The sequence below is a fragment of the Comamonas sp. UBA7528 genome (assembly GCF_002479375.1).
GTDB lineage: Bacteria > Pseudomonadota > Gammaproteobacteria > Burkholderiales > Burkholderiaceae_C > Comamonas.
Window position 1 is genome coordinate 198,033 of the sequence record NZ_DLMU01000002.1, and the last position, 54,654, is coordinate 252,686.

The 54,654-nt window shown below is 64.7% G+C and carries 56 protein-coding genes, 4 tRNA genes, 1 pseudogene and 1 riboswitch (2 of these 62 running past the window's edge); of the genes and pseudogenes, 26 read left to right on the forward strand and 35 right to left on the reverse strand.

What is annotated here, in order from left to right; translation table 11 throughout:
* Together B3349_RS02760 and B3349_RS02765 are read left to right on the forward strand one after the other, a co-directional pair.
* Window positions 1-665: the final stretch of a DNA recombination protein RmuC gene (locus tag B3349_RS02760; RefSeq protein WP_291586310.1), read on the forward strand. The gene continues 787 nt to the left of window position 1, outside the view; 665 of the gene's 1,452 nt are visible here — the last part of the coding sequence; its start codon lies off the left edge, out of view; the stop codon is at window positions 663-665.
* A complete protein-coding gene (locus tag B3349_RS02765; RefSeq protein ID WP_291586232.1) occupies window positions 662-1,867 on the forward strand; it encodes an MFS transporter in 1,206 nt (401 codons plus the stop codon). Before B3349_RS02760 ends, B3349_RS02765 begins: the two co-directional genes overlap by 4 nt.
* Before the next feature lie 76 nt (window positions 1,868-1,943).
* On the opposite strand, the gene B3349_RS02770 is transcribed toward B3349_RS02765, so the two are convergent.
* The 10 genes from B3349_RS02770 to B3349_RS02815 form a co-directional block, all read right to left on the reverse strand.
* Window positions 1,944-2,822, reverse strand: coding sequence for an LOG family protein (locus B3349_RS02770; protein ID WP_066535428.1), 879 nt, complete (start codon window positions 2,820-2,822; stop codon window positions 1,944-1,946).
* A gap of 154 nt (window positions 2,823-2,976) precedes the next feature.
* Entirely contained in the window at window positions 2,977-3,354 is a 378-nt protein-coding gene (crcB, locus tag B3349_RS02775; protein WP_291586234.1) for a fluoride efflux transporter CrcB, read from the reverse strand.
* Between the two features lie 34 nt (window positions 3,355-3,388).
* A complete protein-coding gene (mnhG, locus tag B3349_RS02780; protein ID WP_291586235.1) occupies window positions 3,389-3,787 on the reverse strand; it encodes a monovalent cation/H(+) antiporter subunit G in 399 nt (132 codons plus the stop codon).
* Entirely contained in the window at window positions 3,784-4,062 is a 279-nt protein-coding gene (locus B3349_RS02785; protein ID WP_291586237.1) for a K+/H+ antiporter subunit F, read from the reverse strand. The genes mnhG and B3349_RS02785 overlap by 4 nt, the downstream gene beginning before the upstream one ends.
* Entirely contained in the window at window positions 4,059-4,547 is a 489-nt protein-coding gene (locus B3349_RS02790) for a Na+/H+ antiporter subunit E (protein ID WP_066535416.1), read from the reverse strand. The genes B3349_RS02785 and B3349_RS02790 overlap by 4 nt, the downstream gene beginning before the upstream one ends.
* Entirely contained in the window at window positions 4,544-6,322 is a 1,779-nt protein-coding gene (locus tag B3349_RS02795) for a monovalent cation/H+ antiporter subunit D (RefSeq protein WP_291586238.1), read from the reverse strand. The genes B3349_RS02790 and B3349_RS02795 overlap by 4 nt, the downstream gene beginning before the upstream one ends.
* Window positions 6,322-6,687, reverse strand: a complete 366-nt coding sequence (locus B3349_RS02800; RefSeq protein ID WP_066535409.1) for a Na+/H+ antiporter subunit C — start codon at window positions 6,685-6,687, stop codon at window positions 6,322-6,324. Before B3349_RS02800 ends, B3349_RS02795 begins: the two co-directional genes overlap by 1 nt.
* Complete coding sequence (locus tag B3349_RS02805; RefSeq protein WP_291586240.1) at window positions 6,687-9,647, reverse strand: monovalent cation/H+ antiporter subunit A; 2,961 nt, start codon at window positions 9,645-9,647, stop codon at window positions 6,687-6,689. Before B3349_RS02805 ends, B3349_RS02800 begins: the two co-directional genes overlap by 1 nt.
* A gap of 128 nt (window positions 9,648-9,775) precedes the next feature.
* A complete protein-coding gene (locus B3349_RS02810; RefSeq protein WP_291586241.1) occupies window positions 9,776-10,126 on the reverse strand; it encodes a ComEA family DNA-binding protein in 351 nt (116 codons plus the stop codon).
* A gap of 133 nt (window positions 10,127-10,259) precedes the next feature.
* Complete coding sequence (locus B3349_RS02815) at window positions 10,260-11,246, reverse strand: bile acid:sodium symporter family protein (RefSeq protein WP_291586242.1); 987 nt, start codon at window positions 11,244-11,246, stop codon at window positions 10,260-10,262.
* A gap of 304 nt (window positions 11,247-11,550) precedes the next feature.
* Here B3349_RS02815 and B3349_RS02820 point away from each other — a divergent pair, with 304 nt between their 5' ends.
* Complete coding sequence (locus tag B3349_RS02820; RefSeq protein ID WP_066535401.1) at window positions 11,551-11,817, forward strand: hypothetical protein; 267 nt, start codon at window positions 11,551-11,553, stop codon at window positions 11,815-11,817.
* 106 nt (window positions 11,818-11,923) lie between these two features.
* Here B3349_RS02820 and asd read toward each other — a convergent pair whose 3' ends face one another.
* Window positions 11,924-12,766 carry an archaetidylserine decarboxylase gene (gene asd / locus B3349_RS02825; protein WP_291586243.1) on the reverse strand — a complete coding sequence of 281 codons (843 nt, stop codon included), beginning with the start codon at window positions 12,764-12,766 and terminating at the stop codon, window positions 11,924-11,926.
* A gap of 148 nt (window positions 12,767-12,914) precedes the next feature.
* Here asd and B3349_RS02830 point away from each other — a divergent pair, with 148 nt between their 5' ends.
* From B3349_RS02830 to B3349_RS02860, 7 genes are all read left to right on the forward strand, one after another.
* On the forward strand, window positions 12,915-14,147 hold the full coding sequence (locus tag B3349_RS02830) for an HPP family protein (RefSeq protein ID WP_349682176.1): 1,233 nt from the start codon (window positions 12,915-12,917) through the stop codon (window positions 14,145-14,147).
* A 340-nt stretch (window positions 14,148-14,487) separates the two neighbouring features.
* The gene (gene infA / locus B3349_RS02835; RefSeq protein WP_066535392.1) at window positions 14,488-14,739 is read left to right on the forward strand and encodes a translation initiation factor IF-1; all 252 of its coding nucleotides are present in this window, start codon (window positions 14,488-14,490) and stop codon (window positions 14,737-14,739) included.
* An 82-nt stretch (window positions 14,740-14,821) separates the two neighbouring features.
* Window positions 14,822-14,898 (forward strand) — tRNA-Pro (locus B3349_RS02840).
* 37 nt (window positions 14,899-14,935) lie between these two features.
* Window positions 14,936-15,373, forward strand: coding sequence for a hypothetical protein (locus B3349_RS02845; RefSeq protein ID WP_291586246.1), 438 nt, complete (start codon window positions 14,936-14,938; stop codon window positions 15,371-15,373).
* Between the two features lie 235 nt (window positions 15,374-15,608).
* Complete coding sequence (locus B3349_RS02850; RefSeq protein WP_291586248.1) at window positions 15,609-15,905, forward strand: hypothetical protein; 297 nt, start codon at window positions 15,609-15,611, stop codon at window positions 15,903-15,905.
* Between the two features lie 56 nt (window positions 15,906-15,961).
* Window positions 15,962-16,038: transfer RNA gene (locus B3349_RS02855), tRNA-Pro, on the forward strand.
* Between the two features lie 207 nt (window positions 16,039-16,245).
* The gene (locus tag B3349_RS02860) at window positions 16,246-17,586 is read left to right on the forward strand and encodes a GGDEF domain-containing protein (RefSeq protein WP_291586249.1); all 1,341 of its coding nucleotides are present in this window, start codon (window positions 16,246-16,248) and stop codon (window positions 17,584-17,586) included.
* Between the two features lie 143 nt (window positions 17,587-17,729).
* Here B3349_RS02860 and B3349_RS02865 read toward each other — a convergent pair whose 3' ends face one another.
* The 9 genes from B3349_RS02865 to B3349_RS02905 form a co-directional block, all read right to left on the reverse strand.
* Window positions 17,730-18,809 (reverse strand): NAD(P)/FAD-dependent oxidoreductase, encoded by a 1,080-nt coding sequence (locus tag B3349_RS02865; protein ID WP_291586251.1) that lies wholly within the window; start codon window positions 18,807-18,809, stop codon window positions 17,730-17,732.
* 14 nt (window positions 18,810-18,823) lie between these two features.
* Complete coding sequence (gene fdxA, locus B3349_RS02870; RefSeq protein ID WP_066535367.1) at window positions 18,824-19,153, reverse strand: ferredoxin FdxA; 330 nt, start codon at window positions 19,151-19,153, stop codon at window positions 18,824-18,826.
* Between the two features lie 129 nt (window positions 19,154-19,282).
* Window positions 19,283-20,650, reverse strand: a complete 1,368-nt coding sequence (gene cysN / locus B3349_RS02875) for a sulfate adenylyltransferase subunit CysN (protein ID WP_291586253.1) — start codon at window positions 20,648-20,650, stop codon at window positions 19,283-19,285.
* Window positions 20,651-20,767: 117 nt separating this feature from the next.
* Entirely contained in the window at window positions 20,768-21,700 is a 933-nt protein-coding gene (cysD, locus tag B3349_RS02880) for a sulfate adenylyltransferase subunit CysD (RefSeq protein WP_291586255.1), read from the reverse strand.
* Between the two features lie 65 nt (window positions 21,701-21,765).
* Window positions 21,766-22,401: a phosphoadenosine phosphosulfate reductase domain-containing protein gene (locus tag B3349_RS02885; protein WP_291586256.1), complete on the reverse strand. Its 636-nt coding sequence runs from the start codon at window positions 22,399-22,401 to the stop codon at window positions 21,766-21,768.
* Window positions 22,398-22,784 carry a DUF934 domain-containing protein gene (locus tag B3349_RS02890; protein WP_291586258.1) on the reverse strand — a complete coding sequence of 129 codons (387 nt, stop codon included), beginning with the start codon at window positions 22,782-22,784 and terminating at the stop codon, window positions 22,398-22,400. Before B3349_RS02890 ends, B3349_RS02885 begins: the two co-directional genes overlap by 4 nt.
* 26 nt (window positions 22,785-22,810) lie before the next feature.
* On the reverse strand, window positions 22,811-24,595 hold the full coding sequence (locus tag B3349_RS02895) for a nitrite/sulfite reductase (protein ID WP_291586259.1): 1,785 nt from the start codon (window positions 24,593-24,595) through the stop codon (window positions 22,811-22,813).
* Between the two features lie 351 nt (window positions 24,596-24,946).
* A complete protein-coding gene (locus B3349_RS02900; RefSeq protein ID WP_291586260.1) occupies window positions 24,947-25,312 on the reverse strand; it encodes a hypothetical protein in 366 nt (121 codons plus the stop codon).
* A 104-nt stretch (window positions 25,313-25,416) separates the two neighbouring features.
* Entirely contained in the window at window positions 25,417-25,875 is a 459-nt protein-coding gene (locus B3349_RS02905) for an Lrp/AsnC family transcriptional regulator (protein WP_291586316.1), read from the reverse strand.
* A gap of 149 nt (window positions 25,876-26,024) precedes the next feature.
* On the opposite strand from B3349_RS02905, the gene ocd reads away from it, so the two are divergent.
* On the forward strand, window positions 26,025-27,158 hold the full coding sequence (gene ocd, locus B3349_RS02910; protein ID WP_291586261.1) for an ornithine cyclodeaminase: 1,134 nt from the start codon (window positions 26,025-26,027) through the stop codon (window positions 27,156-27,158).
* Window positions 27,159-27,166: 8 nt separating this feature from the next.
* Complete coding sequence (gene rocF / locus B3349_RS02915) at window positions 27,167-28,123, forward strand: arginase (protein ID WP_291586262.1); 957 nt, start codon at window positions 27,167-27,169, stop codon at window positions 28,121-28,123.
* A gap of 110 nt (window positions 28,124-28,233) precedes the next feature.
* Here rocF and mnmC read toward each other — a convergent pair whose 3' ends face one another.
* From mnmC to B3349_RS02930, 3 genes are all read right to left on the reverse strand, one after another.
* Window positions 28,234-30,213, reverse strand: a complete 1,980-nt coding sequence (gene mnmC, locus B3349_RS02920; RefSeq protein WP_291586265.1) for a bifunctional tRNA (5-methylaminomethyl-2-thiouridine)(34)-methyltransferase MnmC2/FAD-dependent 5-carboxymethylaminomethyl-2-thiouridine(34) oxidoreductase MnmC1 — start codon at window positions 30,211-30,213, stop codon at window positions 28,234-28,236.
* A gap of 113 nt (window positions 30,214-30,326) precedes the next feature.
* Window positions 30,327-30,992: a trimeric intracellular cation channel family protein gene (locus B3349_RS02925; RefSeq protein WP_291586267.1), complete on the reverse strand. Its 666-nt coding sequence runs from the start codon at window positions 30,990-30,992 to the stop codon at window positions 30,327-30,329.
* 167 nt (window positions 30,993-31,159) lie between these two features.
* Window positions 31,160-31,255: riboswitch (glycine riboswitch) on the reverse strand.
* A 155-nt stretch (window positions 31,256-31,410) separates the two neighbouring features.
* Window positions 31,411-31,689 (reverse strand): oxidative damage protection protein, encoded by a 279-nt coding sequence (locus B3349_RS02930; protein WP_066535337.1) that lies wholly within the window; start codon window positions 31,687-31,689, stop codon window positions 31,411-31,413.
* 141 nt (window positions 31,690-31,830) lie between these two features.
* Here B3349_RS02930 and B3349_RS02935 point away from each other — a divergent pair, with 141 nt between their 5' ends.
* From B3349_RS02935 to B3349_RS02945, 3 genes are read left to right on the forward strand one after another with little or no spacing between them, the layout of a single operon-like run.
* Window positions 31,831-32,862: a sulfate ABC transporter substrate-binding protein gene (locus B3349_RS02935; protein WP_291586270.1), complete on the forward strand. Its 1,032-nt coding sequence runs from the start codon at window positions 31,831-31,833 to the stop codon at window positions 32,860-32,862.
* Between the two features lie 57 nt (window positions 32,863-32,919).
* On the forward strand, window positions 32,920-33,093 hold the full coding sequence (locus B3349_RS02940) for a hypothetical protein (protein WP_291586272.1): 174 nt from the start codon (window positions 32,920-32,922) through the stop codon (window positions 33,091-33,093).
* 35 nt (window positions 33,094-33,128) lie between these two features.
* Window positions 33,129-33,395, forward strand: a complete 267-nt coding sequence (locus tag B3349_RS02945) for a hypothetical protein (protein ID WP_291586273.1) — start codon at window positions 33,129-33,131, stop codon at window positions 33,393-33,395.
* Window positions 33,396-33,864: 469 nt separating this feature from the next.
* Here B3349_RS02945 and putA read toward each other — a convergent pair whose 3' ends face one another.
* Window positions 33,865-37,605, reverse strand: a complete 3,741-nt coding sequence (gene putA, locus B3349_RS02950) for a trifunctional transcriptional regulator/proline dehydrogenase/L-glutamate gamma-semialdehyde dehydrogenase (protein WP_291586318.1) — start codon at window positions 37,603-37,605, stop codon at window positions 33,865-33,867.
* A gap of 113 nt (window positions 37,606-37,718) precedes the next feature.
* Between putA and B3349_RS02955 the strand changes: the two genes are divergently transcribed.
* A complete protein-coding gene (locus B3349_RS02955; protein WP_291586275.1) occupies window positions 37,719-38,237 on the forward strand; it encodes an Lrp/AsnC ligand binding domain-containing protein in 519 nt (172 codons plus the stop codon).
* Window positions 38,238-38,437: 200 nt separating this feature from the next.
* Here the strand turns inward: B3349_RS02955 and B3349_RS02960 are convergent, their stop codons facing one another.
* From B3349_RS02960 to sigJ, 6 genes and pseudogenes are all read right to left on the reverse strand, one after another.
* A complete protein-coding gene (locus tag B3349_RS02960) occupies window positions 38,438-38,923 on the reverse strand; it encodes a DUF2269 family protein (RefSeq protein ID WP_291586277.1) in 486 nt (161 codons plus the stop codon).
* A gap of 104 nt (window positions 38,924-39,027) precedes the next feature.
* Window positions 39,028-39,432: pseudogene (locus tag B3349_RS02965) on the reverse strand (DoxX-like family protein); the annotation flags it as partial.
* Between the two features lie 11 nt (window positions 39,433-39,443).
* Complete coding sequence (locus B3349_RS02970; RefSeq protein WP_291586279.1) at window positions 39,444-40,328, reverse strand: NAD-dependent epimerase/dehydratase family protein; 885 nt, start codon at window positions 40,326-40,328, stop codon at window positions 39,444-39,446.
* A 143-nt stretch (window positions 40,329-40,471) separates the two neighbouring features.
* On the reverse strand, window positions 40,472-40,993 hold the full coding sequence (locus tag B3349_RS02975; RefSeq protein ID WP_291586281.1) for a GbsR/MarR family transcriptional regulator: 522 nt from the start codon (window positions 40,991-40,993) through the stop codon (window positions 40,472-40,474).
* 434 nt (window positions 40,994-41,427) lie between these two features.
* Window positions 41,428-41,913 (reverse strand): carboxymuconolactone decarboxylase family protein, encoded by a 486-nt coding sequence (locus tag B3349_RS02980; protein ID WP_291586283.1) that lies wholly within the window; start codon window positions 41,911-41,913, stop codon window positions 41,428-41,430.
* Between the two features lie 97 nt (window positions 41,914-42,010).
* A complete protein-coding gene (sigJ, locus tag B3349_RS02985; protein WP_291586284.1) occupies window positions 42,011-43,180 on the reverse strand; it encodes an RNA polymerase sigma factor SigJ in 1,170 nt (389 codons plus the stop codon).
* A gap of 65 nt (window positions 43,181-43,245) precedes the next feature.
* Here sigJ and rlmD point away from each other — a divergent pair, with 65 nt between their 5' ends.
* Window positions 43,246-44,700: a 23S rRNA (uracil(1939)-C(5))-methyltransferase RlmD gene (gene rlmD / locus B3349_RS02990; RefSeq protein ID WP_291586319.1), complete on the forward strand. Its 1,455-nt coding sequence runs from the start codon at window positions 43,246-43,248 to the stop codon at window positions 44,698-44,700.
* A 176-nt stretch (window positions 44,701-44,876) separates the two neighbouring features.
* Here rlmD and B3349_RS02995 read toward each other — a convergent pair whose 3' ends face one another.
* The 3 genes from B3349_RS02995 to B3349_RS03005 form a co-directional block, all read right to left on the reverse strand.
* The gene (locus B3349_RS02995) at window positions 44,877-45,239 is read right to left on the reverse strand and encodes a hypothetical protein (RefSeq protein ID WP_414646842.1); all 363 of its coding nucleotides are present in this window, start codon (window positions 45,237-45,239) and stop codon (window positions 44,877-44,879) included.
* Window positions 45,240-45,480: 241 nt separating this feature from the next.
* Complete coding sequence (locus tag B3349_RS03000; RefSeq protein ID WP_291586286.1) at window positions 45,481-45,978, reverse strand: SH3 domain-containing protein; 498 nt, start codon at window positions 45,976-45,978, stop codon at window positions 45,481-45,483.
* A gap of 162 nt (window positions 45,979-46,140) precedes the next feature.
* Window positions 46,141-47,481 (reverse strand): purine-cytosine permease family protein, encoded by a 1,341-nt coding sequence (locus B3349_RS03005; RefSeq protein WP_291586288.1) that lies wholly within the window; start codon window positions 47,479-47,481, stop codon window positions 46,141-46,143.
* Between the two features lie 574 nt (window positions 47,482-48,055).
* On the opposite strand from B3349_RS03005, the gene B3349_RS03010 reads away from it, so the two are divergent.
* The 4 genes from B3349_RS03010 to B3349_RS03025 all read left to right on the forward strand — a co-directional run bounded on the left by B3349_RS03010 (window position 48,056) and on the right by B3349_RS03025 (window position 49,632).
* A tRNA-Pro gene (locus tag B3349_RS03010) sits at window positions 48,056-48,132 on the forward strand.
* A 137-nt stretch (window positions 48,133-48,269) separates the two neighbouring features.
* A complete protein-coding gene (locus B3349_RS03015) occupies window positions 48,270-48,590 on the forward strand; it encodes a single-stranded DNA-binding protein (RefSeq protein ID WP_066535317.1) in 321 nt (106 codons plus the stop codon).
* Between the two features lie 67 nt (window positions 48,591-48,657).
* Entirely contained in the window at window positions 48,658-48,825 is a 168-nt protein-coding gene (locus tag B3349_RS03020; protein WP_291586289.1) for a hypothetical protein, read from the forward strand.
* Between the two features lie 3 nt (window positions 48,826-48,828).
* Window positions 48,829-49,632 (forward strand): MetQ/NlpA family ABC transporter substrate-binding protein, encoded by an 804-nt coding sequence (locus tag B3349_RS03025; protein ID WP_291586320.1) that lies wholly within the window; start codon window positions 48,829-48,831, stop codon window positions 49,630-49,632.
* A 206-nt stretch (window positions 49,633-49,838) separates the two neighbouring features.
* Here B3349_RS03025 and B3349_RS03030 read toward each other — a convergent pair whose 3' ends face one another.
* Complete coding sequence (locus B3349_RS03030) at window positions 49,839-50,234, reverse strand: hypothetical protein (protein ID WP_291586290.1); 396 nt, start codon at window positions 50,232-50,234, stop codon at window positions 49,839-49,841.
* A 513-nt stretch (window positions 50,235-50,747) separates the two neighbouring features.
* Between B3349_RS03030 and B3349_RS03035 the strand changes: the two genes are divergently transcribed.
* The 4 genes from B3349_RS03035 to B3349_RS03050 all read left to right on the forward strand — a co-directional run bounded on the left by B3349_RS03035 (window position 50,748) and on the right by B3349_RS03050 (window position 53,985).
* Window positions 50,748-51,734 carry a TRAP transporter substrate-binding protein gene (locus B3349_RS03035; protein ID WP_066535310.1) on the forward strand — a complete coding sequence of 329 codons (987 nt, stop codon included), beginning with the start codon at window positions 50,748-50,750 and terminating at the stop codon, window positions 51,732-51,734.
* 197 nt (window positions 51,735-51,931) lie between these two features.
* Window positions 51,932-52,447, forward strand: a complete 516-nt coding sequence (locus B3349_RS03040; protein WP_291586291.1) for a TRAP transporter small permease — start codon at window positions 51,932-51,934, stop codon at window positions 52,445-52,447.
* 27 nt (window positions 52,448-52,474) lie between these two features.
* Complete coding sequence (locus B3349_RS03045; protein ID WP_291586292.1) at window positions 52,475-53,758, forward strand: TRAP transporter large permease; 1,284 nt, start codon at window positions 52,475-52,477, stop codon at window positions 53,756-53,758.
* Window positions 53,759-53,908: 150 nt separating this feature from the next.
* A tRNA-Met gene (locus B3349_RS03050) sits at window positions 53,909-53,985 on the forward strand.
* Here the strand turns inward: B3349_RS03050 and B3349_RS03055 are convergent.
* Window positions 53,964-54,242 carry a hypothetical protein gene (locus B3349_RS03055; protein ID WP_291586294.1) on the reverse strand — a complete coding sequence of 93 codons (279 nt, stop codon included), beginning with the start codon at window positions 54,240-54,242 and terminating at the stop codon, window positions 53,964-53,966. The two genes, B3349_RS03050 and B3349_RS03055, sit on opposite strands and share 22 nt — an antisense overlap.
* A gap of 73 nt (window positions 54,243-54,315) precedes the next feature.
* Between B3349_RS03055 and B3349_RS03060 the strand changes: the two genes are divergently transcribed.
* Window positions 54,316-54,654: the 5' portion of a hypothetical protein gene (locus B3349_RS03060; RefSeq protein ID WP_291586295.1), read on the forward strand. Its footprint extends 12 nt past the window's final position; the window shows 339 of its 351 coding nt (coding positions 1-339); its start codon is at window positions 54,316-54,318; its stop codon lies beyond the right edge, outside the window.

Here is a 54,654-nt window from a genome sequence, read left to right on the forward strand (position 1 = left end):
TGTGGCTGCCCATTGACGCCAAATACCCGGTGGAGCATTACCAGCGTCTGCAGGATGCGCTGGATGCGGCCGAGCGCGGGGCGATCATGGCCGCGGGCAATGCGTTTGAAACCTCCATCCGCGTCGAGGCCAGGAAGATTGCTGCCAAATACCTGGCACCACCCCACACCACGGACTTTGCCGTGATGTACCTGCCCACCGAAAGCCTGTTTGCCGAAGTGCTGCGGCGGCCGGGCCTGGTCGAGAGCCTGCAAAATGACAGCCGTGTGGTGGTGACCGGGCCAGCCAATCTGGCGGCCATGCTCAACAGCCTGCAGATGGGGTTCAAGACGCTGGCCATCGAGCAGCGCTCTTCCGAAGTCTGGGCCGTACTGGGCCAGGTCAAGACTGAATTCGCCAAGTTCGGCGAGGTGGTGGAGGCCACGCGCAAATCCATTGACGCTGCAGCGCGCCGCTTCGAACAAGTGGACGTGCGCACCCGGGCCATCCAGCGCCGTCTGCGTGGCGTGCAGGAGCTGCCCAGTCCCGCATCCTCCGATTCCATCGATGCCGCCGACTTGTTGGGGTCCGCAGCTTCCATGGCCTCCGCACCAGGACTTGCTTCCACCAGCGCTGCCGCTGCGCCTGGGAAGGCTGCGCAGGGCACCGAGGACGACGCTGCGTGAGCGCGGCGTTGCTGCGCCTGATCCTGGCGCAAATCTCCATCCATGCCTGCATGACGGGCATGCGCATGGCCACCCCTTTGCTCGCCTTGCGTGAAGGTTTTTCGGCGGCATCGGTCGGTTTTCTGCTGGCGCTGTTTGCGCTGACCCAGGTGTTTCTGTCGCTGCCAGCTGGCCGTTACGCGGACCGCCATGGCCTGCGCCGCCCGTTGGCGCTGAGCGTGGCCATTGCCGTGCTGGGGGCCGGCGCCGCTGCGGCGTTTCCGGTCTATCCGGTGCTGTGTCTGGCGGCACTGCTCACCGGAGGCGCTTCCGGCACCGCCATCATCGCCCTGCAGCGCCATGTGGGGCGCAGTGCGCACGACAAGGCTCAATTGCGCAAGGTGTTCAGCTGGCTGGCCATTGGCCCGGCCATCTCCAATTTTCTCGGTCCGTTCTGTGCCGGTCTGCTGATTGACTACGCCGGGGGGGAGGCGGCCAGCACCACCGGGTTTCGTGCCGCATTCGTGCTGCTGGCACTGCTGCCGCTGAGTGCCTGGTTTCTGTCGCGCAGCGTGCAGGAGCTGCCGCCGGTGGAAGCTCCTGCCGCTGCAGCCAAGCCGGCGACGGCCTGGGACCTGTTCCAGAACCAGGGCTTTCGCCGCCTGCTGCTGATGAACTGGGCGCTGTCATCCTGCTGGGATGTGCACACCTTTGTGGTGCCCATCCTGGGGCACGAGCGCGGGCTGTCGGCCTCGGTGATCGGGACCATTCTGGGATCGTTCGCCATGGCTGCGGCGGCCATCCGCCTGCTGGTGCCGCTGCTGCCCGAACGCATCGGCGAATGGCAGGTGGTGTTCACGGCCATGGTGCTGGCATCGGTGCTGTTTCTGCTGTACCCGCTGATGCCGGGTGCCTGGAGCATGGGGGCATGCTCCATTCTGCTGGGGTTGGTGCTGGGATCGGTGCAGCCCATGGTGATGAGCATGATTCACCAGATCACCCCGCCGCACCGCCATGGCGAAGCGCTGGGCCTGCGCATGATGGCCATCAACGGCTCCAGCGTGCTCATGCCCCTGATCTTCGGTTCGTTGGGCGCGGTGGTCGGGGTGTCGGCCCTGTTCTGGGCCGTGGGAGCGCTGGTGGGCAGCTGCGCACGCCTGCCATGGTTGATCGGGCGCGATGATCTGCCCGGCCACCCCACGTCCGTGCCGCCACTACGCTGAGTGATTTGCTCCGTTGAGGGCATGAAAAAAGCCCGTAGCCATTGCGGCGCACGGGCTTTTGTCGGGGATGGGGAGCTCAGTCCTGCAGGTTGTAGAACTTCTTGATGATGCTCCAGGCGCTGGCAGGATCGTCCACGTAGTGGAACAGCTCCAGATCCTTGGCGGAGATCATGCCTTCTTCCACCAGCATGTCGAAGTTGTAGAGCTTCTTCCAGAAGGCCGAATCGAACAGGATGATGGGCACGGGCTTGACCTTGGTGGTCTGCACCAGCGTCAGCACTTCGAACAGTTCGTCCATGGTGCCAAAGCCGCCCGGGAAGGCCAGCAGTGCCTTGGCGCGCATCATGAAGTGCATCTTGCGCAGCGCGAAGTAATGGAACTTGAAGCTCAGGCCCGGTGTGATGTAGCGGTTGCCCGACTGTTCGTGCGGCAGCAGGATGTTCAGGCCCACATTGGGTGCACCCGCTTCGTAGGCGCCGCGGTTGGCGGCCTCCATGATGCCTGGGCCACCCCCGGTGCAGATGTAGATGCGCTGGTCCTTGGGCTGGCGCAGGCTGTGCTCCGCCACCAGGCGCGCAAATTCACGGGCCTGGTCATAGCGGCGGGCATTGCGCACGCCTTGTTCGGCCGCCTTGATGCGCTGGGCATCGCCGCTGGATTTGGCCTCCAGCAGGCGCTGGGCCGCCACATCCGGGGCCACGAAGCGGGCGCTGCCATACACCACAACGGTATGGTCAATCCCGAACTCGGCCTGGCCGATATCGGGCTTGAGCATTTCCAGCTGAAAGCGGATGCCCCGGGTTTCACGGCGGGCCATGAATTCCGGATCGGCAAATGCCAGGCGATAGGAGTCAGGCTGGGTCAGGTCAATTTGTTCTGCGGCCTGGGTGGATGCTTCCAGATCCACCAGCGATTCGGCGAGCGAGCGGTCGTGCAGGGAAAGCGTTGCGTCCATAGGGCTCCAGAAAACTCCGTGTATCGAGGAATCCATCTTCGCAGAAGCCAAGGCCCTGCGCAGGCTTCTGCGCGGATTTCTTTGACTGGACGGCATGGACATCTGCCATCCAGAAGCGCACAAAGCACAATGGCGTGCGAGGCAGTGCCGCAGTTCAGGCAGCGCGCAGGTTGGAGAGGGTGGCGATGCCGGCCATGGTCAGCAGCAGCGACGCCAGCAGGTGCGTGACCGCCCAGGCCGTGGCCATGCCCCAGCGGCCTTGCTGCAGCAGCTCCACCACCTCGGCGGAGAAGCTGGAAAACGTGGTGAGGGCCCCGAGAAACCCCGTGACCAGTGCCAGGCGCCAGATGGGATCCAGACCGGGGTGGCTCTGGAAAAAAGCAATGCACAGACCAATCAGATAGCCGCCCATGGCGTTGGCCGCCAAAGTGCCCCAGGGCAGAGAGCCAGGGTTGCTGAGCCACAGGCCCAGCTTCCAGCGGGTCAGGGCACCCAGGCAGGCGCCCACACAGATTGCCAAAGCGTGTTGCATGGCCGCAGTGTATGCGTCTGCCAGGCTGACGGGCTCAGCCCTTGCTGTCCTGGGCGACTTCCTCTTCGGTCAGCGGCTCGTTAAGCACGATGCCGCTGACGCTGGGAGGCACATTGCGTCCCGCGCGGCGCGCCCGGAACAGTGCGGCACGCATCAGGAAAATGGTGGTGATTGGGACGGTGACGGCAATGAACACGGCAATCAGCAGCGGGTGCGCGGCAAAGCCATGGCCGGAAACTGAAAAGAAGATCACCAGAGCCCACATGATGAGCCAGCAGCCCAGGGTGGCAATGATGGAGGGGGCGTGCACCCGCTCGAAATAGGACTTCAGTCGCATCAGGCCCAGCGAGCCCAGCAGGGCAATCAAGGACCCGGCCAGCACCAGCACGGCAATGGCCACTTCGGCCCACAGCGGCAGCATGATTTCGTTCATTCGATCACCTCGCCACGCAGCAGGAATTTGGCCATGGCGGTGGAGCTGACGCAGCCGAACAGGGCGATCAGCAGGGCTGCCTCGAAGTACATGCTGGAGCTGTAGGTGATGCCCAGCACCAGCATCAGCAGCATGCCGTTGATGTACATGCAGTCCAGGGCCAGCACCCGGTCCTGGGCGGTGGGGCCCTTGAGCAGGCGCACCAGGCAGCAGCCCATGGCCGCCGTCAGCAGGAACAGGGCCAGGGTCAGGGTGTAGGTGAACCACAGGCTCATTCGAAAATCTCCATCAGAGGGCGCTCGTAGCTGCGCTTGATGTGGGCCACGATGGCATCGGCATCGCCAACTTCCAACACGTGCAGCAGCAGCATGGAACGGTCACGTGAGAGCTCGGCCCAGGCCGTACCGGGCGTGATGCAGACGATCATGGCCAGCACGGCCAGTGCGTTGGGGTCGCGCACTTCCAGCGGGATGTACACAAAAGCCGATGGATGCCTGCGCAGGCTTGGAAACAGCAGAAAGCGCAGCACGGCCAGGTTGGAAGCGGTGGTGTCCTTGACCACGGTGGCCGCCAGGGTGATGGCCGTCCATGGGTGTCGAATGCGCACCGGCAGCGGACGCAGGCCGCGCAGCAGGATGGGAATCAGCAGTCCCAGAATGGCGCCCAGCACCATGTGGCCTGCGCTCAGGGAATGGTTCAGCAGCAGCCACGCGCCAAACAGGAAGATGGACAGCAACGGGGCAGGCAGGATGTGCTTCATGGTGCTGCTTTCTCCGTGGTAGGCAAGGGCGCAGCCAGCGGTTCGAGGACTGCGGCAGGTGCTGTCGTCTGGGCCGGTACCGCCGTGTCGGGTTTGGGTTCCTTTGGTGGATTGGGCACCGGATCCTGCTGCATCACGGCCAGGATGTAGGTCGATGGCGTATGCAATGCGTTGGCCGCGTTCTGTGTGAACTCCATCACCGCATGGGCATGCATGGTCAGGGCGACGCACAGCGCCATCAGTCCGGCAATCGGCGCACCTTCCACGACGCGCAGCTCGGGCTTGGCACGGTCGTGCGTGGCCCAGAAATGGCGGATGCCGGCGCGTGTCAGTGCAATCAGCGCGAACAGACCGGTGGTGATCAGCAGGGCGACCAGCACCCAGCCCAGATTGCCTGCCTGGTAGCCTGCGGACTGGCCCAGACCCACCGGATTGACCAAGTTGGTGAGCATGGCAAATTTGCCGATGAAGCCCGACAGCGGTGGCAGCCCGGTGACCACCAGGGTGCACATGATGAAGACAATGCCCAGGAACGCGGCAGCAGCAGGGATCACGCGGCCGATCAGGACTTCTTCGTGTTCGTCCAGGTTCAGCGACTTGGTGGGTACCAGCTCGGGGTTGAGGAAGGGGGCATCTTCATCGCCGAAATCATTGGCGCTGGAGCCATCGTTGCGCCAGCGGTCCATGATGTCGGCCAGCATGAACAGGATGGCCACGGCCAGCGTGGAGCTGGGCAGGTAGTACAGCAGGCCGGCGGTCAGCATGTTCTGACCAAAACCGGTGGCCGCCAGCAGCGTGCCGGAGGACAGAATGGCCGCATAGCCTGCCAGATAGGTCAGGCGCTGTGCGCCCAGCATGCCGAAGGCGCCATAGGCCATGGTCACCATGCCCATCACAGTGAGCCACTGGCCACCGAACAGCGCCGAGTCGCCGGCTTCGCTGGAGAACAGCAGGGTCCACAGCCGCAGGATGGTGTAGACGCCCACCTTGGTCATCAGCGCAAACAAGGCGCCAACGGGCGCGCTGGCCGCGCTGTAGGCCGGCACCAGCCAGAAGTTCAGCGGCCAGATGGCGGCCTTGATCAGAAAGGCGATGGCCAGGATGGCGGCGGCCGTGTGCAGCAGGCCCCGGTCGGCGGGGCTGACATGGGGGATGGCCTGGGCCAGGTCCGCCATATTGAGCGTGCCGGTAATTCCATACAGCATGGACACGCCCACCAGAAACAGCGAGGAAGCGGCCAGGTTGACTGCGATGTAGTGCAGACCGGACTGCACGCGCAAGCGGCCGGAACCATGCAGCAGCAGCCCATAGGAGGCTGCCAGCATGATCTCGAAGAACACGAACAGGTTGAACAGGTCGGCCGTCAGAAAGGCGCCCGACAGGCCCATCAGCTGGAACTGAAACAGCGGGTGGAAGTGCACCCCTGCCTTGTGCCAGCGGGCAATGGAGAACATGCCGGCGGCCAGGGCCACGCAGTAGGTCAGCACCAGCATCATGGCCGACAGGCGGTCCAGTGCGAGCACGATGCCGAACGGCGCTTTCCAATTGGCAGCCAGGTACACGCCCATGGCGCTGGGTCCGGCTTGTTCGTCGCTCCACTGCAGCAGCGCCACCGCAATGCACAGGCCGATGGCGGTGGACGCAATGTTGAGCACCACCTTGAGGCGCAGGTGTTCTTCCCGCAACAGCAGCATCACGGCCGCCGTGAACATGGGCAGCAGGATGGGCGCCAGAATCAGGTGTGGCATTAGAGAAGTGGTCAGCCAGTCCAGCATCACGGCATCTCCTGCTCGTCACGCGAATGGCTGCCATCCACATGGTCGGTGCCGGACATGCCGCGCGAGGCCAGCAGCACCACGAGGAACAGCGCCGTCATGGCAAAGCCGATCACGATGGCGGTCAGCACCAGGGCCTGGGGCATGGGGTCGGCGTAGTTGGCCAGGGTCTCGGCCAGACCGGCCTGCATCACAGGCTCCTTGTCGATGGCCAGGCCCTCGCGGCTCATGCTGAAGATGAACAGATTGACGGCGTACGACAGCAGGGACAGGCCGATGATGACCTGGAAGGTCCGGGGGCGCAGCAGCAGCCACACGCCAGATCCGGTGAGCACGCCAATGGTGATGGCAAGCACGATTTCCATCAGCGGACCCCTTCCTGCAAAGCGGCGATCGTGGCCTCGGTTTCTGCCTGTTCTTTTTCTTCCATCAAGCGTGCGTGGTAACGGTGGCCGCGCACCGATTGGTGGGCAATGGCCGTGAGGATGAGCAAGACGGAGCCTACGACCAGGGCAAAGACACCGACGTCAAAGAACGTGGCGCTGGCCAGGTGCATCTCGCCCACCAGAGGGAGGGTGAAGTGGAAGGTGTGGCTGGTCAGGAAGGGGTAGCCGGCATACACCGCACCCAGGCCGGTGCCAAGGGCACACAGCAGGCCCACGGCAATCCAGCGGCGCGGGAACAGCGGCATGTGCGCTTCCACCCACTGCGTGCCCGAGATGATGTATTGCAGCAGCAGGGCCACCGAGAACACCAGGCCGGCCACAAAGCCGCCGCCGGGCTCGTTGTGGCCGCGCACAAAGATATATACCGCCACCAGCGTGGCGAAAGGCAGCAGCAGGCGCACCAGCACAGCGGGCACCATCAGATAGCCCACCGCGGTATCGCTGGCATTGCGCGGGTTCAGCAGGTCGGTCTGCAGGTCCCCCGGCAGGAAGCGCTGCTGCTCGGGCAGGTCCATGGTTTCGCGCGCCGGGCGGAAGCGGCGCAGCAGCGCATACACGGTCAGCGCCACCACGCCCAGCACCACGATTTCGCCAAAGGTGTCGAAGCCGCGGAAGTCCACCAGCATCACGTTCACCACATTGCTGCCGCCGCCTTCCGGCACAGCGCGTTCCAGGAAGAAGGTGGAGGTGCTCTGCGAGAACGGGCGGCTCATCATGGCAAACGCCAGCCAGGCCATGCCGCCGCCAGCGGCCAGGGCCAGCAGCAGATCGCGCAGGCGCCGGCTGCGGGCCAGCAATTCGGTGGACAGGGCGGGGATGCGCAGGTTCTTGTCGCGCTTGGGCAGCCAGCGCAGTCCCAGCAGGATCAGGATGGTGGTCACCACCTCCACCACCAGTTGGGTCAGCGCCAGATCGGGGGCGGAGAACCACAGGAAGGTCAGCACCACACACAGGCCGGCGCCGCCGAGCATGATCAGCGATGCCATCCGGTGGTACTTGGCCTTCCAGGCAGCACCCAGTGCGCACAGGCAGCCGATCACCCACAACACCAGGAAGGCCGGCGACAGCGGCAGGGGCGGACGATTGCCCAGATCCAGCCCGCGGATCCACAGCGGCATGAAGCCGCTCAGCAAGGCGATGGAGACCAGCCACAGCATTTGCCACTGCAGGCGGTGGGTGGTCAGTGCGCGGCGCAGGTGCTTGGCCAGCAGGCTGATACGGGCCAGCACGTTGTCGAAGATGCGCTTGCCGTTGATGTGCTGCAGCACGGGGACGGCGTCGTCGATGCTGCCGTTGTTGCGCAGCAGACGCAGTGCCGTGTACAGCGCAATGCCGCCCACCAGCGCCACGAAGCTCATGATGAGCGGCGTATTCACGCCATGCCAGACCGCCAGGCTGAATTCGGGCAGGGCGCCGCCCACCACGGGAATGGCAGCCGCATTCAGAAACGGACCCACCGACCAGGCGGGCAGCACGCCCACCACCAGGCAGGCCAGCACCAGCAACTCCACCGGCACGCGCATCCAGTGCGGCGGCTCGTGGGGTTTGTGGGGCAGGTCGGTGGCCTTGGGGCCGAAGAAGACATCGACGGTAAAGCGCAGCGAATATGCCACGCTGAAGATGCCGGCCAAGGTGGCGACCACAGGCAGCACGATCCGCACCCAGTGGGCGGCGTCGACGAACACGGTTTCTGCAAAGAACATTTCCTTGGACAGAAAACCGTTGAGCAGCGGCACCCCGGCCATGGCCGCACTGGCCACGCAGGCCAGCGTGGCGGTGATGGGCATCATCTTGCGCAGGCCGGACAGGCGACGGATGTCGCGCGTGCCACTCTCATGGTCCACAATGCCGGCCGCCATGAACAGCGAGGCCTTGAAGGTGGCGTGGTTCATGATGTGGAAGACGGCGGCCACAGCGGCCAGGGGGCTGTTCATGCCCAGCAGCAGGGTGATCAGCCCCAGGTGCGAAATGGTGGAGTAGGCCAGCAGACCCTTGAGGTCGTGCTGGAACATGGCCAGATAGCCGCCCAGCAGCAAGGTGGCTGCGCCCGCGCCGCCCACAATCCAGAACCATTCGTCCGTGCCGCTGAGCACCGGCCACAGCCGCGCCAGCAAAAACACGCCGGCTTTCACCATGGTGGCCGAGTGCAGATAGGCCGACACCGGGGTGGGTGCCGCCATGGCATGGGGCAGCCAGAAGTGGAACGGGAACTGCGCGCTCTTGGTGAAGGCGCCCAGCAGGATCAGCAGCAGCGTCGGCACATACAGGGCATGGTCACGCACCTGCTGGGCTGCAGCCAGGATGTTGTCCAGGTCGTAGCTGCCGACGATGTGCCCCAGCAGGATCATGCCCGCCAGCATGCACAGGCCGCCGGTGCCCGTGACGGTGAGTGCCATCCGCGCACCGCGGCGGGCATCCTGGCGGTGGTGCCAGTAGCCGATCAGCAGGAAGGAGAACAGGCTGGTCAACTCCCAGAAAAACACCAGCTGGATCACATTGCCGGACAGCACCACGCCGGTCATGGCGCCCATGAAGGCCAGGAAGAACGAGAAGAAGCGTGGCACCGGATCGGCGGGCGACATGTAGTAGCGCGCGTACAGCACCACCAGGGCGCCGATGCCCAGCACCAGCATGCAGAACATCCAGGCAAAGCCGTCCATGCGCACCACGATGTTCAGTCCCAGCGCAGGCAGCCACGGAATCTCCTGGCGCAGCACGCCGCCGTGGGCTATTTCGGGAAAGAACAAAGCGGCCTGTACCAGACAGACCAGGGCGATCAGACCAGCCAGCGTGGATTCGGTGTTGCGTGCGTTGGCAGGCAGCACCGCGGCCATCAGGCTGCCGATGAAGGGCAGGAGGATGAGTGCGATCAGGGGCATGGGCTTTTTTATTCTACGGGCAAGCGTGGAGGAGGCCGCTATGAAAACCTGAGCGTGTTGAGGCCATTGGTCATGCATTAGGCATGAAAAACCCGCCAAAGGCGGGTGCAGGGCAGGGGCGTGGTGTATCAGGCCGCCGGCTTGGTGGGCTTGGCTGCGGGTGCCGGGGGCGTGTTGGCGGGCTTGGCGGAGGTGGCTGGCGTGGCCGTCTTGGCCTTGTAGCTCTGGCCGTTGATGGTCAGGCCTTCGCCGGACATCTTGGCGGCATTGCCCGGGCCTACGCCCTGGACGCGCCCGATGAAGTCTTCCCAGTTCTTGAATGGGGCAGTTTTGCGCTGGTCCACAATGCGGGCGGCAGTGGCGGGGCCTATTCCTTTGATCTGGTCCAGCTCGGCCGGGGTGGCCTTGTTGGCGTCGACGGTGGCAGCGTGTGCCAGGCCGAATACGCACAGGGCGGCGGCGATCCATTGCTTGAGCATGCGGTCTCTCCACAAAAGAAAAGGGACGACGGCAAGAGCGCCGCCCTGTACATGCTGCAGGGGGAATGGCCCCCGTGGGGGTGGGTTAACCCCAGTATCCTGTGCCGGTAGGCGGCGCAGGGCGATGAGCCGATCAGTGGCGCTCTGTGTCTGCTGCACCCGGTCGGCGCGCATAGCGGCCTGCGATCACCGCCGACACCATCAGTTGCATGGGGTGGAACAGCATCAGCGGCAGCACAATGCTGCCGACCATGCTGGCAGGGAACAGCACCTTGGCCATGGGAACACCGCTGACCAGGCTTTTTTGCGCGCCGCAGAACAGGATGGCGATTTCGTCTTCGGTGCTGAAGCCCAGGCGGCGGCTGGCGAATACGCACAGGGCCATGGAGCAGGTCAGCAGCAGTGCGCACAGCACAAACAGGCCTGCCATGGCGGGCAGCGGCATTTGCGACCACAGGCCGGCGACCACGGCGCCGCTGAAAGCCGAATACACTACCAGCAGGATGGATCCCTGGTCCACCACCTTGATGGATGTGCCCATCCACTGGACGATGGGGGCCACCCAGGGGCGCATCAGGTGGCCGACGACGAACGGCACCAACAGCTGCAGCGCAATCTTGCCGATGGAGGCCAGCGGATCGGACGACGAGGCGCTGACATGCAACAGCATGCCCACCAGCAGCGGGGTGAACAGAATGCCCAGCAAAGTGGAGCCCGATGCACTGCAGATGGCCGCAGGCATGTTGCCGCGTGCCAGTGCCGTCAGTGCAATGGCGGACTGCACGGTTGCGGGCACGGTGCACAGGAACAGAATGCCCAGATACAAGTCGGGTGTGACCAGGGGCTCCAGCAGCGGGCGCAGCGACCAGCCCAGAATGGGGAAGGCCACAAATGTGATGGCCGTGATCACCAGGTGCAGGCGCCAGTGGCCGATGCCGGCCAGGATGGCCGGGCGTGACAGTTTGGCGCCATGCAGAAAGAACAGCAGCACAATCACCACGGTGGTGGCGGTGTTCAGCCACTGTGCGGGAACGCCCGAGGCGGGGAAGAAGCTGGCGAGGGCCACGGTGGCCATCAGCATCAGGGTGAAGTTGTCAGGAAGAAAGCGCGGGCGGGACATGGGTAGACGGTAGAGACAGGGGCGGACTGCGGATTGTGGGGGAATAATCCGGAAGTCGCAGTCTGCAGTCTGCAGTCAGCAGCCGGTGCCGGGCTGGCGTTGGCCGGCTGTGGGTGGACATGGCCAGCCGTGGCATGACCGCAGTGCGGCGGAGGTGTAGCGTTGTCCCGCAGCGCTTCTGAAGGACTGTTCCGCTGGCGGCGCAGAGGCGGCCAACGCCAGCGCATCAAAAAAATGGATGCAGCCCTAAACTTTGCTGCCAAGTTGTCGATGAGGACACATCACAGCTGAAAAAAGGAATGCCATGTTGGTCATCAATCCAGGTCAAGCCGAAGGCCAGCAGGCCCCCTATACCCGTGGTCACACCTTCCAGATGCCGGTGTTCAAGCCGGGTGTGCGCGTCATGCACGCAGGCCGCTCCGAGACCGTGAGCCATGTGGTGCTGCGCCGCCGCGAAATGATGGTGCACCTGGTGGGGCGCGATGAACCGGTCAAGCCCGAACGCCTCACGCTGACGCCCACCATGTTCACCACCGAGCGTCGTCCCGAAGTGCTGAGCTGGTTTCTGTAAGCCCGTCTCTTGCGCCGGTGGCGCATCAAAAACAAACAGGCTGCCTATGGCAGCCTGTTTGTTTTGGTGGGGTGACAAGGAGCGGCGCTGTGCTTGCCGCCCCGGCTCAGTCGGCCATGGGTTCGCCCAGGCGCACCGCCGTGGCGGCATCCCAGGCAGCGTTGAACGCATTCAAGGTGCCTGCTGGCATCAGCATGACCACGGTGGAGCCGAGCAGAAAGCGCCCCATCTCCTCGCCTTTTTGCAGCGTGATCTGCTGGTCCTCGTAGCGCCAGTCGCGGATGTCGCGGGTGCGCGGCGGGTTCACCACGCCGTGCCAGACGGTGGACATGCTGCCCACGATGGTGGCGCCCACCAGCACCAGGGCAAACGGGCCTTGCGCGCCTTCAAAGATGCACACCACCCGTTCGTTGCGGGCAAACAGGCCGGGCACGCCACGTGCCGTGGTGGGGTTGACCGAGAACAGATCGCCCGGGACATAGATCATGCGCAGCAGCCGTCCGGCCTGCGGCATGTGGATGCGGTGGTAGTCGCGCGGGCTCAGGTAGATGGTGGCGAAATGCCCGTTGTCGAACTGGCTCGCCAGTGCGGCGTCACCGCCCAGCAGCGCCTGGCTGGAATAGTGGTGGCCCTTGGCCTGGAAGATCTGGTCGCCGGCAATGGGGCCGATCTGGCTGACTGCGCCGTCCACTGGACAGATCCAGCGGCTGTCGCTCAGCGGGCGTGCACCTTCGCGCAGCGGGCGGGTGAAGAATTCATTGAAGGTGGCGTAGGCCGCGGGGTCCGGGTTGGCGGCTTCCTGCATATTGACCTGGTAGCGCTGAATGAACCAGCGGATCACCGATGTGGTGAGGGCGCCTGCCTGTTTGCCAGCCAGGTGGCCCATGAGCATGGTGAGGGCCTGCTTGGGGATCAGGTATTGCGGGAGTACGGCAAGGCGGTCGGACACAGGCAGAGGGCTCCGGAAGAGGGCTGTTGGCAACAAGTGGCGTAAGTGTGGGCGCGATTCTATCGGTGCTGTGCGCAGGGCTAACCCGTGGTTGCTATGATTTTGAGCATGTTTCCAGTGAAAAAAACTGCGGAGAGCGGAGCATCCCATGTCTGAAACCGACCAGCGGGCGCGTGCTGCGGCCCCCGGATCCGGGCCAAGCCCGGCGGCGCCAGCGCTGCCGGAGTCCGCGCAGATGCCCACTCCGCTGGGCTCCCAGCATGCCCAGCTGACGCGTTGGGCGCTGTGGCTGCGCAACTTCTGGCCCGGCCCGGTGCGCATTGATCTGAAGGAGTTGCTGCGCATGGCCTTGGGCGTGGCACTGGGGTTGCTGGTGACAGGGATGCTGTCGCGCTGGTGGACGGATGTACCGACCAGCACCTGGATGGTGTCGTCGCTGGGGGCCAGTGCGGTGTTGCTCTTTGGTATGCCGGCCAGCCCCATGGCGCAGCCCTGGCCGGTGCTGGGCGGGACCGTGGTGTCGGCCTTGGTGGGGGCGCTCTGCCAGCGGCTGGTGCCAGACCTGGCGGTGGCTGCCGCCCTGTCGGTGGGGCTGAGCATCTTGCTGATGGTGCCGCTGCGTTGCATGCACCCGCCAGGGGCCGGTTTTGCCGCTTTCGTGGTGCTGGAGCATGCCGATGGCGTGGCGCTGGTGGCATTCCCGATTCTGTTCAATGTGGCGGTGCTGGTGCTGTGCGCCGTGGTCTACAACGCCCTGACGGGCAAGCGTTACCCGCATCCGCAGCACAGCTACAAGGGCGCGGGGTCGGCACGCTTTGTTTCCGCCGACCTGGATGCCGCTCTGTCCCATTACAACCAGGTGCTGGACATCAGCCGGGCCGATCTGGAAGGGCTGCTGCACATGGCGGGCAAAGCGGCTTTTCAGCGCACCTTGGGCGATCTGCGCTGTGCAGACATCATGTCCCGGCCCGTTTTTGCGGTGGAGCCACAGGTGGCGCTGAAAGATGCTTGGGCGCTGATGCGGCAGGAGCAGGTCAAGGCGCTGCCCGTGGTGGATGCGCAACACCAGGTGCTGGGCATTGTGTCGGTGACCGACTTCATGCGGCTGGCCCACCTCGATGTGCGCGACGGCCTGGGCCAGCGGCTCAAGCACCTGGTGTCCTGGCGCAGCAACAGCCAGGGAACGGTGGGCGACATCATGTCCCAGGATGTGCAGGTGGCCGGTGATGACGGGCTGGTGACGACGCTGATTCCATTGTTTTCGGAAGCCGGTCACCACCACCATATTCCCATCGTCGATGCGCAGCGCCGGCTGGTGGGCATCGTCACCCAGACCGATCTGGTCCGCACCCTCAGCAAAACCATTGGCTCGGGTGACTGAGTGGCGGCTCCATGCAGCTGCGGCTGTGCCATATTTTTGCCATCGTGCGGGTGTCTACAGGCACCCGTGTGAAAAAAAGGGAGCGGTCAAAAAAAGACAGTGCCTGTTGCAGCAGGTACAATTGAAGGATTTTCCTCAAGCAGTGCCTGGCCTTGCCCGGGAAGCGCGCGGAAGGCCGAATGCACGGCCTGTAGCGGCTTTTCGTCTGATCTGCGCCATGGCTGGCGCAGTGCACCCGCTGTCTGTCTGAAGGAACGGGTCATAGCGTTATGGCCCGGCAGGTGGTTGTGGCCCACCTTGCGCTGGCACCGCTGATACAGATTGAACTGAAAGAATTGAAATGGCTAAAGAAGAACTGATTGAAATGCAGGGCTCGGTCACCGAAGTGCTGCCTGACTCGCGTTTCCGCGTGACCCTGGAAAACGGTCACCAACTGATCGCCTACACCGGCGGCAAGATGCGCAAGCACCACATCCGCATTCTGGCCGGCGACAAGGTGTCGCTGGAAATGTCGCCCTACGATCTGACCAAGGGTCGCATCACTTTCCGCCACCTGGCCGGTCGCGGCCCAGGCCCCAACTCCTCGCGCTAAAGTGTTGGCGCCGCACAAAATGTGCATTTCGCGCCAACCAAGCCAAAAACCGTGTTGTGAGCACGTATAATCACGTTTTTGTCGGAGCGTAGCGCAGCCTGGTAGCGCATCTGCTTTGGGAGCAGAGGGTCGCGAGTTCGAATCCCGCCGCTCCGACCATTGATTCAAGGGGTTAGCTCAATTGAGCTAACCCCTTTTGTCTTTTCTGGCTGCGCTGCAAGGTGCGTGGCTGCAGTGCCCCGCCACCCTTTCTCTTCAGATCCGGCGCCGTTTGGGTGTGGCTGGCGGCTGTCTTAGTGCTGTTTTTGCGGCTTGCGGGATTCTGCCCGACATGGCTTTGCTACGATCCATCCCAGCAATAGGAGAGGATATGTTCATAGCCATTGTCTGGCTGGTGCTGGCGGTCGCATGCGGATGGCTGGCGGCAAAGCGGGGGCGATCGGGAGTGGGGTGGTTCGTGGCCGCCTTGCTGGCGAGTCCTCCCATCACAGGCATGCTGGTGCTGCTGCTGCCTGTGCAGGCCAGTGTCGAAATGCGCCGCCAGCAAAAGCGCTGCAAACAGTGCGACCCCAAGGGGCGGCGCAGCGCCGGAGAGTGCACGCAGTGCCTGGCGTCGGCGCCTTTCAACCTCTGAAGCCGGCAGGCCTTCCAGGGGTCTCGCGCACGCAGTACATAGCCCGCAGCCGCGGGCTTTTTTTTGTGCCGGGACCTGCCCAGGGTGGTGCACCGTGGCTGTCTGCCGGGGAGCGGTGTCTGACAGAATTTCACAAAGCGTGCGATCTGCAGCACATCTCTACCAAAATGATGCGGATTCGCTTCTATAGAAATTTCTGAATCGATAGCATTTCTCTGAAATACGGAAGGCTATCGTGATCGAGCAGTTGTGGGATGAGGTCTTTGAAGCAGCGCTGAAGCTTCACAAGCGCCTGGATGTGGAGCAATTGGATGGCATCCCTTCAGAATTTTTGCAGCAACTGAACGCGGCACAAAGCCAATGCTGTGCGTTTGCCGAAGAGCTGATGCAGCAGACGCCCGGCCGCTTGGTCGCGATGGCTGCCGATCCGGAAGTGAACCACCGTGGGCTCCAGCTTGCGCATGCCTATGCCAGCCTGGTGCTGGAGGCTGCCCGGTTGCGTCGTACCCTGCCGCAAGCAGGGCGGGACTGAAACAGTGCATCCATCGGGAAGATGGGTGGCGTAAATCGGGTATACTTCTCGCTGTCCGGAGCGTAGCGCAGCCTGGTAGCGCATCTGCTTTGGGAGCAGAGGGTCGCGAGTTCGAATCCCGCCGCTCCGACCAAGATCAACCCCATCGAGTGAAAGCTCGGTGGGGTTTTTTCATGCTCATTTAATCCTGGTCAGTCCGCAAACCGGCAGAAAGCTGACAGTGGTGTCAGTTTGTACTGGCGATTTGTACTGCTATTGTCATAATTGGATTCATATATAAATTCAATGTGACCGCGGTGTTAGCTTGTCGCGCACCGCAGCAGACCCCCCACTGATACCCATGCCCATTCCACATGCGCGATACGCCCGCCAATGGGCCGGCCTGTTGGACGCCGTCACCCCTGCCGTGCGCGAGGCCGTGCGCACTGTGGCGCAGGCCCACGCCGAGACGCTGGCGCGGCGTTTTTACCAGGACATGTCGCAGGAAGAAGGGGCGGTGCTCTTTCTGTCGAACATACCTTTGCGCCAGCGGCTGGAACAGTCGCTGCAGCGCTGGATGCGCAGCGTGTTTGACGGCTCCAGCCTGCAACTGGAGCAGAAGGTGGCGCAGCAGGTGCATGTGGGCGAGGTGCATGCCCGCATTGACGTGCCGGTACACCTGGTGCTGCAGGGCGCGCGCGGGCTGAAGGTGCATCTGCACCAGTTGCTGTTGCAGGCCGACGGCGCAGCCCAGCATGCGGCCGTGCTTGTGGATCTGTGCATGGAGATCATGAGCCAGGCCTATGCCCGTTCGATGGAGCGCACGGCGCGCACCAAGGACGCCTACCGTCTGCACGCCATCACCCACAACCTGGGCGCCGAGCGCGAACGCCAGCGTGCGGCGCTGCTGGAATGGGAGAACCAGTTGCTGTGCGAGCTGGCCATGGAGCGCTCCAGTGCGCAGCTGCCGCGCATGGCCGTGTCCGACTTTGGCCTGTGGTTTCACCACAAGGGCGAGTTCGTGTTTCGGGGAGCGCAAGAGACGCGTCGCATCGAGTCCGCAATGCAGGATGTGGATGCGGTCTGGCTGCCCGCGCTGGAAGCGCTGGAGCCGGGGGCTCCACGCATGCAGCAGCTGCGCCAGCTGCGGGACGAAGTGCGGCGGATCAACTACCACCTGGCCGCACTGTTCGAGCAGCACCAGGAGCTGGATGCCGGGCGCGATGTGCTTACCCGGCTGCTGAACCGCAAGTTTCTGCCTGTGGTGCTGGGCAAGGAAATGGGGCATGCCCAGCAGCACAGCGAATCCTTTGCCGTGCTGGTGGTGGATGTGGACCATTTCAAGCAGATCAACGACCAGCATGGCCACGACAGCGGTGACCGCGTGCTGCAGCAGGTGGCGGATGTGCTGCAGTCTGCCTGCCGGGGCGGTGACTATGTGTTCCGCCTCGGCGGTGAGGAATTTCTGCTGCTGCTGGTGGATGTGGCCCAGGCCCAGGCCGTGGCATTGGCCGAGCGCTTGCGCCAGCGCATGCAGCATGAACCCATGCGCCTGCCGCAGGATCGCAGCACCCAGGTGACGGTGAGCATTGGCGTGGCCCTGTACGACGGCCATCCGGATTACCAGCGCATGCTCCAGCGTGCCGATGCGGCGCTGTACCAGGCCAAGGAGAATGGGCGCAACCGGGTGGAGCTGGCGTAGCAGGCTGCCGCCCAAGCCTGGGCCTTGGCGCGCAGGCGATCAGGCGATGACGGGAGAGGCGGTGGATCGGCTGCTGGCGTGTGGTGCGCATCAGGTGTGCGACCAGCGCAGGCAAGGCGCACTTTGGCGCCAGGAGGCTGGGTTCAGTCTGCGCTGTGCACGCCCAGCAGGGCGTGCAGATGGCTGCTGCTGGTGGTGTATTGCAGCAGCGGGGCCTGGCCGCTCAATTGTTCGGCCACGGCAAAGGCGGCCAGTGTGGCTTCGTGGAAGCCGCACAGAATCAGCTTGCGCTTGCCGGGATAGGTGTTGATGTCGCCCACGGCATAGATACCGGGCTCGGCCGTGGAAAAACGGGCCGTGTCCACTGGCAGTTGCTTGCGTTCCAGCTCCAGCCCCCACTCGGCAATCGGCCCCAGCTTGGGTGAAATGCCCAGGTAGGCCTGCAGCAGATCGGTGCGCAAGGGCTGGGTGCTGCCGTCGGGCAACGTCACTTCCAGTGTGTGCAGGCGACCGTCGGCGGCCTGCTGCAACGCTGCAGGCTGGCCGGCCACCACCTGGATACGGCCCTGGGCGCGCAGATCGCCCAGCTGGGCCAGCAGCGCATCGGGGCCGGTGAACACATCGCGGCGGTGCAGCAGCGTGGTGCTGGCGGCGTCTTGCACTGTGGCGCAGGCCACGGCGGCGGCCACGGCAGCTTCGTCGCCGCCCAGCACCACCACGTGGCGGCTGCGGGCATGGTCCAGCTGGTGCGGGTGGTAGAAAAGCTGGCTGCCCACCAGGGCGTGCGCCCCATCCACCTTGAGTGCGCGGGGCACAAAAGCACCTACGCCGGCAGCCAGGATCAGGCTGCGGGTGGCAAAGCGGGTGCCGGTGTGGGTGGTCAGCAGCAGGCGGCCATCGGCCAGACGCTGCAGCTGTTCCACCTGCTGGCCCAGGTGGTAGACCGGGGCAAACGGTGCGGCCTGCTGCTGCAGGCGCTCCGACAGCTCCCGGCCGGTACAGGCGCGGATGCCGGGAATGTCGTAAATCGGTTTGTCGGGATAGAGCTCGGCGCATTGGCCGCCGGCATGGGGCAGGGCGTCCACCACATGGGCCTGCAGGCTCAGCAGCCCCAGCTCGAACACCTGGAACAGCCCCACCGGGCCGGCGCCTACCACCACCACATCGGTGGTGATCGGTGCAGCAGTGTCGGCGGGCTGCGTCGCAGCGGCTTGCAGAGGCATGGCTGCGCGGGCGCTCAGCGGATCAGGTCGTTGATCTTGCCGGGGGTGCCGTTGAAGCTGTCTGCGTCGGGCAGCGAAGCCTTGCGCTTGGTGATGCTCTTCCAGCCCTTGGCCAGCGACAGTTCGGCATTCAGCTTGATGAAGGCCAGTTGGTCGGCGGGCACATCTTCTTCGGCAAAGATGGCGTTGGCCGGGCATTCGGGAATGCACACGGCGCAGTCGATGCACTCATCGGGATCGATGACCAGGAAGTTCGGGCCTTCGCGGAAGCAATCCACAGGGCACACATCCACGCAATCGGTGTATTTGCACTTGATGCAGTTTTCGGTGACGACGTGAGTCATGGTTGTTCTTATGGGGTTCGGTGAAACCCCTGGATTTTAGGTGTTTTCCCAAGTCCCTCCAGCAGACGGGGCAGAACAAGGGTTAAAGAGACCCGCCAGACCGGTGCCTGGCAGGGTCCGGTCTGTTGCTCAGCGCACCAGGGCCGCGCCGGCGGTGGCATTGCTGGCAGTGTCCACCAGAATCAGCGAACCCAGCTGGCGTGCACGGGTGAAGGGGGCTGCAGGAATGGCTTCCTGCAACTGCAGTTCGACCTGGCCGATGGCGTTGGCTTCCAGCTGCTGGGCCTCTTCCTGGTCCAGGGTGTTGATGTTCAGGCGGTAGGTCACGCGGCGCGCCTTGGCCTTGACCCAGCGGTGGCCATGCAGCGCCCAGTACACGCGGCCGGGCACCAGAGGCTCGTTGTCCATCCAGGCCACGGTGGCGGTGATGTCACGGCTGGCAGGCCATGGGCTGACGGCTGCGGGGGTGTCGAAGTCGTCTTCCGCGACTGCGGACTGCACGGGGGCGGCCACGATCCAGTCGCCACGCGAGACATCGACTTCGCGGTCCAGCGTGATGCCGGCGGACAGGCCGGCTTCCACGCCCTTGGGCGTGCGGGCATGGTCGATCACCTGGGCGATGGTGGCCAACTGGCCGCTGGGCAGAATCTGCACCGCTGCCCCCACCTGGGCGCTGCCTGCGGCCACACGACCCCAGAACACGCGGCGGCCCTGGGTGGTGACGGCGCTGTCGTGGAATTTCTCCACCCACTGCACGGGGAAGGCCAGCGGCAGCTGTACATCGGCTGGGGTGTTGGGCAGCTCTTCCAGCAGTTGCAGCAGGCTGGGGCCTTGGTAACCGGCCCAGCCGGCTTCGCGGTTCACCACGTTGAAGCCCTTGAGGGCCGAGACGGGAATGGTGGCGGCCACGGCAATGCCGGCGTCCTGGGCAAATTGCGCCAGTGCGCCGCGAATGTGGGTAAAGGCCAGCGCCGGGTCGGCTACGGCGTCGAGCTTGTTGACGGCAAACACCAGTGAATGCACGCGCAGCAGATGGGCCAGCAGGCTGTGGCGGCGGGTCTGAGGCAGCAGCTGCAGGCTGGGGTTCTGCCAGTCGAGCTTGGTGGCGTCCACCAGCACCACGGCGGCATCGGCGCTGGACGCTGCGGTGACCATGTTGCGGGTGTACTGCTCGTGGCCGGGGGCATCGCCGATGATGAACTTACGGCTTTCGGTGGCAAAGTAGCGGTAGGCCACATCGATGGTGATGCCCTGCTCGCGCTCGGCAGACAGACCGTCGGTCAGCAGCGCCAGGTCGGTTTCACCGCTCTTGGTCACGCCGGCCAGCTGGTCCTGCAGCACGGCGCGGGTGTCCACCAGCAGGCGGCCGATCAGCGTGGATTTGCCGTCGTCCACCGAGCCGCAGGTGATGAAGCGCAGCGCGGATACATGGTCATTCAGTGCTGCCGTGCCATCGGCACCGGCCTGGGCCGCTGTGGAGTTGATCGTTTCAGTCATCGCATTCTTTCAGTGTTCAAACACGTCCCGGGTCGGGACCGCCGCGCTGGCGGTGTCGCCCTTCCGGCAGTACGCCCTGCCTGGGAAGGGGCAGGCGCGCAGCGCCTCAGGGCTGTGTCAGAAGTACCCATCCTTCTTGCGCTTTTCCATCGATGCCTCGCTGGTCTTGTCGTCCATGCGGGTGGCCCCGCGCTCGCTCACATCGGCGGCCAGGGTTTCGACCACGATGTCGGCTGCCGTGGCGGCCGTGCTTTCCACGGGGCAGGTGCAGGTGATGTCGCCTACGGTGCGAAAGCGCACATCGCGCTGCACGACCTGCTCGCCGTCCTTGGGCGGCGTCAGCGGCGTGACGGGTACCAGCAGACCCTTGCGCTCCACCACATCGCGCTGGTGCGTGTAGTAGAGGCTGGGCAGCGCGATCTGCTCGCGGTCGATGTATTGCCACACATCCAGCTCGGTCCAGTTGCTGATGGGGAAGACGCGGAAATGCTCACCCGGTGCAATGCGGGTGTTGAACAGCGTCCACAGCTCGGGACGCTGGGCCTTGGGCTGCCATTGGCCAAAGCTGTCGCGGTGGCTGAAGATGCGTTCCTTGGCGCGGGCTTTTTCCTCGTCGCGGCGGGCGCCGCCGATCAGCGCGTCAAAGCGGAATTCCTCGATCGCTTCGAGCAGGGTGACCGACTGGTGCACGTTGCGCGATTCGCCGGGGTGGGCCAGGCGCACCGTGCCGCGGGCCATGGAGTCCTCCACGCTGCGCACGATCAGCTCGGCACCCAGTTCCTGGGCGCGGAAATCGCGGAAATCGGTCACTTCCGTGAAGTTGTGGCCGGTGTCGATCATCAGCAGCGGATAGGGGATGCGGCCGGCGCCAAAGGCCTTCTCCGCGCAGCGCAGCATGACCAGCGAATCCTTGCCGCCCGAAAACAGCAGGGCAGGGCGTTCAAAAACCGCGGCCACTTCGCGCAGGATGAAGATGGTTTCCTCTTCCAGCGCATCCAGGTGGCGGTTGCTGAGGTGGCTCAGCACGGAAGTATCCACACGGGCGTTCATAAATACACTTTCAAGCGAAACAGGTCTCTGGTGCTGGCGCAGCAAGCCCCAGAAGCGATTGTTTTTCAGTGGGCGATGTGCAGGCCGCACTCGCGGTTGTCTTCGCCCTTGGTGGGGTCCACGTAGTCGAAGTTGTTGGGCAGGCCGTGTTTTTCGCAGTACTCGTACAGATCCTTGGACGACCAGTGCAGCAGCGGCGCCACCTTGATCAACCCGTCGGGGTTGATACTCACGGGATCCATCTGGGCCCGCACGGCGGTGTCGGTGGCACGCAGTGCGGTGAACCAGACCTTGGGCGCGGTCTCGCGCAGGGCGCGGGCAAAGGGTTCCAGCTTCACTTCTTCGGTGAAGGCCGCATGGCGCGGGTCATCCAGTGCGGGCGTGGCGCCTTCCACGGCTTCGCGGTGGGCGCGGGAGCGGCGCGGCAGATAAATCTTCAGGTTGAGATTCAACTGCTTGGTGACTGCATCGGCAAACTGGTAGGTGGCTTCGGTGTTGTAGCCGTTGTCCATCCACACCACGGGCACGCCGGGCTGGGCCTGGGCGACCAGGTGCAGGATCACGGCCTCGAACGGTCGGAAGTTGGTGGTGACGATGGTGGGCTGGTTCAAACCCACGGCCCAGCGCACCAGGGCCTGGGCGTCACGGCCGAGCTCAGTGTTGATGCGGGCCAGATCCAGAGCGGGGGCGAGCTGGCTCATGCGTGCTCCTCGGCGAAATGCGGCTTGGTGTGCACGGCATCGGCCTGGTAGTAACCACCAAAGCGCTCGAACTGGCGCTGGGCATCGGCCGCGTCCACGTCTGCGCGCAGCACGGCAGAGCTGAAGCCGGTGCGCTCCATCTGCACCAGCTGGTCGATCAGCACATCGCCGGTAGCGCGGATGTCACCGGAAAAACCTCTGCGGCGGCGCAGCAGATAGGCCTGGCTGAAGGCGCGGCCATCGGTGAAATTGGGGAAGTGCAGGTCAACCTGGGTGATGCCGTCCAGATTGGCGTCCAGTGCATTCACATCATTGGCCAGTACCAGCACACTGGTGTCGCCTTCGGCAGGGCCGGCGTAGGCGGAGTGGGGCAGGATTTGCATAGGGGTTCCTTGTTCTTGTTCTGGGCTCAGGCTGCCGCTTCTTCCTCTTCGGCGGCCGGGTGGCGCGCGCTCTTGCCGGCTTCCTTGAACGGGTCCAGGCCGATGCGGCGCACGGCGTCGATGAAATGCTCGCCGGGCTGGCGCAGGTTGCGGTAGGTGGTCAGCACGGCTTCCAGCACGTCGGGCACTTCGGCGGCACTGAAGGAGGGTCCGATCACCTTGCCGGCCACGGCTTCACCCGACAGGCTGGAGCCGTCCGATCCGCCCAGCGTGACCTGGTACCACTCCTTGCCATCCTTGTCCACGCCCAGAATGCCGATGTGGCCGCTGTGGTGGTGGCCGCAGCTGTTGATGCAGCCGCTTATGTGCAGGTCGATCTCGCCGATGTCGTCCAGCTCGTCGAGGTCCTGGTAGCGCTGGGTGATGGCTTCGGCAATCGGCAGGCTGCGGGCATTGGCCAGGGCGCAGAAGTCGCCACCGGGGCAGGCGATCATGTCGGTCAGCAGTGCCACATTGGTGCTGGCCAGACCCAGGGACCTGGCCGCCTGCCACAGTGCGTGCAACTGGCTGACCTGCACCCAGGGCAGCATCACGTTCTGGTCGTGGGTCACACGGGCTTCGCCGGCAGAGAAGCGGTCCACCAGCTGGGCCAGGGCATCCAGCTGGTCGCCGGTGGCATCGCCCGGGGCCTGGCCGGTGCGCTTGAAGGACAGCGTCACGGCGCGCAGGCCGGCCAGCTTGTGGGCGTGGACGTTGCGGCTGATCCAGCGCGCAAAAGCGGGCTCTTGCGCGGCCTGGTCAATCAGGGCCTGTTCATCGGCCGCGGCGTCGGCCACGGTGGGCAGTGCGGGCGTGGTGAACATGGCGGCCACGCGATCGAATTCCGCCTGTGGCACGGTGTGGGGGCCGCCATCGACTTCCACGATCTGGCGGAATTCCTCTTCCACCGCATCGATATAGGCCTGGCCTTCGGCCTTGACCAGAATCTTGATGCGGGCCTTGTACTTGTTGTCACGGCGGCCCAGCTCGTTGTAGACACGCACGATGGCCTCGATGTAGTTCATGATCTGGTTCCAGGGCAGGAACTCACGGATCACCGTACCGATCACCGGCGTGCGGCCCATGCCGCCACCCACAAAGACCCGGAAGCCCACTTCGCCGGCCGCGTTCTTGAGCACATGCAGGCCCACATCGTGCCAGCCGGTGGCAGCACGGTCTTCGGCGGCTCCGGTGATGGCGATCTTGAACTTGCGCGGCAGGAAGGCGAATTCCGGATGCAGCGTGGTCCACTGGCGCAGAATTTCAGCGTAGGGGCGGGGGTCAACCGCCTCGTCGGGCGCAATGCCGGCCAGTGCGTCGGTGGTGGTGTTGCGGATGCAGTTGCCGCTGGTCTGGATGCCGTGCAGGTTCACGGAAGCCAGCAGGTCCATCACATCGGCGGCCTTGGACAGCGGGATCCAGTTGAACTGCACATTGGTGCGCGTGGTGAAGTGGGCGCAGTGCGTGGGCAGGAAGGTCGTGCCCAGCTTGCCCTGGCCTTCCATGGCGGCTTTGAACACGGCGGCTTCGGGCTCGTCGTATTCGCGGGCGACACGGGCCAGCACGCGGATCTGGTCGGAGTTGATTTCCCCGTAGGGCACGGCCACACGCAGCATGGGGGCGTAGCGCTGCACGTACCAGCCGTTTTGCAGGCGCAGCGGGCGGAAATCGTCTTCCGGAAGCTTGCCGCTTTGCCAGCGTTCCAGCTGGTCTCGGAACTGGTCAGCGCGCTGCTGGACGAAGGCTTTGTCGAAGTCGGTGTATTGGTACATGGCTACGGTGCTTGCGTGGGGGGCACGGGCCGTGCATGCAATGCCGGCCTGGCTCTATGGGGCCGCACTGTAGAGAAAGCTTATATGGAAACAAACTATTGTTTTCTCCTTCATGTATATCGGTTTGTGTATATAGAACTGTCGTGCACGCCGACCGGCGCTGACAAGCGGTGCAAAAAAGCCCGCGCAAGGCGGGCTGGGTGGGCAGATAGGGGCTTCTTGGGCGGCCTGCATGTGCCGGCCAACTGGATGCGGATGGTCAAGACGACCGGACGAGGCGTGACGCTGCTGGCGGCACATAGGGCCGGGCAAGGCGGTGGCCCGGCATGCCGGTCGGTGTGGGCCCGGCGCTCAGAACGGCTTGGCGCCCATGATGGCGGCCGCAGCCAGCAGAAACACCAGCTGCAGCACCAGCACCAGGCGGCGGGTGCTAGGGTTGGGCGCCGTCAGCTGTCGTTTGGCGATACCGCAGCACACGCCGTGCACCACGTACAGGATCAGGCCGATGTAGGGATACATCATCTGCTGCCAGGGGCCGACAAAGGTGACGGCCAGGCCGGTCAGCGCAGCCAGGCCGCCAAAGACCCGGGTAAAAACATAGCTGAGCGTGGCCTTGCGCGCGGGCAGCTGCTTCCAGGCCAGTGCGGTGAACAGCAGGGCGCACAGCAAGGTCAGCACGGCCAGCAGCATGTGGGAATGTTTGAGAGCGATGTACATGGGGTGTATGGAATGGAAAACTTATGAAAACAGGAGCTTGCTGTGCACTGTTGGTATGGTTCTGCAGATCATTTTGCGTGGAAAAATTTGGTGCAGCCCCTCAGTCAGCTATCTTTTTGTGCTGATGGCGCAGTGTTGGTCGTGGTCCGCAGCGTCTCCAGGTGGATGCTGGTTTCAGAGTGGCTGATGCCCTTGATCAGGCGGATGCGTTCCAGCGCCCGCGCCAGCTCGGGCAGGGTGGCCACCTGCAGTTCGGCCAACAGGTCCCACTGGCCGTTGGTGGCGTGCAGGGCCTGCACGGCAGGTTCGCCCAGCAATGAGGCGGTCACCCGGCGTGCGTCATTGCCTTCGATGGCAATGCTCATCCAGGCTTGGAGGCCGCCTGTTTCTGCTTCGGGCTTGAGGCGTAGCGTGTAGCCCACGATCACGCCCTCGTCTTCCAGGCGGCGCAGACGGTTGGTCACCGTGCCGCGTGAGACGTTCAGCCGTGCTGCCAAGGTGGCCACGCTTTCACGGGCGTTGTGGCGCAGCAGGGCAATCAGGCGCTGGTCGATCTGATCCAGATTGGACATAGTGGCAACGATAGCTAGCGATATGGCAGATTTTTGCCGATTTTGAATAGTTTTTGGCGATATGAATTGCCGCCAGCCTGTGTCACGCTCATGCCATCTCTTCCGCGCACCCTGGGTGCTGCTTTGCCGGAGGCAATTTCATGACCGCACTGTCCTCTTTACACCGCCTGCCGAGCGCCCAGGTGCACACCGATTTCCTGAGCGCCACCGATGCCGCCCGCCTGGTCGCACGCGTTGGCGTGGTCGAATGCCTGCGCCGCATCAGCGAAGCAGTGGAGGCCGACTTCACCCGCTGGAACGACTTTGACAAGACCGCACGCACGGCAGCCCATTCCGCGCAGGGCGTGATCGAGCTCATGCCCGTGGCCGATGCACGCGATTACGCCTTCAAATACGTCAACGGCCACCCGGTCAACACCCAGCACGGCCTGCCCACGGTGATGGCTTTTGGCGCACTGGCCGATGTGGTCACCGGCATGCCGCGCTTTGTCAGTGAGCTGACGTTGACCACAGCCTTGCGCACCGCTGCCACCTCGGCCATGGTGGCGCGCAAGCTGGCACGGGCCGGCAGCCGCCGCATGGCGCTCATCGGCAATGGGGCGCAAAGCGAATTCCAGGCCCTGGCCTTCATGGACCAGCTGGGGGTGCGCGAACTGCGGCTGTTCGATGTGGACCGTGCCGCCAGCGCCAAACTGCAGCGCAATCTGGCACCGTTTGCTGCCCGGTATGGGGCTGATGTGCAGATCGCGGACAGCGTGCATGCGGCTGTGCAGGGGGCCGACGTGGTGACTACCGTCACCGCAGACAAGCGCAACGCCGTGGTGCTGGACGCCAGCACACTGGCGCCGGGCATGCACATCAACGCTGTGGGTGGGGATTGCCCCGGCAAGACCGAACTGGACGCCGAAGTGCTGCGGCGCAGCAGCGTCTTTGTCGAATACGAACCCCAGACCCGGCTGGAGGGGGAGTTGCAGCAGATGCCGGCCGACTTTGCCGTGACCGAGTTCTGGCGGGTGCTAACTGGTGTTGCTCCCGGCCGGGTGTCGGACGCCCAGATCACCCTGTTTGATTCCGTGGGCTTTGCGCTGGAAGATTATTCCGCTCTGCGCACCATGCAGGGCCTGGGCCGGGAGGCGGGGCTGCTGTCGCAGCTCGAGCTGGTGCCCGCGCTGGCGGACCCCAAGGATTTGTTTGCCCTGCTGCGCCAGGGTGAGGATACGCACCAGACAGCACTGCCGTCCGCGGACCGTGCTGCCTGGCACAAAGTAGCGTGAGGACAGAAATGCTTCAGAAAGAAGAGTTGGCCATGCAGGTGCACAAGGCCGTGACATTGATTGGCGTGCCAACCGATGTTGGCGCTGGCCGCCTGGGCGCTGCCATGGGGCCGGATGCGCTGCGCGTGGCCCAGCTGGGCCCGGCATTGGCGCATTTTGGTGTGGATGTGCAGGACATCGGCAACCTGGCCGGCCCCCCCAATCCGCGTGGCGCGCGCGATGCGCAAGGCCTGCGCAACTACGCCGAATGCGTGGCCTGGAACCAGGCCACGCACGACACCGTGCTGGCGCAGCTGCAGGCCGGGCGCATGCCGATCATGCTGGGCGGCGACCACACATTGGCCACCGGCTCCATCAGCGCTGTGGCGCGCCACTGCCGCACCACCGGCAAGCGCCTGCGCGTGCTGTGGCTGGATGCCCATGCCGACTGCAACCTGCCCGACATCAGTCCCACCGGCAATCTGCACGGTATGCCCGTGGCCAGCCTGTGCGGCCACGGCCCGGCACCGCTGTCGGGTATGGCCGGATTCACGCCCGCGCTGCAGGGGCCAGACATCTGCCAGATCGGCCTGCGCAGCGTGGACGAGGTGGAAAAGCGCATGATCCAGCGCCTGGGGCTGGAAGTGTTCGACATGCGTGCCATCGACGAGCAGGGCATGCGTGCCGTGATGCAGCAGGCCCTGGCCGGACTGGAAGGGCCTGAAGGCGCCGATGTGCATCTGCACCTCAGTTTTGATGTGGACTTTCTGGACCCCGACATCGCTCCCGGCACCGGCACCACCGTACGCGGTGGCCCGAACTACCGCGAAGCCCAGCTGTGCATGGAAATGATTGCGGACACCGGTCGCATGGCATCGCTGGACATTGTGGAGCTCAACCCGGCGCTGGACATCCGCAACCAGACGGCCGAGCTGGTGGTGGATCTGGTGGAAAGCCTGTTCGGCAAAAGCACTTTGGTGCGCTAATGCCCGAGGACCTGCGCTGAAACGCTTTCTCCCTGTGTCCCCACACCGTGCTCTGGCAGTGCAGGTGCGCTGAAGCCGCGTGTCAGTCGGGGCGTTCTTACACCCTCTGTTCAGCCGCGCCGCTGCAGCCGCTCCGTCCCCAGGTGCAGCGCCAGCTTGGCGTCCAGCGGCAGCGGTTCGCCGTGCAGGCGTGCGGCCAGCAGTTCGCCGCAGAGGATGGACAGTGTCAGCCCGCGCGCGCCCAGGGCGGTGAGTGCCCACAGGCCCGACAGTGCGTCCTCGGTGTTCCCTGTGTTCTCTTCTGTTTTGGCCGGGTCTGCGACCGAGGCCGCAGAGGCCGCCCCGTGTGTAGTTCCTACCGGGCCCACGATCGGCAGCCGGTCGTGGCTGGCTACCCGCACCCGGCCCCAGGTGGGGCGGCAGCGGGCCTCCTGCGGGTTGAACCAGGGGGCCATGGCGGCTCCGGTGGCGGGCAGCAGCGTGGAGAGCTTGCCGTGGTTCACCGCGTGGGCGGCCGCCTGGTCGGCAGCGGAGATGGGCATTTCGGTCACGTCGCGTTCGAAGGTGGAGCCCATGACCCAGGTTTCGCCGTGCTGCGGGTCTTGCGGTTGTGGAATGTGGGTGACCAGATTGCCATTGCCGTTGACCGGGAAGGGCGGCAGGGCGCTGGCGTTGTCTGCGGTGTGCGGCCCCCAGCTGATCTGCCCGCGAATGGGCTGCAGTTGCCAATGCTGGTGGGGTGGCAGCAGTTCTGCCGTGGCGGGGCCGCAGGCCAGTATCGCCAGGTCGGCCTCGGCCAGCAGGTGGCCGTCGGCGTCCAGCGCCTGCCAGCGGCCAGCTGTGCTGCGCTGCAGGCGGGTCACCACGGCATGCGCCTGCACACGGATCTGCGGGTGCTTCAGCTGGGCGTGCACCAGCTGGGCCGGGCGCACCCAGCCCGCTTGCTGGTGCCAGCAGGCCACGGTGTCCGGCGGCAGGCCGGCCTGGGCCAACTGGGTGGCGCTGGCGGGGTGGCTCCAGTCGTCGCCCGGTCCGCCGGCCCAGCTGGCCGGCAGGCCGGTGCCGCCATCGGTGCAATGCTCCAGCACGCCGCTGTGGCCCCAGTCCGAGCCTTCCTGGCACAGGTCGCGCAGGCGCTGCAGCGTCTGGCGCACCCCGTTGCGTGACAGGCGCGAAAGCACGCTGTCATCGGGTGACACATGGGGGCAGAACAGGCCGGCGGGCAGGCCGGAGGCGCCGTCCGCCGGGCCGTCACCGGCCACCAGCACCTGCACCTGCCAGCCGCGCAGCGCCAGGCTATGGGCGGCTGCACTGCCGGCCAGGCCAGCGCCCACCACCAGGGCCGTGCCAGCCTGGGTCACCGGCGGCGGGCCGGCCTGGGCGCGCACGCGCGGTTCCCAGGCCGGGTTGAAGCGGGCCTGCAGGTTGTCGCGCTTGGGGGGCACGCCGGGCACTTTGCGCACTTCAAAGCCGCATTGCGCCAGCTGGTCGCGCACCGCACGCGCAATGGTCCAGGTGGCCAGTTGCGTGCCGCGCCGGCAGTGGCGGGCCAGGGCCTTGAGGGTGTGGGCATCCCAGATGCCGGGGTTGGTGCTGGGGCTGAAACCGTCCAGGTAGATGCTGTCGGCCACCGTGGTCTGCTGGCGCAGCATGGCCTGGGCATCGCCAATCCACAGCGTCAGCTGCACGCGGCCATCTTCAAAGCCCAGGCGGTGTACGCCCGGCAGCAGGCCGTAAAAGCGTGCGGCCAGCTGTTCGGCCAGCGGGCGCAGCAGGGGATCAGTGGGGGCAGCGCGCAGCAGGTCGTCGGCGCTGACCGGGTAGGCCTCGACCGATGTGAAATGCAGCATGCGCGGGCGCTGCGGATCGGCCTTCCAGGCCGCCCAGGTCACCAGAAAGTTCAGGCCCATGCCAAAGCCGGTTTCCAGCACGCGCCATTGCGCCTGGTCGGCCCAGGCCGCAGGCAGGCCGCAGCCTGCAAGGAATACCTGGCGCGCCTGATTCAGTCCCCCGAGTTCGCTGTGGTAGCGGTCCTCAAAACGGGGGCTGTAGGGGGTGCCATCGGGCAGCCAGGCAATCGGTTCGGACATGGGAGGCAGGGTTCAGAGGAGTAGGACGATGGTGCGGCAGCACCTGCACGGCGCAGGATCGGCCGGGCAGGGCGCGCGCCCCAGCGGCGGTACGCCGCGCCGCCGGGATCCGCTCACTCCCAGCGCTGCTGGTAGGAAAACGTGGGCAGCCGCCAGTGAAAGCGGATGGCCGCCAGCCGGAACAGCAGCCCGCCTGCAAAGCACACCAGGGTGCTGATGTTGGAGCTGACATCCAGCGCGCGCAGGCCCAGGAACAGCAGGCAGACGGCCAGGGACACGCTGGCATACAGCTCGCGGCGGAAGACCACCGGCACCTGGTTGCACAGCACGTCGCGCAGAATGCCGCCGCTGATGCCGGTAATCATACCGGCCATCACCACCACCACGCCGGGGTAACCCAGCTCCAGCGCCACGTTGCAGCCTATTAGCGAAAAGGCGATCAGGCCCATGGCATCCAGCAGCAGAAACACCTGCTTGAGGTGGATCATGTAGCGTGCCACCACCGTGGTCAGCAGGCCGGCGGAAATCACCAGGTACACATATTCGGGGTGTTGCGTCCAGCCAATGGGGTAGTGGCCCAGCACCATGTCGCGGATGGTGCCGCCACCCAGTGCCGTGACGAAGGCGATCACCACCACACCAAAGATGTCCATGTTGCGGCGGCCTGCCGCCAGTGCCCCGGACATGGCTTCGGCCGTGATGGCGATTAGGTAGATCACCAGCATGGCGGTGAGGTTGGACAGCTGGAACGATTCCAGCAGCGAAACAGATGGAAGCATGGCGGACCCATACGTGAAAAAACCAGGCATGGATGCTGTCCATGGTCTGGTGCGCCTCTCCCGCTGTCCTTTGTACCTGAGAGTTGCGTGCGCGCAGCCCGGTGCTGCGGCACTTGCCCCTTCGGTGAGCCGGGCCGGGTGGGCACGGGCTGCTCTCCAGTTGGCGAATCTTTGCTGCGGTACGTCGGCCTGAGCGATTATGGGAGTTTGCGCCTTCGGCGGAGGCCGGCTGTACAGCCGCCTCGCTCTCCCGCAGAAAGCGGCGATTCTAGGCGCTTTTGTACAGCGCAGAGGCCGCAGGGGCGTTGGTGCGGGGGAAGCTGCTTGCGGGTGCGGCGGGCAAAAGAAAGCCCCAGGGCCTGGAGCGCTGGGGCGGGTCTTCACGCGGTGCCCTCAGCACCGCGTGCGCAAGCGGCAATTACTGCGCGCTGGGGGGCGGCACAAAGCCGGCTGCGGCGTCGGCGCCAGCACCGAAGAAATGGTTTTCCATCTGGCGGGCCAGGTACTGGCGAGCGCGGGCATCGGCCAGGTTCAGGCGGTTTTCGTTGACCAGCATGGTCTGGTGCTTGAGCCAGTCGGCCCAGGCTTGCTTGCTCACGCTTTCGAAAATGCGCTTGCCCAGCTCGCCGGGGTAGGGCGGAAAGTCCAGGCCTTCAGCGTCTTGGCCGAGCTTGATGCAGTGAACGGTACGTGCCATGGGGGAAATCCTGTCTACGGATGTTTTGGTAATAACAAACTGAAATCTTATTTGTTTCAGTTTTGAGGGCGGCATTCCAGAATGCACAGCAACGGAGCGAGAAGCCGTTTGACAACGCAACCAGAATCACCGAGACCCTCAATGACAAATCGCCGCCACTTTATCAAGTTTCCCCTGCTTGCCAGCCTTTTGACCGGCTTGACCCTCGGCGCTCTGCCGGCTCTCCCCGCTCTGGCCCAGCAGCAGGTGACCCTGCTGAATGTCTCCTATGACCCGACGCGCGAACTGTACGTGCAATACAACCAGGCCTTCGCCAAGTACTGGAAGGCCAAGGCCGGCCAGGATGTGACGATCAAGCAGTCGCACGGCGGCTCGGGCAAGCAGGCCCGCTCGGTGATCGACGGCCTGGATGCCGACGTGGTGACGCTGGGCCTGGCTCCGGACGTGGACGCGCTGGTCAAGAACGGCGGCCTGGTGGCGGCCGACTGGCAAAAGCGCCTGCCGCACAACTCGGCGCCTTACACCTCGACCATCATCTTCCTGGTCAAAAAGGGCAATCCTAAGGGCATCAAGGACTGGGATGACCTGGTCAAGCCCGGCGTGTCGGTGATCACCCCCAACCCCAAGACTTCGGCAGGTGCCCAGTGGAACTACCTGGCGGCCTGGGAATACGGTAAGCGCAAGTTCGGCGGCGAAGCCGGTGCCAAGGACTACGTGAAGAAGGTCTACGGCAACGTGCCTGTGCTGGACACCGGCGCGCGCGGCTCCACCATCACCTTTGCCCAGCGCAATGTGGGCGATGTGCTGCTGGCCTGGGAAAACGAAGCCTTCCTGGTGCTCAAGGAGTTCGGTGCCGAGAAGTTCCAGATCGTGGTGCCCTCCGTCAGCATCGTGGCCGAACCCACCGTCTCCGTGGTGGACAAGAACGCCGACAAGAAAGGCACCCGTGCCGTGGCCGAGGAATACCTGAAGTACCTGTACTCGGACGAAGGCCAGGACATCGCCGGTAAGAACTACTACCGCCCCACCTCGGAAAAGGCCCGCGCCAAGTACGCGGCCCAGTTCCCCAAGCTGGATCTGTTCACCATCGACCAGGCCTTCGGTGGCTGGTCCAATGCCGGCAAGCATTTTGTGGATGGCGGCAGCTTCGACCAGATCTACACCAAGAAGTAAGCAGAACGTTGCGGGGTGGCGCACGTCACCCCGCAGCACCCAACCAAGGAGCATGTCATGCAAGCACAGCCTGCCCACCAGCCTTATTTGAAGAGCCATCTCGCACCGCTCGGCAAGGCGCCGCAGGAGCAGGTGCGCCAGTTGTTGCTGGTCACCGCCCGGCAGTGGGGCGTGCGTGCCATGGCACAGCAGGCAGCCGCAGTGGCGCGGCCTTGCTGGCAGGCAGGCTGAGCCTGCCGCGCTCACACCACGTTCGTAGGGGTTTGATGCCTTGTTCTTCCGAAAGGAAGGCAAGGCTTTTTTACATCGTGGCTGTAGACGGGCGGTCGCACAGGCATTTTGTGTGCGCCTTCTATTGCACTGCAGCAGATTTTGGTGGGGCAGAAAGCGTGCAGCGCGGGAAACACCTTGCAGCACGCGGTTCGGTAAACGAAAAAATCCGAACCGGAGCGCGGCATATGCGTGAAAACGGCGTGCCAAAAAATAAAGCCTGCAGCGCAAACTGCAGGCTTTTAAAAAAAGAAACTGATTGAAGTTGAACTCGCTTTGAATAAGCTTGGTGATGGCCATCCAAGCTTGTTCTCGCAAAGGTTCCAAACCGCAGGGCCTGCACGGTCTACCAATCGGACTCTCCCCCCTCTCGGAATCCCATGAATATTGCACACTGCGATTTGGAGCCTGAATATTAACCGATTTTTCCCGATAGGTTTTCTGTATGTCAGGGTAATGAAAAGTCTCTGATGAAAAGCAACAAACCGTGCTGCGTTAAGCCAATCGTCAGTTTGGCGTGAGCGCGGTGTGCAATATGCGCGGGCGTCAACTCCGGCAGGTAAAACCTGCCGGCGCATTATCGGCGCCGCCTGGGCGGGCAGCGTCTGTGTGCAGGCTTGCCATGTCGGCGTCACGTGTTCTGTGGCGGGGTGCCCAGCTCCTTCGCCTTCTGCCGCCTTCCCGGGCCGAGGGCGGTGGTGGTAGAGGGGGAAGGAGAGGCGGTTGGCGGCTTTACGCCATGGTCATCAGGCTGGCATTGCCGCCGGCGGCGGCGGTGTTCACACTGACGGCGCGCTCCAGCAGCAGGCGTTCCAGCGGGACCGGTGCCGTGGCGTCGGCCAAGTGGCAGCAGCCTACCAGCGGGCCGCTGCGCTGGGCCAGGGCCTGCAGCAGGCTTTGCAGGCTGGCATGGCTGCCTGCGTGCAGGACCACATCCACTTCGGTCTGGGCCAGGGCACCGTCGGCCACCAGTTGCACGCGGGTCTGCACGGCTTCCGGCAAGCGGCTGTGCAGCAGCGCATGCTGGCTGCTCCACAGTGCCTGGCTGCCCACGGCCATCACCGCGGCCAGCTGGCGCAGCAGGGTGATGTCGCTGTCGGCCTGGCACAGCACCTGGGCACGTGGCAGCAACTGGTAGGTGTTGCGCTCCCCGGTGGGGCCGGGCAGGGCATAGCGCAGGCCTGCGGGGGATTGGGCGGGCAGTTCCTGGCCGTAGGCATGCACGGCTTCCATTGCAGGCTGCAATGCCGCCCAGCGGGACAGGGCGTGCAGGGCTTCGGGTTGCTGGACGCTGCCGATCGCCGGGCCGCAGGCACGCTCCAACAGCGGACGCAGGCGGCCGGGATGACGGGCCAGCAGGCGCAGCAGGTACAGCGGGCCGCCGGCCTTGGGGCCCGTGCCCGACAGGCCTTCGCCGCCAAAAGGTTGCACGCCCACCACAGCCCCCACCATATTGCGATTCACATACAGATTGCCCGCATGGGCGCGCGCCAGCACGGCGTCCACGGTTTCGTCGATGCGGGTGTGCAGTCCCTGGGTGAGGCCGTAGCCGGTGGCAGCGATCTGGTCCAGCAACTGGGGCAGCCGGTCACGGCGGTAGCGCAGCACATGCAGCACGGGGCCGAAGACTTCGCGCTGCAGCTCGCTGATGGCGTCGATCTCGATCAATGTGGGCGCCACAAACGTACCGTTGCCATCCACTGCTGGCGGCAGCAGGGCCTGTGTGGTGCGGTGGCCCTTGGCCTGCATGGCCGCAATATGCTGGCGGATGCCGGCCTGCGCTTCGGCGTCGATCACCGGCCCCACATCGGTGGACAGGGCGGCGGGGTTGCCGCTGGCCAGCTCCTGCATGGCGCCGCGCAGCATCTCCAGCACGCGGGGGGCGGCGTCTTCCTGCACGCACAGCACGCGCAGGGCCGAACAGCGCTGACCGGCGCTGTCAAATGCGCTGCTCAATACATCGCCCACCACCTGTTCGACCAGCGCGGAGGAGTCCACGATCATGGCGTTCTGGCCGCCGGTTTCGGCGATCAGCACCACCGGCTGGCCGTCCGGGCGCAGGCGCTGGGCCACACTGCGCTGCAACAGGCGTGCCACGTCGGTGGAGCCGGTGAACAGCACGCCTTGCACGCGGGCATCGGCCACCAGGGCGGCCCCCACGGTCTCGCCCGCACCGGGCAGCAGTTGCAGTGCCGGTGCCGGGATGCCGGATTGCCGCATCAGCTGCGTGGCCAGGTGGGCAACCAGTGGCGTCTGCTCGGCCGGCTTGGCCAGCACGGTGTTGCCAGCGGCCAGGGCTGCGGCAATCTGGCCGGTGAAGATGGCCAGCGGGAAGTTCCAGGGGCTGATGCACACCACCGGGCCCAGGGGGATGTGGGTGGCATTGGAAAAATCACGCTGGACCTGGGCGGCGTAGTAGCGCAGAAAGTCCACGGCTTCGCGCACTTCGGCCACGGCATTGGCGGAGGTCTTGCCGGCCTCGCGCTGCAGCAGGGCGATGAACTGGGGCAGTTGCGCCTCGTAGGCGTCGGCACAGGCCGCCAGCAGGCGGGCGCGTTCGGTGGTGGCGGTGCGGGCCCAGTCGGCAGCGGCAGCCTGTGCGGCCTGCAGCGCCTGTTCCACTTCCGCCAGCGTGGCATCGCGCACCGTACCCAGCGGGTCGCTGTGGTCGGCGGGGTTGCGCACCGCCACGGGCGGTGCCAGGGGGCTTGCTTCGGTGGGCGACGCTGTGCCGGCATCCGGGGCCAGCAGCGGCTGGGCATGCCAGCTGGCACCCAGTGCCTGTTCCATGGCCGTTTGCAGCTGGGACAACACAGTGTCGCTGCTCAGGTCCAGCCCTTGCGAATTGGCGCGTTGCGGGCCATAGAGCTGGCCGGGCAGGGGGATGCGCGGGTGGCGTGCTGCCACGGTGCCTTCGTGGATGGCGGACTGGTCCACGACGGTGACAGGGGATACTGCCAGCTCATGCAGGGACAGCAGCGGGTCGGCAATGCGATGCACGAACGAGCTGTTGGCGCCGTTTTCCAGCAGGCGGCGCACCAGGTAAGCCAGCAGCGTTTCGTGCGTGCCGACCGGGGCGTAGATGCGGCAGGGGCGGCCCAGCGGTCCCACCACCTGTTCGTACAGCGATTCGCCCATGCCGTGCAGGCACTGGAATTCATACTGGCCGCGCTGGTAGCTGGCGGGTTCGGCCATCTGGTAGATGCTGGCCAGGGTTTGGGCGTTGTGGGTGGCGAACTGAGGGTAAACCGCGTCTGGCGCGGCCAGCAGCTTGCGTGCGCAGGCCAGGTAGGAAACATCGGTGTGCACCTTGCGGGTGTAGACCGGGTAGTCGGCCAGTCCGTCGATCTGGGCGCGCTTGATCTCGCTGTCCCAGTAGGCGCCCTTGACCAGGCGGACCATCAGCCGGTGGCCGGTGCGGCGTGCCAGGTCGATCACATGGTCGATCACGAACGGGCAGCGCTTCTGGTAGGCCTGGATCACAAAGCCCAGGCCATTCCAGCCGGCCAGCGACGGGGCCTGGCACAGGGCTTCCAGCAGGTCGAGGGAGATTTCCAGCCGGTCGGCTTCTTCCGCGTCGATGTTCATGCCGATGTCGTACTGGCGGGCCAGCTCGGCCAGCTGCAGCACGCGCGGCAGCAACTCGGTCATCACGCGGGCGTACTGCGCGCGGCTGTAGCGCGGGTGCAGGGCGCTGAGCTTGATGGAGATGCCCGGTCCTTCATAGATGCCGCGTCCGGCCGACGCCTTGCCAATGGCGTGGATGGCATCAACGTAGGACTGCATGTAGCGCGCTGCATCGTCTTCGGTCAGTGCGGCCTCGCCCAGCATGTCGTAGGAATAGCGAAAGCCCTGCGCTTCCAGGCGGCGGGCGTTGTGCAGTGCTTCGCCAATGGTCTCGCCGGTCACGAACTGCTCGCCCATCATGCGCATGGCCATGTCCACGCCCTTGCGCACCAGGGGCTCGCCGCCCTTGGATGTGAGTTTGGCCAGTGCCGTGCCCAGGCTGCCTTCGCTGTGGGTAGCCACCAGCTTGCCCGTCAGCAGCAGGCCCCAGGCCGCAGCGTTGACGAACAGCGAGGGGCTTTTGCCCAGGTGGCTTTGCCAGTCGCCGTCGCGGATCTTGTCGCGGATCAGCGCATCGCGGGTGGCGCTGTCGGGAATGCGCAGCAGCGCTTCGGCCAGGCACATCAGTGCAATGCCTTCCTGGCTGGAGAGCGAGAATTCCTGCAGCAAGCCCTGCACCAGCCCGCTTTTGCCGCTGCCGGCCTTGCGCGCGCGCAGTTGCTGGGCCAGCTGTAGCGCCATGTCCTGCACCGCCTGGGCGGTGGCGGCGGGCAGGCGGGCCTGCTCCAGCAGCGGGGCCACGGCCTGGGGCTCGGGAATGCGGCAGGCGGCAGTGATGGCGGCACGCAAAGGCGTGGCGGGGGCCGGACCGGTCGCAAAATGGCGAACCGCATCGACGGTGGTCATGGCAGAAACAGCGCCGGCAGGCAGGGGGCTGGACATGGAAGGCTCCCAGAGAACTGGATGGTTAATGAATTGCGCGATGATTTCCGAAAATGTGACGAATAAAATTCTGAAAAATGCCAGACACAACGAACAATTCACCAAGTGATGCCGAAGAAGGCCAACTGCCGGACAGTGGGCTGGATCGCATCGACCGGCGCATTCTTGCCATCCTGCAGGACGATGGCCGCATCTCCAACCTGAAATTGGCCGAACGCGTGGCCCTGTCGCCCACCGCCGTGCTGGCCCGCGTGCAGCGCCTGACGCGCGAAAAATTCATCCTGGGTTACGAAGCCCGGCTGAACCCCCAGAAGCTGGGCGTGGGCATGCTGGTGTTTGTGGAAGTGCTGCTGGACCGCACCACCCCCAATGTGTTCGATGAATTCAAGGCCGCCGTGCAGGTGCATCCCGAGGTGATGGAGTGCCATATGGTGGCCGGCGGCTTTGACTATCTGCTCAAGACCCGCATGGCCGACATGCACGCCTACCGCGCGTTCGCGGGCCGCGTGCTGTGGCAGCTGCCCGGTGTGCGCGAGACGCGCACCTATGCGGTGATGGAAGAGGTCAAGGACGAGGCCAGGCTGCCGATGCGCTGAGCGGTGGCGGGCAGTCCAGCCGGCGTGCGCAGGCCATTGACCTGCTCCGGGCTGGGCTGCTGCCGGTAGGCCTGAAGCGGCAGGAAGGTGTTTACGGGGCCGGGCATGGCGGCGTCTTGCGCGTTGGCTGCAATGCCTGGAAGCACCCTGGCCGCGCGCAGCGCTCCGTCCTGGTTCACGGAATCCGGGTCCTCACCATCTCACCCCCACAGCGCGGACTTGTTCACCATCAGGTAGTAGGTTCCTGCCATGGCGATAAAAGCCGGATAGCCCAGTGCTTCCCAACGGCGCTGGTACCAGTGGTACAGCTGGGGCAGGGCGCGGGCCTGCGCATCGGCCTGCACGGTCAGCTGGGCCAGGGCGGCCATGCGGATCTGCAGCCACACCACGGGCAGCCAGCAGATGCCGGCCAGCACATACAGGCCCAGCGACAGTGCCAGCCAGGGCGTGCCCAGCGGCCAGCCGGCCATCTGCGCCATGGCGATGCCGGTGGCCGGTTGGATGAAGATGCAGGGCGTGGTAAACCACCAGTCCGCGCGCACCACGAGCCGGCTGACCACGGCCTGGGCCGCCACCGAGCCGCTGCGGTTGGCAAAGAACATATAGAAGGCCGAGCCCAGGCCGGTACCTACCAGCAGCACGCTGGAGAGGATGTGCAGGGTTTTGAGCAGCAGATAGGTGTTCACAGGCAATCCGGGGTGTGGGCCGGTGCAGCGTGGGAAGGCTGGACACGGGGGGAAGTGGGGATGGAGGCAGATGCCGTGGCGGGGCTGGCCGCGGCAGGTGCATGGGCCGACCACAGCACCCACAGCGCGGCAGCAATGGGCAGGTTCTTGAGCAGCGGACCCAGCGGGTGCAGCCACAGCGCGGGTTGCAGCACGGTGCCGACCACGGTCATGGCGGCCATCAGGGCCAGCGCGACGGCGTAGGCGGCGCGGCCAGGCTGCCACATGCCGCGCAGCAGCCACAGGCCCACGGCCAGGTCGGCCAGCAGACCGCTCCAGATCACCCCGGTTTGCCAGGCAGGGTTGGTGATGCCGGCGTCCTGCAGCAGGCGGGCACCGGCATGCTGCAGGCCTGACCAGCCGGCATCGTCCAGCGCACTGGCGATGGCCGTGCCCAGCCAGACCAGCACCAGGCTGGCGTGCAGGGTGCGCAATGCACGCAGCGAGGGGGCGGTGACAGCAGAAACCATGTCGGGGCGGTTCATGCGTGCCGCTTGCCGTGCTGCGGCAGCGTGGCGTACAGGGCGTCGGGGGCCACCGGGGTGCGGCCCAGCAACGCGGGCAGGGTGGCCGGGTCACAGACATTGGGTGTCTGCAGCATGGCCAGCGTGTCGCTGCACCAGGGCAGGCTGGGAATGTGGTCGCCCACGCGGGCACCAGCCACGGCCAGCCATTGGGGCAGGCGGCCCACAGCGGCAGGGCTCAGGCCCATCTGTGCTCGCAGGCTGGCCACCAGAGCGCCCAGGGCCAGCGGCTGCGGGCCGCCGATTTCGACCAGGCCTGTGGGTGTGTCCTGCGTAGCCAGCCGGGCCAGAACGGCCGCCAGGTCGCGCACGGCCACGGGCTGGATGGCGCTGTCCTGCACGGCCGGCGGCAACAGCAGGGCTGGCATACGGGCGAGGTTCAGGAACAGCGCAGTGCTGGCGCCGCCAGCGCCAAAGATGACACTGGGGCGCACCACCACGCCGTGCAGTGCCCCCCGGGCGGTCAGGGCCAGCAGATGCTCGTCCGCTGCACGTTTGGTCCGGGCGTAAGAGGTGTCGTTGGAAGCCACGCCCAGGGCCGAGACCTGCACCACACGCCGCACACCGGCCTGGGCGCAGGCATCGAACAGGGCGATGGGGGCATCGGCGTGCAGGGCCTGCAGCGGCTGGCCGGGCATGTCGCGCAGGGCCCCCACTGCGTTGACCACGGCGTCCATGCCCTGCAGATGGGGCAGCCAGTCCGCTGCGGTGGTGGCGTGGACAAAGTTCAGCGCCGGATCGGAGTGGCGGCTGCGCACGACCGGGTCGTGGCCTGCGTCCACCAGTGCGCTGACGATATGGCGGCCCAGAAAGCCATTTCCGCCGCAGACGAGGATGCGCATACCGGCTCCTTTCGTGGTGTGAAGGTTGATTTCCGTTTTGACAGAAATTTCAAATGGGTGGCGTGGTGTCTCTGCGGTCTGCGGTCCCTGGTGTAAGCGCAGCTTGTGGCGCCATCGTGCAGCGGTGCAGGGGCGGTGCCATCTCAGCCCCTGACAAAGCGTTGGACGCTGGCGCCCAGCCTCAAAATCTTGTCCAGCGTGGCCGGGGACAGGCGCAGCATTTCGTCCGTCCACACGCCCATGGACTCCATCAGCCGCAGTGTTTCGTGCACGCGGTCCTGCGCGTCGGGCGATTCCTGGTCAAAGCCGGGGGCTGCGATCAGCTCGCGCAGCATCTGGCTGGTGGGGTCGAACTCGCGCTGCTTGCGCTCGCGCACGATGGTGCGCAGCAGCTCCCACACATCGGCCGAGGTTTCGAAATATTCGCGCCGGTCGCCGGGGCGGCGGCTGGTGCGCACCAGGTTCCAGGCCAGCAGCTCTTTGAGGCTGTTGCTGACATTGGAGCGTGCGGCCCCCAGGGTGTCGCACAGTTCGTCGGCGTTCAGCGGGCGGCCATGGAAGAACAGCAGGGCGTGGATCTGGGCCACGGTGCGGTTCACGCCCCAAGCGGCCCCCATATCACCCCAGTGGCGGACAAAGCGTTCGGCGATGGGACTGAGTTGCATGGGGGCAGTGTGGTGGTGGTTGAAATTTCTGTCAATAGAGAAATTTCAATTTTTCCATCTTGCGCGTAACCAGGTGTGCGGATGGTCGACATACAGGTTTGTCTCCTGTGGTGCGCCAAGGAGGTCGATTTCTTTTCGCGATGAAATCTGCTTTGCGGAGCAGGCTGCGCCCGATTGCGCCATCACCCCATTTGCTGCGCTGACAGGGGGCGGGTCAGGCGCCAGCCCGCCAAGAAAATTGCCGGTCTTTTTCGTGCCATGCCGTCTGCAGCGCCCATGCGGCATGGCGGGGCCCAGGGTGCTGCCCACCAGCCCGCGCTGTCACACCATGGGCGTCGGCGCGCGGCCTTCATGCCGCCGTTGACAGAAAAAGGCTGCCAACGAATCAGCAGCCTCTGTGTCCAATGTTGCTATGGGTTGGCAGGCCGCCGGATTCAGTGCAGCTCGGCCTTGTCCAGTCCGAACATCTGGTCCTTCGAGCCCGGCAGGTTGCGGAAAGCCACGTTAAGGCGGTTCCAGCCGTTGATGGCGACCACGCGGAAGGTGAGCTCGGAGAGTTCGGCTTCCTGGAAGTGCTCCCGGGCGGCGGCATAGAGTTCGTCCGAGACCCCTTCGGCTTGTATCTTCGTCAGGGCTTCGGTCCACGCCAGGGCCATGCGCTCTTGTGGCGTGAACAGCGTGGACTCGCGCCAGATGGCGAGGTGGTGCAGGCGCAACTCCCGTTCGCCGTGGAGCCTGGCCTGCTTGACGTGCATGTCAAGGCAGAAGGCACAACCGTTCAGTTGCGAAGCACGAATGTCTACCAGCAAGGCGAGGCCTTCGTCCAGTTTGCCGGCCATGCCGAAAGCGAGATACTTCCTGAACAGGTCGGGGGAGGTTTGCATGTAGTCGAGGCGCGGCGAGTGTGCAGTCATGGTCATTTCCTTGGTACAGGTTGGCGTAGCGGGCTTGCAGCAAGCGCGCTACATGAACAAGACGACAGGGCCTGGCGCTTTGTGACATGCGCACCGAATTTTTCTAATCCTTCGCTGCCAGCTTCTGCATGCTCCCGGCCAGCTTGTCCGGGTTGCGCTGTACGTAGATGGCGCCAATACGGCCGTCTGCGTCGGCGGCAGAGGCGAGGGCGATGGTCTGCACCAGTGCGCCATGGTTGCGATCGTCCAGAATCAGGCAGCCGGGCAGACCGTTGACCGTGGTCGGCACAACACGCCAACCACGGTTGTTCTCCAGCCTTGCCCAGCCGATCAGGGCCTTGGCAATGCCGACATTGCCGCGCAGCGGTTTGGTGATAGCGCTGACCTTGCCGCCGCCATCGGCGACCAACACCGCATCCTTTGCCAGCACCTGTGCCAATGCGTGGACGTCCTGGGTGCGAATGGCCTGCGCGAAGGCGGCTGCCAGGCGTTGGCGTTCTTCCTCGGCGACTTCGCAGCGTGCATAGCCCGCCTTGACATGGCGACGTGCCCGGCTGACCAGCTGGCGGCAGGTGTCGAGGTTGCGGTCCAGGTGGCGACCGATCTCCTCGTACTCCAGATCGAACACGTCGTGCAGCAGGAAGGCCGCACGCTCCAGCGGTGACAGGCGCTCCAATGCCAGCATGAAAGCCACCGATACGTCCTGAGCGAATTCAGCCTGGCGCTCGGGGCTGGGTGCCCAGCCAAACAGCAGGTCGTCCTCCAGCAGCGGCTCGGGCAGCCAGGTGCCGACGTACTGTTCGCGCCGCACCGCCGCCGATCTCAGTCTGTCAAGACACAGATTGGTGGCGAGACGTGACAGATAGGCGCCCGGATTGTCGATGGTGCTTTCATCCACATCGATCCAGCGCAACCAGGTGTCCTGCACGATGTCCTCGGCCTCGGCACGCGAGCCCAGCATGCGATAGGCCAGCGCCCGCAACCTGCGTGCGTGTTCGGCGTCGTAGCGACTTGCGCGTGCGTCGGGTGAGAATGGATTTTTCTGGATCACGATTGCGGTCTCTTGGCTCGCCCCCAGCGGGCGCGAAAGTATGACGACATGGCCCTTATGGATGTGACATGAACCAGCCGCGTCGCGGCGCCGTCCGGCTGAAAAATGCCGGCGAATGGCCCTCCGTTGTCTGCAGGCGATGTGCCGCCCGGTTGTTGGCAGCGCTTGTTCTGTCCCTCTTTCCCAGAAGCCGTCTGAGGGGCAGGCAAATAGGTACCACATGAGACAATCGGGCCACCATGAGTGACCAGAACGACAAGATTTCCCCCGATACCGAGTACGCCGCGATGCCCGCTGCCGACCCCAACCTGCCCGAAGGTTGGCTGGAAGTGGTGTCCATGGACATGGAGGCCAAGGGCGTGGCCCGCAAGCCCGACGGCAAGGTGGTGTTCATTGACGGCGCCCTGCCGACCGAGCTGGTCACGGCCAATGTGCACCGCAAGAAAAACAACTGGGAAGCCGCCAGCCTGCGCGAGATCCACCGCGAATCCGCACAGCGCGTGAAGCCCGGCTGCCCCCATGCCGGACTGCACGAAGGCGCCTGCGGTGGTTGCAAGATGCAGCACATGCATGTGGCGGCCCAGGTGGCGGTCAAGCAGCGCGTGCTGGAAGACAATCTGTGGCACCTGGGCAAGGTGAAGCCCGAAACCCTGCTGCGCCCTATCGAAGGCCCGACCTGGGGCTATCGCTACCGTGCCCGCCTGTCGGTGCGCTATGTGATCAAGAAGGGCAAGGTGCTGGTGGGCTTCCATGAGCGCAAGAGCCGCTACATCGCCGACATGGAAACCTGCAAGGTGCTGCCGCCCCATGTGGATGCCATGCTGATGCCCATGCGGGCACTGATTGCCAGCCTGGATGCGCGCGAGACCTGCCCCCAGATCGAAGTGGCATGCGGCGACGACGTGACGGCCCTGGTGCTGCGCCACCTGGAGCCCTTGAGCGACGCCGATCTGCAGCGTCTGCGTGACTTCGGCACGCAGTACGATGTGCAGTGGTGGCTGCAGCCCAAGGGACCGGACACCGTGCACCTGATGGAGCAGGGCGGCACCCAACTGGCGTATTCCCTGCCGGACTTCGGCATCACCATGCCGTTCAAGCCGACCGATTTCACCCAGGTGAACCCGCACATCAACCGGGTGCTGGTGACGCGTTCGCTGCGCCTGCTGGCAGCGCAGAAGACGGACCGCGTGATCGACTGGTTCTGCGGCCTGGGCAACTTCACATTGCCGTTGGCAACGGTGGCGGGCGAGGTGCTGGGCATTGAAGGCTCGGATGCGCTGGTGCAGCGCTCGCACGAGAATCTGGTGGCCAACAATGCGGCCCGTGCCGACGGCGACAAGCTGGCCCCCACCACGTTCGTGGGCCGCAACCTGTTCAATATGACGCCCGCCATCCTGATGGCCGACGGTAATGCCGACAAGTGGCTGGTGGACCCTCCCCGCGAAGGTGCGTTTGCGCTGGCCAAGGCGCTGGCCGACATCCACCAGATCCGCATTGGAGCCAAGCAGACCGGTGTGGCCACCGAGGAACAGCCCGATCTGCTGCCGCCGCTGCCCGAAGGCCATGAGAACTGGACTTTCCCCGAGCGCATTGTGTATGTGAGCTGCAGCCCGGCCACGCTGGCGCGCGATGCGGGACTGCTGGTGCACCAGGCGGGCTACCGCTGCGTGACGGCCGGTGTGGTGAACATGTTCCCCCACACCGCCCATGTGGAGTCGATGGCGGTGTTCGAGCGCGCTTGAGCCTGAGGCCGGGCGGATGCCGGATAGTGTCCTCATGCGCAGGACTGCTCCAGCCACAAAAAAAGCCCCGGCAACGGGGCTTTTTTGCGTCTGCAGCAGTGCGGCAGGCCATGGGTGACGCCGACAGGATCCCGGCAGGCCGCACGGTGGCACATGGCCGCCAGCGTCCGTGGGCCTCAGCTGCGGTCGCGGCTTTCGGTTTCGACGGCGTCGTTGTCCGAGCGATTGCGGCGCTGCACGGGTTTTTGCGTGAAGACCGAGGGCGTGCCTTCGATCTTGAATTCGCGCATGTAGCTGTCCATGTCCTTCCAGCCTTCAAACACCAGGCCCTTGGGGGATTTGGGGTTCAGGGCGTAGCAGTCTTCCAGTCCACGCATGGCGTGGCGGCATGCGCCGCCGATGGCGCGGGCTTCGCTTTCCTTGGCGACGGTGCGCGGATCCGGGCCAAGGCCGGGGATTTCATTGCAACCGGCCAGCAGTGCGCTGAACGCGCACATTGCCAGCAGGGTCGGGCGAAAGGGGTGGTGGATTTGGGGCATCTTGTCCCCATTATCGGCAGCTGCAGCGGAATATTGAGTGCTTTTTACATGCTGCAGAGATGGCGCATCAGAAGGTGGGCTGAAGGCGATGGAGCAAGCGGACACAGCGATCAAAAAAAGAGCCACCTGCCAAGCTGGCCTGTGGGGATCTTGATCCGGGGGCAGGCCCTGGCGGGTGGCGCTCAGGCGGGGCGCGGCGGCAGGGCCGGCTGCGTTCAACAGCCTACCGCAGCAGACCGGTTTACCAGCCCCACAGCAGGCTGCGAGCCACCCAGCCCTGGGTGCCGCTGGGGCTGCGCACCTTAGCCCAGCCGGCGCGCTTTTCCAGCGTGCGCACCACTTCGTGCTGTTCCAGCTTGCCGACCACGCGGTGGTTGGCGCCCGGGCCGTTGCGCAGATTGGCAATGCGGGCCTTGACCACATGGTGGGCCTGCGTGCTGGTATTGGGGCGGTAAACCCAGCCCAGGGCGGATTCGTAGTCCCGCACTTTCAGCCAGTTGCCCTGGCGCGCAGTGACCTGCAGCGGGTAGCCCTTGGACAGCTCCCACTGGACCTGGGCACGTGCCTGGGGTTGGGCGCGCACATTGGCGCTGTTGCCCTTGACGCTGACAAACTCCGGTGCCCGGGCGGCACTGGGCAGGGCGGTCCAGCTGGTGGCCAGGGTGGCCGCCACCAGCAGGGCGTGGGGAAGCGATGAACGGATGGAACGGTGAACGCGGTGTAGGGCGGCGGTGAACACGCGGCAAAGACTCCTGTGCGGGTGGTGCGCGGTGCCGCTGTCTGCCCTCAAAGCCAGCCAATCGGGCGCCGCGCTGTGTATGGATACTGCACCCGCCGGGCCATGCCTGCCGGGGTGCATCTCTGGCTGGAGTGCCGCGCTGCGCCGAAAGTTCCCGGAAATTCAGATGCTGTGGCGCTCTGCGGGGGCAGAGCCTGCTATCGAAGTTGTTGCGCGTGTGGTCCAGGCCAGCACAAAGCACAGTGCCAGCGTGGGCAGGGCCGCGCCGGTCTGAGGCAGCCAGTGGGCGATGGCGTGGTAGCAGGCAATGCCGGCCAGCCACAGGCCGATCGACACCGGGTGCAGCGGGCGGGCGCCGGCCATCCAGTGGGCAGCGGCCTGGGCGCGGTCGGCCGCAGACTGGAATGCCAGGCGGCCGAGGATGACGCCGAACATGGGTACAAAGATGGAGCTGAGCGTCAGCAGGAACGGCTCGATGCTGTGCATGGGCAGCACCAGGGCCAGGGCGGTGCACAGGGCTGTGAGCAGCAGACCCCAGCGGCGCACGCTCCAGGCCGGCAGCAGGCTGTGCAGCGCCAGGCTGCCGGAATAGGTGTCGCCATAGGCGTTGTCCACCTCGTCGATCAGGATCAGTGTCAGCGCAATCAGGCCGCCCTGGGCCAGCAGCAAGGCGGTGAGCAGGTCCTGCGAAGGCAGGGTCAGTGCCACCAGCACGCCCAGACCGTAGCACCAGCAGTTGGCCACGGCAAAGCCCAGCCAGGTGCCGCGCAGCGCACTGCCACCGCTTTTGCCGTGGCGGGCGTAATCGGCCACCAGCGGCAGCCAGGAGATGGGCATGGCAATCACCAGGTCCATGGCCGACAGCCAGGACATGCCGCCTTCGCCCCGGCGTTGCCACAGGCTGTCCCAGCCGATGGCGCTGGCGCGCTCGGCAAAATGCCAGCTCAGCCACAGCAGCGAGAGCACGACCAGGGGCAGTGCGATGCGTGCAATCAGCTTGCGCACCAGCTGGATCATGGAGCCACTGATCATCAGCGCCACCACCGCACCCCACAGGGCCGTGGCGCCCAGCATCCAGCCCAGGCCGGACTGGCCGCTGATGGCCAGCGTGGCGTCGCGCATCACCACCAACTCGAACGTGCCCCAGCCCATCAGCTGGATCAGGTTCAGCGCGATCGGCAGCTTGGCAAAGTGGCTGCCATAGACATGGTGCATCAGCGCCGCACTGCCCAGGCCGGTATCGCAGCCGATCTTGGCGACCCAGGCCAGCAGGCCAGCGCCGACGATGGAGCCCAGCACAATGGTCCACAGAGCTTCGCGCAGGCCCAGGGCCGGCACCAGATAGGCACCCACCTGCATCACCAGCAGGCCCACGCCCAGGCTGAACCACAGGGAGGCATGGTCGTGTGTGGCGAATACCCGTTCGCTGGCCGCCACCTGCGTGAGTGCCTGGTTGTGCGCCGGACTCTGTCCTGGAGCGTTGGAAGAAGGAGAAAAAGACATGGATGCTCCGTATCGATACGAAGCAGGGCGCGTGGCCAGCGTGGTGCGCGGGCGGGCTGCGCAGGGGAGCCCCTGGCGGCTGGCTGGCACCGAGATGGTTCGGCTTCCCTGCGCGAGGATGATCTCGACGCGCACCACCGATCTTTTCGACTGGACGGTACGCGAAACAGGTTCAAAGGGTGTGATCTCAGCCCGGGCCCTGCGGCACGGACACCCCTAGCGGTTGCAGTCCATCAAGACTGCGGCGGCGATTGTACGGGAGCACCCGCGCCGCCCGTATAGATGGCAACAGGCGCCGCAGGGGCGGGCCTGGGGAGAGAGGAGGGGCTTGGCAAGGGCGGGAAGGGTGGGGGAGAGGCCGCGCAAACGCATGAACGCAAAAAACAGCGCGCAATTGCAGCGCGAACCGTTTCGGGTCAGAAAATTTGGCTACAATCACGGCTTCGCTTCTGAAGTGTTTCGCCCAGTCCCTTGTGCCCTGGGACACCAGGAAAAGACTTCAAAAGCGGCTTCAAAAAAAGTTGCTGATTTTGTTTTTAGCACTCATTTTTGTAGCGTACAATCTAGTTTCTGTCGGAATGTAGCGCAGCCTGGTAGCGCACTTGCATGGGGTGCAAGGGGTCGCGAGTTCGAATCCCGCCATTCCGACCATTTATAAAGCAAAAGGGCTAGCAACAATGTTGCTGGCCCTTTTCTGCGTCTGAGACTTGATTTTTTGTATTGACAACATGACCAGCAACCGGCCCGCGCCGACCGCTGCGCCAACACCCGACGGGTAGTGCATATTTATGATCGAAGGTTTGATTGCAGGTCGCCTGACGGGTACACCCGAAGAGCGCACCGACCGTTTTGGCAAGCTGTTCATGGTGGCGCGCATGCGCGCCACAGCCAATGACGGCAGCAGTCTGTTTGTGAACGTGGTGGCGTTCGACCCCGTGCCGTGCAACCAGCTGCGTGAACTGGAAGAGGGCGACGCCGTGAGCCTGACCGGCCCCATGACCCCCAAGGTGTGGACCGACCGCCAGGGTGTGAACCACGCTGCGCTGGATGTGGTGGCCTACCGGGTGCTGGCCCTGCCGGTCAAGCAAGCGGTCCAGGACTACAACTGAGCGCAGTGCGCTGCTGCGGGCATTGTCCCGCCATGCCCGCGCCGGCAGATTTTTCTGGCACGCAGTCATGCTCGCCGCCGACAGGCCGCAGGCGATCTACGTAGCCGCACCGGCCTGCGCCGATGCCTGGAGTGCACGGGGGCGCTTTATGCCTTTTATCGATATGCATCGGAAAAAGCATTCTGAGCTGCGGGCCTGGAAGCGGGGTACATTGCTGGTTTTCCCCAAGCTCTGAGAGATACCCGTGAACAAGCGCCATTTCTTCCGCAATGCCCTGGCCGTGGCCGCTGTCGCCACCCTGTCGCTGGTGGCCCAGGCCCAAGACAAAGTGATCAAGATCGGCGTCACCGCCGGCCCGCACGCCCAGCTGATGGACCAGGTCAAGAAAGTGGCCGAGCGCGACGGTCTGAAGCTGCAGGTGGTGGAGTTCAGCGACTATGTGCAGCCCAACGCGGCCCTGGTCTCCGGTGATCTGGATGCCAACAGCTACCAGCACAAGCCTTATCTGGACGCTCAGATCAAGGACCGTGGCTACAAGCTGGTCAGCGTGGCACCCACGGTCAACTTCCCGATCGGCCTGTATTCCAAGAAGGTCAAGCGTTTGGAAGACCTGAAGTCCGGCGCCAAGTTCGGCATTCCCAACGATCCCACCAACGGCGGCCGCGTGCTGCTGCTGCTGCAGGACAAGGGCTTGATCAAGCTGAAGCCCAACGTCGGCCTGAAGGCCACGCCGCTGGATGTGGTGGAAAATCCCAAGAAGCTGCGCTTTGTGGAGCTGGATGCGGCCCAACTGGCGCGTTCGCTGGACGATCTGGATGCCTCGGCCATCAACACCAACTTCGCCATTGCCGCCGGCATGAGCCCGAAGAAGGACGCCATCACGCTGGAGCGCGCGGACAACCCCTATGTGAACATCATCGTGGTGCGTGAAGCCGACAAGGCCCAGCCCTGGGTGGCCAAGCTGGTCAAGGCCTACCACTCGGACGAGATCCGCCAGTTCATCGACAAGGAGTTCAAGGGCTCCGTGGCTGCAGGCTTCTGATCGCGGCCAAGGCCTTCGACGTTCCACTGCCTACTCCACCTCCGTTCCGCAGCCGGTCTGCGGTATGGGAATAAAAAAGCTGCCAGGTGCAACCGGGCAGCTTTTTTTGTCTCTGCGGGCAGCGCCGCATGCATGCCGGGAGTGTGCTGGTGGTCTGTGTCCGGAGTCTGGTTTCCGAATCCGGCGCTGCCGGTGTGCTGCGTTGGTCAGCGTGCGCTGCGTTCCTGGGCGGTATCGATGGCATCGACGATGGCCGCGCCGGTGGATTGCACGCCGGGACGGTCAAAGCCCGGGCCGGGGGTCACGTTGGGATTGGCCAGCAGGCGCGCACGCACCTCCTGGGCTTTTTGCATATCGGCCGGCAGGGGCGGGCTGGTGGGGCGGGCCGCGGCCGGGGCCACCGGCGTGGCCGTGGCGCGGCGGTAGGCGTCGAACTGTTGCTGCTGCTGGCGCTGCTCCTGTGCTTCCTGGCGCCAGTGGTTGCTGAGGAAATAGCCCAGCGCAAACATGCACAGCACGGCCACCAGGCTGATGGAGACCGCGGTCAGTACCCAGTTCTCATCACTGGCGCGGCGGGGTTTGTGGGCGATGTACTGCGGCATGGCGATCTCGGGAAAAGCAACTGGTGCGCAACGCGGGCGCTGCACGCAAGCTAATGTAATTCGAGTTTGAACTGGACGGGATGCCTGGGGTTTGTGCGGCGGATGGGTTGAGGTGGCGAGGCGCTTGTCTGCGGAAAAAGCCTGCCACATGGCTGGAAGCGCCGCCTTGATGCATGCCAAGTGGTGGCTCGTGCCATCGCGAACGGCGATGGTCGGGGTGGCAGTGCTGGCGTCGAGGACACCATGGAGATGGGGCTCAGGATCTGTGATGTGTGAGGGTCTTGCGTTTTAAAGCTTCTTTTGTGCGCAAAGATGTATTTCTGCGCGTAAAAAGTGCGCGTGGTGGTGGTGTGGCGGTAGGGGGGTGCGAGCAGAGCCGCTCTGCAGGATTTCCGACGGGCGGCGTGAGGCCCACGTCTGGGTACTGCCCCCAGGGAAGATGCCATCGTGGATGCAGCGGGCGCTGTCTAGAATTTGCCGCTTCGTATCTGGAGACATACAAGGATTCCCCCCATGAGCATGTTCCGCCGTTCCTTTATCGCCACCTGCGCAGGTACTGCCCTCGCGCTGTCTGCCGGGGCCGTCATGGCCGCAGGCAAGGAAGTGAAGCTGGGTTACGCCCTGCCGCAAACCTCGCACTACGGAGCCGGTGCCAATGGCTGGTCGCAGGCCATCGAGAAGTCGCTGGGCGGCAAGTTCAGCTTCAAGCAGTTCCCCGCCAGCGCCCTGGGTGGCGAGCGCGAACTGATCGAAGGCCTGCAACTGGGCACCGTGGAGGCGGCCATCGTCTCCACCGGCGCCTTGAGTAACTTTGTCAACGAAGTGGGCGTGGTGGACATTCCCTTCCTGTTCCGTGACACGGCCCATGCCCGTGCCGTGCTGGACGGCAAGTTCGGCCAGGACCTGCTGGCCAAGTTCCAGCAGCGCGGCCTGGTGGCGCTGGCCTGGGGCGAGCAGGGCTTTCGCCACCTGACCAACAACAAGCACGCCGTGAAGAGCGTGGCGGACATGAAGGGCCTGAAGATCCGCGTGACGGAGAACCCGGTGCACATCACCGCTTTCCGCACCCTGGGTGCATCGCCTACGCCCATGAGCTGGCCTGAAGTGATCAGCGCGCTGCAGCAAGGCACCATCGACGGCCAGGAGAACCCGATCTCGGTGCTGGCCTCCACCAAGCTGTGGGAGGTGCAAAAGCACCTTACACTGACGGCTCACGTGTACGCACCGGTCGTATTCATCATGTCGCCCAGCTTCTGGGGCGGCCTGAGCGATGCGGAAAAAGCCGCCTTTACCCAAGGCGCGAAGTCCGGTGCTGCAGCCTCCCGCGCCTTTGTGGACGCTGTGGAGAAAAAGGGTGTGGAAGAGGCCAAGAGCCATGGCATGCAGGTCGTCGACAAGGTGGACCAGGCTGCTTTCCGCACCGCCCTGGAGCCTGCCTACCAGCAGTACGCCAAGAAGTTCGGTCAAAAGACGCTGGACACCATCGCGAACGTGAAGTAAGTAGCACGCGCAGTTTGCGACTGCACTGCAGGCCTGCGTCCTCTGGAAAGAGGGCCGCGGGCTGCATGCGTTGTGGGCTGTGTGTGCAGCGCCGCGGGGCAGGAATGGTCCTGATCCTCCGGCAGTGTTGGACTCCTTACGGAACGATGGGACCGGGCGGGCAGCGCAGGCAGCTGGCCGGTTCGTCGTGACTGCATATGCTCGATCGCATCGAAAAAGGCCTGGTGGCAATCAACCGCTGGGTACTGATCTTTTTGTTGCTGGCCATGGCCATCATCATTTTCTCCAACGTGGTGCTGCGCTACACCACGGGTGACTCCATTGTCTGGGCTGAAGAAGTAGCCCGCCACATGATGATCTGGGTGGCGTTCCTGGGTGCCGGTCTGGCGCTGCGTTTTGGCGGCCATGTGGCCATCGACAATCTGCACCGCTCGGTCAGCACACGCACGGCACAGCTGCTGCGCACGCTGGTGCTGCTCTGCCTGTCGCTGTTCTTCATCTTCATGACCATCTCGTCCAGCGACTATGTCTGGCGCACGCGCTTTCAAAGCACGGCGGCCACGGACATTCCGATTTCCTTTGTCTATGCGGCCATGCCGGTGGGCTTTGTGCTAATGCTGGTGCATCTGCTGTTCATTGCACGCGGCTATATCGCAGACGGTTCCTACAAGGAATCCACAGAGATCGACGGCGAAGCCGCCGGCTCGCTGTAAACAGGGCTGAGAGAAAGAAAACACACCATGGCTTTGACCCTGTTTGTTTGTATTGTGCTGCTGATGGTGTTGGGCGTGCCCGTCGCCTTCGCACTCGCCATTTCTTCCGCTGTCGCCATCTTCGTGGGCGGCAAGTACCCCCAGCTGGTGGTGTTCAAGGAAATGTTCACCGGCATCGACAGCTTTCCGCTGATGGCGGTGCCGTTCTTCATCTTCGCGGCCGAGCTGATGTCCGGTGGCGCGCTCACCCATGTGCTGCTGCGCTTTGCCGCGCAGTTCGTGGGCCATCTGCGTGGTGGTCTGGGCTATGCCAACGTGGGCTCGTCCATGCTGTTCTCGGGCATCTCCGGCTCGGCCCTGGCCGATGCGGCCGGCCCCGGGGCGATGATGGTCAAGATGATGCAAAAGGCCGGTTACGATCGCCCCTATGCGGCCGCGTTGTCGGCCAACGCCGCCATCATGGGCCCCATCATCCCGCCGTCGATCAGCATGATCATTTACGCGCTGCAGGATGAGAACGTGTCTGTGGGCGGACTGTTCATTGCCGGCTTCATTCCCGGCCTGCTGATCGCTGCCGCGCTGTGCGTGGTGAACTGGTATGTCAGCAAGAAGCGCGATTACCGCTCCACCGATGCACGCCCCTCGGGCCGTGAAATGCTGCTCAACACCATCAAGGCGCTGCCGGCGCTGGGCCTGGTCGTGCTGATCATCGTGGGCATTCGTTTTGGCATCTTCACCCCCACCGAAGCTTCGGTGGTGGCCGTGGTCTATGCCTTCGTCTGCGGCAAGTGGGTCTACCGCACGCTGCGCTGGGATGCCATTCCGGCGCTGACCTCGCGCTCGGCGCTGCTCACCGCTTCGGTGCTGCTGGTGATGGCGGCGTCCCAGCCATTCGCCTGGATTCTGACGGTGGAGGGCATTCCACAGTACCTGTCCGAGCTGATCATCAGCTGGGAACTGTCGCCCATCATGTTCCTGATTGCGGTGAATGTGCTGCTGCTGCTGTTCGGCATCTTCATGGAGCCGCTGCCGGGCATCATGATTCTGGTGCCCATCCTGGCGCCCATTGCCAATGCCCTGGGCATTGATCCCATCCAGTTTGCGATGGTGGTGGTGGTCAATCTGACGCTGGGCATGATCACGCCACCGGTCGGAGGCCTGCTGTTCGTGACCTGTGTGGCCACCAAGACCACGCTGAGCGAGCTGAACAAGGAGCTGCCGCTGTTCCTGCTGGCGCAGTTTGTGGTGCTGATGCTGCTGACCTTCATTCCGGCTCTGTCCGCCTGGCTGCCGCACACACTGGGCTTCTGAGTGCCCCCATCTGATAAAGCCCGCGATGTCGTTTGCGGGCTTTATTTATTTTGGGAATGAGGATTTTTTCTTTTATTTCCTATGGTACTATACGTCTGTCGGGAAATGATTGACTCCACGAAGTAGGAGTTGGTCCCCGACGCGAAATACCGCGAGGTGGAGCAGTCTGGTAGCTCGTCGGGCTCATAACCCGAAGGTCGTTGGTTCAAATCCAGCCTTCGCAACCAAAGACAAAGCCCTGGTCAGCAATGACCGGGGCTTTTGTTTTTTCAGCGCTGCGCAGGCAGCCCTGCCATGGAGTTGTCACACAGCAGTGGCACGATGCAGAGCGCTGGGAACAGGTGGAGCCGTTGGAACACTGCTTTGCCCCTGGCGCTAATTTCGAAGCTTCCCAAGCCCCGGCCGTCACCGCCGGGGCTTTTTTGTATGGAAAGTTAAACAAGCCCTTGCCTGACGACAGCACGCTGGGGCAGACGATGGCCATGGCACGGCATCCGCTCAAAACTGGAAATAGCAAGGGCATTGCCGCCCTGGCGCATGTTTCCAAGGAGAGTCAGATGAACACCCGCACACCCAACCACCCCGCACAGCCGACCGACCCCGATCTGCGTGAGCAGGCGCAACCCGGTCACGGCGTGCCTTCGCAAGACCCCGAGGACGCGGCCCAGGTCGGGCTGACGCCGCAGGAATCCGAGAGGGAAGCTAGGTCGTCCTGGGTCGGGGGCGGCGTGATTGCGGGAGTTGCCGCAGGTGCGGCAACGGGCGCCGCGGTGGGCGGCCCGGTCGGGGTGGTGGTGGGCAGTGCCGTCGGTGCGGTGGCTGGGGCCCTGGGCGGATCGGCTGCCGGTGCGGCGGTCAATACCGATCAGGCCAAGGCAGACGCAGAGGACCGGCAA

Bases quoted from the DNA above. Each gene is read 5' to 3' on its own strand.
- mnhG (WP_291586235.1), bottom strand. From the start codon at position 3,787: ATGAACGAAATCATGCTGCCGCTGTGGGCCGAAGTGGCCATTGCCGTG.
- B3349_RS02935 (WP_291586270.1), top strand. From the start codon at position 31,831: ATGACAAATCGCCGCCACTTTATCAAGTTTCCCCTGCTTGCCAGCCTT.
- B3349_RS02970 (WP_291586279.1), bottom strand. From the start codon at position 40,328: ATGCGCATCCTCGTCTGCGGCGGAAATGGCTTTCTGGGCCGCCATATC.
- B3349_RS03030 (WP_291586290.1), bottom strand. From the start codon at position 50,234: ATGCCGCAGTACATCGCCCACAAACCCCGCCGCGCCAGTGATGAGAAC.
- B3349_RS02820 (WP_066535401.1), top strand. From the start codon at position 11,551: ATGTTGGTCATCAATCCAGGTCAAGCCGAAGGCCAGCAGGCCCCCTAT.
- infA (WP_066535392.1), top strand. From the start codon at position 14,488: ATGGCTAAAGAAGAACTGATTGAAATGCAGGGCTCGGTCACCGAAGTG.
- B3349_RS03015 (WP_066535317.1), top strand. From the start codon at position 48,270: ATGATCGAAGGTTTGATTGCAGGTCGCCTGACGGGTACACCCGAAGAG.
- crcB (WP_291586234.1), bottom strand. From the start codon at position 3,354: ATGCAACACGCTTTGGCAATCTGTGTGGGCGCCTGCCTGGGTGCCCTG.
- mnmC (WP_291586265.1), bottom strand. From the start codon at position 30,213: ATGTCCGAACCGATTGCCTGGCTGCCCGATGGCACCCCCTACAGCCCC.
- B3349_RS02810 (WP_291586241.1), bottom strand. From the start codon at position 10,126: ATGCTCAAGCAATGGATCGCCGCCGCCCTGTGCGTATTCGGCCTGGCA.
- B3349_RS02795 (WP_291586238.1), bottom strand. From the start codon at position 6,322: ATGCTGGACTGGCTGACCACTTCTCTAATGCCACACCTGATTCTGGCG.
- B3349_RS02900 (WP_291586260.1), bottom strand. From the start codon at position 25,312: ATGTACATCGCTCTCAAACATTCCCACATGCTGCTGGCCGTGCTGACC.
- rocF (WP_291586262.1), top strand. From the start codon at position 27,167: ATGCTTCAGAAAGAAGAGTTGGCCATGCAGGTGCACAAGGCCGTGACA.
- B3349_RS02800 (WP_066535409.1), bottom strand. From the start codon at position 6,687: ATGGAAATCGTGCTTGCCATCACCATTGGCGTGCTCACCGGATCTGGC.
- B3349_RS02860 (WP_291586249.1), top strand. From the start codon at position 16,246: ATGCCCATTCCACATGCGCGATACGCCCGCCAATGGGCCGGCCTGTTG.
- B3349_RS03040 (WP_291586291.1), top strand. From the start codon at position 51,932: ATGCTCGATCGCATCGAAAAAGGCCTGGTGGCAATCAACCGCTGGGTA.
- B3349_RS02975 (WP_291586281.1), bottom strand. From the start codon at position 40,993: ATGCAACTCAGTCCCATCGCCGAACGCTTTGTCCGCCACTGGGGTGAT.
- cysD (WP_291586255.1), bottom strand. From the start codon at position 21,700: ATGAACGCCCGTGTGGATACTTCCGTGCTGAGCCACCTCAGCAACCGC.
- B3349_RS02885 (WP_291586256.1), bottom strand. From the start codon at position 22,401: ATGAGCCAGCTCGCCCCCGCTCTGGATCTGGCCCGCATCAACACTGAG.
- putA (WP_291586318.1), bottom strand. From the start codon at position 37,605: ATGACCACCGTCGATGCGGTTCGCCATTTTGCGACCGGTCCGGCCCCC.
- B3349_RS02895 (WP_291586259.1), bottom strand. From the start codon at position 24,595: ATGTACCAATACACCGACTTCGACAAAGCCTTCGTCCAGCAGCGCGCT.
- B3349_RS02785 (WP_291586237.1), bottom strand. From the start codon at position 4,062: ATGAGCCTGTGGTTCACCTACACCCTGACCCTGGCCCTGTTCCTGCTG.
- B3349_RS02940 (WP_291586272.1), top strand. From the start codon at position 32,920: ATGCAAGCACAGCCTGCCCACCAGCCTTATTTGAAGAGCCATCTCGCA.
- B3349_RS03035 (WP_066535310.1), top strand. From the start codon at position 50,748: ATGAGCATGTTCCGCCGTTCCTTTATCGCCACCTGCGCAGGTACTGCC.
- B3349_RS02770 (WP_066535428.1), bottom strand. From the start codon at position 2,822: ATGGACGCAACGCTTTCCCTGCACGACCGCTCGCTCGCCGAATCGCTG.
- B3349_RS03045 (WP_291586292.1), top strand. From the start codon at position 52,475: ATGGCTTTGACCCTGTTTGTTTGTATTGTGCTGCTGATGGTGTTGGGC.
- B3349_RS03005 (WP_291586288.1), bottom strand. From the start codon at position 47,481: ATGTCTTTTTCTCCTTCTTCCAACGCTCCAGGACAGAGTCCGGCGCAC.
- B3349_RS02945 (WP_291586273.1), top strand. From the start codon at position 33,129: ATGCCTTGTTCTTCCGAAAGGAAGGCAAGGCTTTTTTACATCGTGGCT.
- B3349_RS02805 (WP_291586240.1), bottom strand. From the start codon at position 9,647: ATGCCCCTGATCGCACTCATCCTCCTGCCCTTCATCGGCAGCCTGATG.
- cysN (WP_291586253.1), bottom strand. From the start codon at position 20,650: ATGACTGAAACGATCAACTCCACAGCGGCCCAGGCCGGTGCCGATGGC.
- B3349_RS02815 (WP_291586242.1), bottom strand. From the start codon at position 11,246: ATGTCCCGCCCGCGCTTTCTTCCTGACAACTTCACCCTGATGCTGATG.
- B3349_RS03055 (WP_291586294.1), bottom strand. From the start codon at position 54,242: ATGGCCATCGTCTGCCCCAGCGTGCTGTCGTCAGGCAAGGGCTTGTTT.
- B3349_RS02925 (WP_291586267.1), bottom strand. From the start codon at position 30,992: ATGCTTCCATCTGTTTCGCTGCTGGAATCGTTCCAGCTGTCCAACCTC.
- B3349_RS02890 (WP_291586258.1), bottom strand. From the start codon at position 22,784: ATGCAAATCCTGCCCCACTCCGCCTACGCCGGCCCTGCCGAAGGCGAC.
- fdxA (WP_066535367.1), bottom strand. From the start codon at position 19,153: ATGACTCACGTCGTCACCGAAAACTGCATCAAGTGCAAATACACCGAT.
- B3349_RS02995 (WP_414646842.1), bottom strand. From the start codon at position 45,239: ATGCCCCAAATCCACCACCCCTTTCGCCCGACCCTGCTGGCAATGTGC.
- B3349_RS02955 (WP_291586275.1), top strand. From the start codon at position 37,719: ATGCCAGACACAACGAACAATTCACCAAGTGATGCCGAAGAAGGCCAA.
- ocd (WP_291586261.1), top strand. From the start codon at position 26,025: ATGACCGCACTGTCCTCTTTACACCGCCTGCCGAGCGCCCAGGTGCAC.
- B3349_RS02790 (WP_066535416.1), bottom strand. From the start codon at position 4,547: ATGAAGCACATCCTGCCTGCCCCGTTGCTGTCCATCTTCCTGTTTGGC.
- B3349_RS02930 (WP_066535337.1), bottom strand. From the start codon at position 31,689: ATGGCACGTACCGTTCACTGCATCAAGCTCGGCCAAGACGCTGAAGGC.
- B3349_RS02830 (WP_349682176.1), top strand. From the start codon at position 12,915: ATGTCTGAAACCGACCAGCGGGCGCGTGCTGCGGCCCCCGGATCCGGG.
- B3349_RS03020 (WP_291586289.1), top strand. From the start codon at position 48,658: ATGCTCGCCGCCGACAGGCCGCAGGCGATCTACGTAGCCGCACCGGCC.
- sigJ (WP_291586284.1), bottom strand. From the start codon at position 43,180: ATGTGGTACCTATTTGCCTGCCCCTCAGACGGCTTCTGGGAAAGAGGG.
- B3349_RS02865 (WP_291586251.1), bottom strand. From the start codon at position 18,809: ATGCCTCTGCAAGCCGCTGCGACGCAGCCCGCCGACACTGCTGCACCG.
- rlmD (WP_291586319.1), top strand. From the start codon at position 43,246: ATGCCCGCTGCCGACCCCAACCTGCCCGAAGGTTGGCTGGAAGTGGTG.
- B3349_RS02980 (WP_291586283.1), bottom strand. From the start codon at position 41,913: ATGACCATGACTGCACACTCGCCGCGCCTCGACTACATGCAAACCTCC.